Origin of the sequence: Paenibacillus sp. OK060 (assembly GCF_900101205.1) — a bacterium.
In the GTDB taxonomy this organism is placed as follows: domain Bacteria; phylum Bacillota; class Bacilli; order Paenibacillales; family Paenibacillaceae; genus Paenibacillus; species Paenibacillus marchantiae.
Genome location: NZ_FNFR01000006.1, coordinates 346,029 through 402,168, shown reverse-complemented (window position 1 = coordinate 402,168; position 56,140 = coordinate 346,029). Strand labels below are relative to the sequence as shown.

At 48.5% G+C, this 56,140-nt stretch carries 49 protein-coding genes, 17 tRNA genes and 1 rRNA gene (1 of these 67 running past the window's edge); 48 read left to right on the top strand and 19 right to left on the bottom strand.

Annotated elements, in window-relative coordinates:
- Positions 1–3: 3 nt before the first annotated feature.
- The 20 genes from rrf to BLS14_RS23330 all read left to right on the top strand — a co-directional run bounded on the left by rrf (position 4) and on the right by BLS14_RS23330 (position 3,204).
- Positions 4–120, top strand: a 5S ribosomal RNA gene (rrf, locus tag BLS14_RS23425).
- A gap of 57 nt (positions 121–177) precedes the next feature.
- Positions 178–254, top strand: a tRNA-Ile gene (locus tag BLS14_RS23420).
- A 24-nt stretch (positions 255–278) separates the two neighbouring features.
- Positions 279–354, top strand: a tRNA-Ala gene (locus BLS14_RS23415).
- Between the two features lies 1 nt (position 355).
- Positions 356–431: transfer RNA gene (locus BLS14_RS23410), tRNA-Asn, on the top strand.
- 4 nt (positions 432–435) lie between these two features.
- Positions 436–527: transfer RNA gene (locus tag BLS14_RS23405), tRNA-Ser, on the top strand.
- A gap of 19 nt (positions 528–546) precedes the next feature.
- Positions 547–618, top strand: a tRNA-Glu gene (locus tag BLS14_RS23400).
- A gap of 7 nt (positions 619–625) precedes the next feature.
- Positions 626–701 (top strand) — tRNA-Val (locus BLS14_RS23395).
- A gap of 20 nt (positions 702–721) precedes the next feature.
- Positions 722–795: transfer RNA gene (locus tag BLS14_RS23390), tRNA-Met, on the top strand.
- Positions 796–822: 27 nt separating this feature from the next.
- Positions 823–900 (top strand) — tRNA-Asp (locus tag BLS14_RS23385).
- A gap of 28 nt (positions 901–928) precedes the next feature.
- Positions 929–1,004: transfer RNA gene (locus BLS14_RS23380), tRNA-Thr, on the top strand.
- Between the two features lie 97 nt (positions 1,005–1,101).
- Positions 1,102–1,177: transfer RNA gene (locus tag BLS14_RS23375), tRNA-His, on the top strand.
- Positions 1,178–1,188: 11 nt separating this feature from the next.
- Positions 1,189–1,263 (top strand) — tRNA-Gln (locus BLS14_RS23370).
- A gap of 15 nt (positions 1,264–1,278) precedes the next feature.
- A tRNA-Lys gene (locus BLS14_RS23365) sits at positions 1,279–1,354 on the top strand.
- A gap of 9 nt (positions 1,355–1,363) precedes the next feature.
- A tRNA-Leu gene (locus BLS14_RS23360) sits at positions 1,364–1,450 on the top strand.
- Positions 1,451–1,458: 8 nt separating this feature from the next.
- Positions 1,459–1,533, top strand: a tRNA-Gly gene (locus tag BLS14_RS23355).
- A gap of 6 nt (positions 1,534–1,539) precedes the next feature.
- A tRNA-Arg gene (locus BLS14_RS23350) sits at positions 1,540–1,616 on the top strand.
- 16 nt (positions 1,617–1,632) lie between these two features.
- Positions 1,633–1,706: transfer RNA gene (locus BLS14_RS23345), tRNA-Pro, on the top strand.
- Positions 1,707–1,715: 9 nt separating this feature from the next.
- Positions 1,716–1,786 (top strand) — tRNA-Gly (locus BLS14_RS23340).
- 87 nt (positions 1,787–1,873) lie between these two features.
- Positions 1,874–2,512 carry a pentapeptide repeat-containing protein gene (locus tag BLS14_RS23335; RefSeq protein WP_090954211.1) on the top strand — a complete coding sequence of 213 codons (639 nt, stop codon included), beginning with the start codon at positions 1,874–1,876 and terminating at the stop codon, positions 2,510–2,512.
- 86 nt (positions 2,513–2,598) lie between these two features.
- Positions 2,599–3,204: a short chain dehydrogenase gene (locus tag BLS14_RS23330; protein ID WP_090954193.1), complete on the top strand. Its 606-nt coding sequence runs from the start codon at positions 2,599–2,601 to the stop codon at positions 3,202–3,204.
- Positions 3,205–3,462: 258 nt separating this feature from the next.
- Here BLS14_RS23330 and BLS14_RS23325 read toward each other — a convergent pair whose 3' ends face one another.
- Both BLS14_RS23325 and BLS14_RS23320 read right to left on the bottom strand, forming a co-directional pair.
- On the bottom strand, positions 3,463–4,323 hold the full coding sequence (locus tag BLS14_RS23325; RefSeq protein WP_090954191.1) for a CYTH domain-containing protein: 861 nt from the start codon (positions 4,321–4,323) through the stop codon (positions 3,463–3,465).
- Positions 4,324–4,467: 144 nt separating this feature from the next.
- Positions 4,468–5,376: a LysR family transcriptional regulator gene (locus tag BLS14_RS23320; RefSeq protein WP_090954189.1), complete on the bottom strand. Its 909-nt coding sequence runs from the start codon at positions 5,374–5,376 to the stop codon at positions 4,468–4,470.
- Positions 5,377–5,546: 170 nt separating this feature from the next.
- On the opposite strand from BLS14_RS23320, the gene BLS14_RS23315 reads away from it, so the two are divergent.
- The 4 genes from BLS14_RS23315 to BLS14_RS23300 all read left to right on the top strand — a co-directional run bounded on the left by BLS14_RS23315 (position 5,547) and on the right by BLS14_RS23300 (position 11,055).
- Positions 5,547–6,563 (top strand): ABC transporter ATP-binding protein, encoded by a 1,017-nt coding sequence (locus BLS14_RS23315; RefSeq protein ID WP_072735025.1) that lies wholly within the window; start codon positions 5,547–5,549, stop codon positions 6,561–6,563.
- 77 nt (positions 6,564–6,640) lie between these two features.
- Positions 6,641–7,717 carry an ABC transporter substrate-binding protein gene (locus BLS14_RS23310; protein WP_090954187.1) on the top strand — a complete coding sequence of 359 codons (1,077 nt, stop codon included), beginning with the start codon at positions 6,641–6,643 and terminating at the stop codon, positions 7,715–7,717.
- Positions 7,718–7,807: 90 nt separating this feature from the next.
- The gene (locus BLS14_RS23305) at positions 7,808–9,493 is read left to right on the top strand and encodes an ABC transporter permease (protein WP_063568011.1); all 1,686 of its coding nucleotides are present in this window, start codon (positions 7,808–7,810) and stop codon (positions 9,491–9,493) included.
- Positions 9,490–11,055: an MBL fold metallo-hydrolase gene (locus tag BLS14_RS23300; protein WP_256336641.1), complete on the top strand. Its 1,566-nt coding sequence runs from the start codon at positions 9,490–9,492 to the stop codon at positions 11,053–11,055. The genes BLS14_RS23305 and BLS14_RS23300 overlap by 4 nt, the downstream gene beginning before the upstream one ends.
- 170 nt (positions 11,056–11,225) lie before the next feature.
- Here the strand turns inward: BLS14_RS23300 and BLS14_RS23295 are convergent, their stop codons facing one another.
- Genes BLS14_RS23295 through BLS14_RS23285 form a run of 3 tightly spaced genes read right to left on the bottom strand, consistent with a single transcriptional unit; the run spans position 11,226 to position 14,092 of the window.
- Positions 11,226–11,780 carry a GerMN domain-containing protein gene (locus BLS14_RS23295; protein ID WP_090954186.1) on the bottom strand — a complete coding sequence of 185 codons (555 nt, stop codon included), beginning with the start codon at positions 11,778–11,780 and terminating at the stop codon, positions 11,226–11,228.
- A 41-nt stretch (positions 11,781–11,821) separates the two neighbouring features.
- Positions 11,822–13,243: an N-acetylmuramoyl-L-alanine amidase family protein gene (locus BLS14_RS23290; protein WP_090954184.1), complete on the bottom strand. Its 1,422-nt coding sequence runs from the start codon at positions 13,241–13,243 to the stop codon at positions 11,822–11,824.
- 24 nt (positions 13,244–13,267) lie between these two features.
- A complete protein-coding gene (locus BLS14_RS23285; protein WP_090954182.1) occupies positions 13,268–14,092 on the bottom strand; it encodes a hypothetical protein in 825 nt (274 codons plus the stop codon).
- A 296-nt stretch (positions 14,093–14,388) separates the two neighbouring features.
- Here BLS14_RS23285 and BLS14_RS23280 point away from each other — a divergent pair, with 296 nt between their 5' ends.
- Entirely contained in the window at positions 14,389–15,618 is a 1,230-nt protein-coding gene (locus BLS14_RS23280; RefSeq protein ID WP_090810068.1) for an anhydro-N-acetylmuramic acid kinase, read from the top strand.
- A 123-nt stretch (positions 15,619–15,741) separates the two neighbouring features.
- Positions 15,742–16,581: a MurR/RpiR family transcriptional regulator gene (locus tag BLS14_RS23275; RefSeq protein ID WP_090954207.1), complete on the top strand. Its 840-nt coding sequence runs from the start codon at positions 15,742–15,744 to the stop codon at positions 16,579–16,581.
- A 148-nt stretch (positions 16,582–16,729) separates the two neighbouring features.
- Here the strand turns inward: BLS14_RS23275 and murQ are convergent, their stop codons facing one another.
- Both murQ and BLS14_RS23265 read right to left on the bottom strand, forming a co-directional pair.
- Positions 16,730–17,635 carry an N-acetylmuramic acid 6-phosphate etherase gene (murQ, locus tag BLS14_RS23270; protein WP_090954180.1) on the bottom strand — a complete coding sequence of 302 codons (906 nt, stop codon included), beginning with the start codon at positions 17,633–17,635 and terminating at the stop codon, positions 16,730–16,732.
- Positions 17,636–17,657: 22 nt separating this feature from the next.
- Positions 17,658–18,620 (bottom strand): N-acetylglucosamine kinase, encoded by a 963-nt coding sequence (locus BLS14_RS23265; protein WP_090954179.1) that lies wholly within the window; start codon positions 18,618–18,620, stop codon positions 17,658–17,660.
- 361 nt (positions 18,621–18,981) lie between these two features.
- Here BLS14_RS23265 and BLS14_RS23260 point away from each other — a divergent pair, with 361 nt between their 5' ends.
- The 7 genes from BLS14_RS23260 (at position 18,982) to nagZ (ending at position 27,032) form a co-directional block, all read left to right on the top strand.
- Positions 18,982–20,334 (top strand): ABC transporter substrate-binding protein, encoded by a 1,353-nt coding sequence (locus tag BLS14_RS23260; protein ID WP_090954177.1) that lies wholly within the window; start codon positions 18,982–18,984, stop codon positions 20,332–20,334.
- A gap of 55 nt (positions 20,335–20,389) precedes the next feature.
- Entirely contained in the window at positions 20,390–21,313 is a 924-nt protein-coding gene (locus BLS14_RS23255) for a carbohydrate ABC transporter permease (protein WP_063568019.1), read from the top strand.
- 64 nt (positions 21,314–21,377) lie between these two features.
- The gene (locus tag BLS14_RS23250; RefSeq protein WP_062322342.1) at positions 21,378–22,211 is read left to right on the top strand and encodes a carbohydrate ABC transporter permease; all 834 of its coding nucleotides are present in this window, start codon (positions 21,378–21,380) and stop codon (positions 22,209–22,211) included.
- Positions 22,212–22,260: 49 nt separating this feature from the next.
- On the top strand, positions 22,261–23,370 hold the full coding sequence (locus tag BLS14_RS23245; protein ID WP_064642817.1) for an ABC transporter ATP-binding protein: 1,110 nt from the start codon (positions 22,261–22,263) through the stop codon (positions 23,368–23,370).
- A 30-nt stretch (positions 23,371–23,400) separates the two neighbouring features.
- Positions 23,401–24,111, top strand: a complete 711-nt coding sequence (locus BLS14_RS23240) for a hypothetical protein (protein WP_064642815.1) — start codon at positions 23,401–23,403, stop codon at positions 24,109–24,111.
- Positions 24,111–25,277 carry an exo-beta-N-acetylmuramidase NamZ family protein gene (locus tag BLS14_RS23235; protein WP_090954175.1) on the top strand — a complete coding sequence of 389 codons (1,167 nt, stop codon included), beginning with the start codon at positions 24,111–24,113 and terminating at the stop codon, positions 25,275–25,277. The genes BLS14_RS23240 and BLS14_RS23235 overlap by 1 nt, the downstream gene beginning before the upstream one ends.
- Positions 25,278–25,346: 69 nt before the next feature.
- A complete protein-coding gene (gene nagZ, locus BLS14_RS23230; RefSeq protein WP_090954173.1) occupies positions 25,347–27,032 on the top strand; it encodes a beta-N-acetylhexosaminidase in 1,686 nt (561 codons plus the stop codon).
- A 120-nt stretch (positions 27,033–27,152) separates the two neighbouring features.
- Here nagZ and BLS14_RS23225 read toward each other — a convergent pair whose 3' ends face one another.
- The gene (locus BLS14_RS23225; RefSeq protein WP_176854715.1) at positions 27,153–28,508 is read right to left on the bottom strand and encodes a serine hydrolase domain-containing protein; all 1,356 of its coding nucleotides are present in this window, start codon (positions 28,506–28,508) and stop codon (positions 27,153–27,155) included.
- A gap of 309 nt (positions 28,509–28,817) precedes the next feature.
- Between BLS14_RS23225 and BLS14_RS23220 the strand changes: the two genes are divergently transcribed.
- From BLS14_RS23220 to BLS14_RS23185, 8 genes are all read left to right on the top strand, one after another.
- A complete protein-coding gene (locus BLS14_RS23220; protein ID WP_090954169.1) occupies positions 28,818–30,791 on the top strand; it encodes a methyl-accepting chemotaxis protein in 1,974 nt (657 codons plus the stop codon).
- Between the two features lie 284 nt (positions 30,792–31,075).
- On the top strand, positions 31,076–31,750 hold the full coding sequence (locus BLS14_RS23215; RefSeq protein ID WP_063568035.1) for an AzlC family ABC transporter permease: 675 nt from the start codon (positions 31,076–31,078) through the stop codon (positions 31,748–31,750).
- Positions 31,741–32,070 carry an AzlD domain-containing protein gene (locus tag BLS14_RS23210; RefSeq protein ID WP_072734985.1) on the top strand — a complete coding sequence of 110 codons (330 nt, stop codon included), beginning with the start codon at positions 31,741–31,743 and terminating at the stop codon, positions 32,068–32,070. Before BLS14_RS23215 ends, BLS14_RS23210 begins: the two co-directional genes overlap by 10 nt.
- 92 nt (positions 32,071–32,162) lie before the next feature.
- On the top strand, positions 32,163–32,966 hold the full coding sequence (locus BLS14_RS23205) for an NAD-dependent epimerase/dehydratase family protein (RefSeq protein WP_072734984.1): 804 nt from the start codon (positions 32,163–32,165) through the stop codon (positions 32,964–32,966).
- A gap of 196 nt (positions 32,967–33,162) precedes the next feature.
- Positions 33,163–33,819, top strand: a complete 657-nt coding sequence (locus BLS14_RS23200; RefSeq protein WP_090810392.1) for an SGNH/GDSL hydrolase family protein — start codon at positions 33,163–33,165, stop codon at positions 33,817–33,819.
- A 211-nt stretch (positions 33,820–34,030) separates the two neighbouring features.
- The gene (locus BLS14_RS23195; RefSeq protein WP_090954168.1) at positions 34,031–36,049 is read left to right on the top strand and encodes a heparinase II/III domain-containing protein; all 2,019 of its coding nucleotides are present in this window, start codon (positions 34,031–34,033) and stop codon (positions 36,047–36,049) included.
- 19 nt (positions 36,050–36,068) lie between these two features.
- Entirely contained in the window at positions 36,069–38,012 is a 1,944-nt protein-coding gene (locus BLS14_RS23190; RefSeq protein WP_090954166.1) for a glycosyl hydrolase, read from the top strand.
- Between the two features lie 159 nt (positions 38,013–38,171).
- Positions 38,172–39,308, top strand: a complete 1,137-nt coding sequence (locus BLS14_RS23185; protein WP_090954164.1) for a glycoside hydrolase family 88 protein — start codon at positions 38,172–38,174, stop codon at positions 39,306–39,308.
- Between the two features lie 155 nt (positions 39,309–39,463).
- Here BLS14_RS23185 and BLS14_RS23180 read toward each other — a convergent pair whose 3' ends face one another.
- Entirely contained in the window at positions 39,464–40,084 is a 621-nt protein-coding gene (locus BLS14_RS23180) for a methyltransferase domain-containing protein (RefSeq protein ID WP_090810093.1), read from the bottom strand.
- 209 nt (positions 40,085–40,293) lie between these two features.
- On the opposite strand from BLS14_RS23180, the gene BLS14_RS23175 reads away from it, so the two are divergent.
- Positions 40,294–42,666: an Ig-like domain-containing protein gene (locus BLS14_RS23175; RefSeq protein ID WP_090954162.1), complete on the top strand. Its 2,373-nt coding sequence runs from the start codon at positions 40,294–40,296 to the stop codon at positions 42,664–42,666.
- 204 nt (positions 42,667–42,870) lie between these two features.
- On the opposite strand, the gene BLS14_RS23170 is transcribed toward BLS14_RS23175, so the two are convergent.
- From BLS14_RS23170 to BLS14_RS23145, 6 genes are all read right to left on the bottom strand, one after another.
- Positions 42,871–43,416 carry a chromate efflux transporter ChrA gene (locus BLS14_RS23170; protein ID WP_072734978.1) on the bottom strand — a complete coding sequence of 182 codons (546 nt, stop codon included), beginning with the start codon at positions 43,414–43,416 and terminating at the stop codon, positions 42,871–42,873.
- 3 nt (positions 43,417–43,419) lie between these two features.
- Positions 43,420–44,007: a chromate efflux transporter ChrB gene (locus tag BLS14_RS23165; RefSeq protein WP_063566299.1), complete on the bottom strand. Its 588-nt coding sequence runs from the start codon at positions 44,005–44,007 to the stop codon at positions 43,420–43,422.
- Between the two features lie 12 nt (positions 44,008–44,019).
- On the bottom strand, positions 44,020–44,514 hold the full coding sequence (locus BLS14_RS23160; protein WP_063566298.1) for a chromate efflux transcriptional regulator ChrS: 495 nt from the start codon (positions 44,512–44,514) through the stop codon (positions 44,020–44,022).
- 278 nt (positions 44,515–44,792) lie between these two features.
- Positions 44,793–45,905, bottom strand: a complete 1,113-nt coding sequence (locus BLS14_RS23155) for a PAS domain-containing sensor histidine kinase (protein WP_072734977.1) — start codon at positions 45,903–45,905, stop codon at positions 44,793–44,795.
- Positions 45,898–46,548, bottom strand: coding sequence for a response regulator (locus BLS14_RS23150; RefSeq protein ID WP_053780067.1), 651 nt, complete (start codon positions 46,546–46,548; stop codon positions 45,898–45,900). Before BLS14_RS23150 ends, BLS14_RS23155 begins: the two co-directional genes overlap by 8 nt.
- Positions 46,549–46,708: 160 nt before the next feature.
- Positions 46,709–47,140, bottom strand: coding sequence for a GAF domain-containing protein (locus BLS14_RS23145; protein ID WP_072734976.1), 432 nt, complete (start codon positions 47,138–47,140; stop codon positions 46,709–46,711).
- Positions 47,141–47,518: 378 nt separating this feature from the next.
- Between BLS14_RS23145 and BLS14_RS23140 the strand changes: the two genes are divergently transcribed.
- The gene (locus BLS14_RS23140; RefSeq protein WP_244552206.1) at positions 47,519–48,295 is read left to right on the top strand and encodes a Crp/Fnr family transcriptional regulator; all 777 of its coding nucleotides are present in this window, start codon (positions 47,519–47,521) and stop codon (positions 48,293–48,295) included.
- Between the two features lie 283 nt (positions 48,296–48,578).
- Positions 48,579–49,649 (top strand): serine hydrolase domain-containing protein, encoded by a 1,071-nt coding sequence (locus tag BLS14_RS23135; protein WP_090954160.1) that lies wholly within the window; start codon positions 48,579–48,581, stop codon positions 49,647–49,649.
- Positions 49,650–49,780: 131 nt separating this feature from the next.
- On the opposite strand, the gene BLS14_RS23130 is transcribed toward BLS14_RS23135, so the two are convergent.
- The 3 genes from BLS14_RS23130 to BLS14_RS23125 all read right to left on the bottom strand — a co-directional run bounded on the left by BLS14_RS23130 (position 49,781) and on the right by BLS14_RS23125 (position 50,997).
- Positions 49,781–50,311, bottom strand: a complete 531-nt coding sequence (locus BLS14_RS23130; protein ID WP_090954158.1) for a GNAT family N-acetyltransferase — start codon at positions 50,309–50,311, stop codon at positions 49,781–49,783.
- 86 nt (positions 50,312–50,397) lie between these two features.
- Entirely contained in the window at positions 50,398–50,553 is a 156-nt protein-coding gene (locus BLS14_RS32730; RefSeq protein ID WP_162842450.1) for a hypothetical protein, read from the bottom strand.
- Positions 50,554–50,706: 153 nt separating this feature from the next.
- Positions 50,707–50,997: a hypothetical protein gene (locus BLS14_RS23125; RefSeq protein WP_063566291.1), complete on the bottom strand. Its 291-nt coding sequence runs from the start codon at positions 50,995–50,997 to the stop codon at positions 50,707–50,709.
- A 223-nt stretch (positions 50,998–51,220) separates the two neighbouring features.
- Here BLS14_RS23125 and BLS14_RS23120 point away from each other — a divergent pair, with 223 nt between their 5' ends.
- The 3 genes from BLS14_RS23120 to BLS14_RS23110 all read left to right on the top strand — a co-directional run bounded on the left by BLS14_RS23120 (position 51,221) and on the right by BLS14_RS23110 (position 54,805).
- Complete coding sequence (locus tag BLS14_RS23120) at positions 51,221–52,729, top strand: DUF6359 domain-containing protein (RefSeq protein ID WP_371121661.1); 1,509 nt, start codon at positions 51,221–51,223, stop codon at positions 52,727–52,729.
- A 143-nt stretch (positions 52,730–52,872) separates the two neighbouring features.
- Positions 52,873–53,502 carry a sporulation-specific diadenylate cyclase CdaS gene (gene cdaS, locus BLS14_RS23115; protein WP_063566290.1) on the top strand — a complete coding sequence of 210 codons (630 nt, stop codon included), beginning with the start codon at positions 52,873–52,875 and terminating at the stop codon, positions 53,500–53,502.
- A gap of 196 nt (positions 53,503–53,698) precedes the next feature.
- Positions 53,699–54,805 (top strand): Glu/Leu/Phe/Val family dehydrogenase, encoded by a 1,107-nt coding sequence (locus BLS14_RS23110; protein ID WP_090954154.1) that lies wholly within the window; start codon positions 53,699–53,701, stop codon positions 54,803–54,805.
- A gap of 205 nt (positions 54,806–55,010) precedes the next feature.
- Here BLS14_RS23110 and BLS14_RS23105 read toward each other — a convergent pair whose 3' ends face one another.
- The gene (locus BLS14_RS23105; protein WP_090954152.1) at positions 55,011–55,874 is read right to left on the bottom strand and encodes a LysR family transcriptional regulator; all 864 of its coding nucleotides are present in this window, start codon (positions 55,872–55,874) and stop codon (positions 55,011–55,013) included.
- A 198-nt stretch (positions 55,875–56,072) separates the two neighbouring features.
- On the opposite strand from BLS14_RS23105, the gene BLS14_RS23100 reads away from it, so the two are divergent.
- Positions 56,073–56,140 carry the 5' portion of an alkene reductase gene (locus BLS14_RS23100; protein ID WP_256336640.1) on the top strand. 976 nt of this gene lie beyond the right edge of the window, so the window shows 68 of its 1,044 coding nt (coding positions 1–68); the start codon lies at positions 56,073–56,075; the stop codon falls past the right edge of the window.

Genomic DNA, 56,140 nt, shown 5'->3' with positions numbered 1-56,140 from the left:
GCGTTTGGTGGCGATGGCGGAGGGGTTCCACACGTACCCATCCCGAACACGACCGTTAAGCCCTCTAGCGCCGATGGTACTTGGACCGCAGGGTCCTGGGAGAGTAGGACGCCGCCAAGCGAATTCCCTTTGGGGTATTTTTTTTGCCCCCCTCGTAAGGAAAAGGGAAATATATTGGGGCCCTTAGCTCAGTTGGTTAGAGCGCACCTCTGATAAGGGTGAGGCCGGTGGTTCGAGTCCACCAGGGCCCACCATTTAAGTTTTAAACCACAGTGTATGGGGCCATAGCTCAGCTGGGAGAGCGCCTGCCTTGCAAGCAGGAGGTCAGCGGTTCGATCCCGCTTGGCTCCACCATTCCCTGATAGCTCAGTTGGTAGAGCACTCGACTGTTAATCGAGTTGTCACAGGTTCGAGCCCTGTTCGGGGAGCCATTCAGGAGAGGTGTCCGAGTTGGTCGAAGGAGCACGATTGGAAATCGTGTAGGCGCCAAAAGCGTCTCGAGGGTTCGAATCCCTCTCTCTCCGCCAGATAGAATTTTGTTACTGTGGCCCGTTGGTCAAGGGGTTAAGACACCTCCCTTTCACGGAGGTAACAGGGGTTCGAATCCCCTACGGGTCATATATATGGAGGCTTAGCTCAGCTGGGAGAGCATCTGCCTTACAAGCAGAGGGTCGGGGGTTCGATCCCCTCAGCCTCCACCATATAGATTTCTGAATAACGACGCGGGGTGGAGCAGCCCGGTAGCTCGTCGGGCTCATAACCCGAAGGCCGCAGGTTCAAATCCTGCCCCCGCAATTATACTTTCTTTCAAGAAAGTGATCTGGAACCGTGGTGTAGTTGGCCTAACATGCCTGCCTGTCACGCAGGAGATCGCGGGTTCGAATCCCGTCGGTTCCGCCATTTTTACTCAAGCAACATTTTACACCGTGCCGGTGTAGCTCAACTGGTAGAGCAACTGACTTGTAATCAGTAGGTTGGGGGTTCAAGTCCTCTCGCCGGCACCATTTATTGCATTTACCTCTGAATTTATAATAGAATGTATATTGTAGTTTCAGATGGGAATACTGAGATACTCTCAGCGAATGTAAGGGATAGCTTATGGCGATCGTGGCGAAGTGGTTAACGCACCGGTTTGTGGATCCGGCATTCGGGGGTTCAATTCCCCTCGATCGCCCCATGTTTTCTTAATGGGGATTAGCCAAGCGGTAAGGCAACGGACTTTGACTCCGTCATGCATAGGTTCAAATCCTATATCCCCAGCCATTTTAGTTTTAATTTGAGTCATTAGCTCAGTTGGTAGAGCACCTGACTTTTAATCAGGGTGTCGAAGGTTCGAGCCCTTCATGACTCACCATTATATTTTGCGGTCGTGGCGGAATTGGCAGACGCGCACGGTTCAGGTCCGTGTGGGCTAACCCCCGTGGAGGTTCGAGTCCTCTCGACCGCACCATATATTTTGCGGAAGTGGCTCAGCGGTAGAGCATCGCCTTGCCAAGGCGAGGGTCGCGGGTTCGATTCCCGTCTTCCGCTCCAATATTTGCGCCCTTAGCTCAGCTGGATAGAGCGTTTGACTACGAATCAAAAGGCCGGGAGTTCGAATCTCTCAGGGCGCGCCATTATTTTCATAAGTATCGGGATGTAGCTCAGCTTGGTAGAGCACCTGGTTTGGGACCAGGGGGTCGCATGTTCAAATCGTGTCATCCCGATTTTTATATGCGGGTGTAGTTCAATGGTAGAACTTTAGCCTTCCAAGCTAATAGCGTGGGTTCGATTCCCATCACCCGCTTCATGGTAACATCAAAGAGAGCTCTTGCTTATTGCAAGGGCTCTTTTTGATATAGTAATCTTAAATAAGAAAATAGTGGGAGGACTTATGAAAAATAAAATAGAAACGCCAAAGATTCCCCTGGAACTCGAGGACTTATCGTTAACTTTAGAAGCATGGGAGAGTAAAGAAGAAATCAAACATGGACGATTTACCAATATCTCTATTGAGAATCAGAGCGCCAGCAGGGTTTCATTCGATAAAGTGGTCTTTGAGAACGTGATCTTCAGCCAGTCCTCTCTCCCCGAAGTTGAGCTTACTGATGTGATTTTTGATAAATGTGATTTGTCCAATATGGACTTTAACGGTTCTTTCCTACACCGGATAGAATTTAGAAACTGTAAATTGCTTGGTACTAAGTTTTCGAATAGCAGGCTCCAAAATGTAACCTTTCAGGGCTGTGTAGCTGACCTTTCTTTATTTCGATTTTCCAAGTTTAAACAGGTGAAGTACACGGAATGTTCTCTGGTTAGTGGCGATTTCTTTCAAGCTACAGCTCAAAAACTGGAGTTTTCTGAATGCAATATAGATCAAGCTCTTTTGTCTGGGGTTAAGCTTAAGGGAGTGGACCTTAGTGACTGTAGCTTTGAAAGGTTACACGTGGATATTGAGGACCTGGACGGATGTATCATCTCAGATGCTCAGGCCGCCTCTTTTGTTGGATTATTAGGCTTAATTGTGAAGTAGGTTTGATTATGCGAGTGATCTTTGTTTAAATGAAGAGATCAATGAATGTAGAATATCATGCTTTCACTGAAAAAAGGAGGCGTATTATGAAAAGGGCTCTCGTTATTGGAGGAAATGGAACATTAGGCAAAGCTGTTGTTGCGAAGCTTCAGGAGTATTCCGTTGAGGTCATTACAGCCGGCAGGCAATCCGGGGACTACCAGGTGGATATGACCTCGACAGAGAGTATTACATCCCTCTTTGAAACGGTGACTAATATTGATTATGTCATTGTTGCAGCAGGCCAGACCCATTATGCAAAGTTGGAGGAGCTGACCCCTGAGAACAACATGATTAGTGTGCAGGGGAAATTACTTGGTCAAGTTAACATCGTCTTGATTGGACAGCACTACATCAACGATAAGGGAAGTTTTACGCTGGTCAGTGGCATTATACAGGACCATCCTATTCTGAAGGGCGCGTCCAGTGCTATGGTCAACGGTGCAATTGATTCGTTTGCCAAAGCAGCAGCGTATGAGTTGCCCCGAAGTATACGTCTGAATTCGGTTAGTCCTAACCTGTTTGTTGAATCCGCAGAGAAATATAAGGGTGTGTTTATTGGATTTAATCCGGTTCCTGTGGAGCGGGTCGCCAATACGTTTATCCAGAGTGCACTTGGTATCGAAACAGCCCAGAACTTTAAAATATATTAACTGTAAGGAATATTAAATAAAGGAGATCAACAGAATGTTCCTGTTGATCTCCTTTTGTTTTGGATGAAAATGGATGTAGGCTTGAATGGGCAGATAAACCAAACATATCATTGTATGTTTAAGCGATAGGGTATGGGAAGGGGAAAGACCATGATTCGTTTCGTTTCATTAAGAACATAGACATGCCCATTTTCCCCGTTGCCTTTAAACCGCTAGATACCATACTTAGACTTATACGGTATGGGCAGCTACAACCAATTAGTATCTTTCCAAGATGAGCTGAGTTTTCAGGCCATCGGCAGGAATGAGCCAGTTTTTGTTTGCTAGGACTTGCATCAGTTGAGTACGCAGTCCAGAAACTTCTGTAGAATCTGCTGTTTTGAACGAGATCTCAACGATATTCTCTACACCTGTGCCTGCTGCGTTGCGAATTGGCCATACTTCAAGGGTGAGTTCCTGTCCATTCCATGTGCCTTCATAACGTTGGAATGTTACCGGGCCGTAGGCACGGGATGCCGTGAGTTGTTGTTTACCCCAGTTGGAGGAGGGCCAGTTTTTTAATTTGCCAGGCAGCTTGTCCAATAACATGCTCAAGGCTTCCTGCTGTGATGGAAGTTGTACGCCTGTAGCGTTGGTATCCACCTTTTTCGTGTTGGAGAAGCTTAATGTTTGTTTGCCATATCCCCAGTCAATTTCAGCCTCGTAGTTATCATCTGACGCATTAAATCCCTCTTGGTTAGCCAGAGTCAACGCCGCATTAACATCACCATTGATGACAGGATAGCGCTTTTTATAAGTCAGTTCATAATTGTTCTTGTCATCCTTCTTCCGAAAACGGACATCCCATCCTGCTTGATTTAGATTGAGTGCGTTAGTGTCGAAATACTCTGCACTAATGTTTCTTGCTGTGGAGTTCAAGCCAAGTGTCTGAATGACTTCACTGCGTGGTGTCCCATCTGTGTTCAATACCAGCTCCGGCTTAGCCAGGAACTTCACTTCATAAGCAGGAACGGCGTTTGCTGCTGCTGAGGCCTGTGGTGCTTCCAGAAACGTCAGTCCACTTCCCAATGTCACGATGCTCAGCATGAATGAGGCGGTTACCTTTTTCCATTTTTTCAAAACCAATCACTCCCTAGGCTGGATTAACGTACAGACCCACTTTATCGTCCGAGTATATGAAAGCGATTAAATGGAAGGGCTCGTTGCGTTAACCCTGCATAGATTTGATGAATGCCAAGCGATAGTTTATATGGGATAGCGGGATCATGAATTAAAAAGAGGGATGCTGTGGCTCTTGTCCCGCAGTACTTCCTTAAAGCGGTTGACCTGGACGGAAGGATGACGATCTTTGTTGTGGACGGTGTAAATATGCCGCGGAGCCTGCTCCCCCGGAATGGGGAGGACCTTGATCAGTCCATGCTGCTCTTCCCACTGTACGGCCATTCGTGACATGAACGAGATATGACCGCCGAGTAGAACCAACTGCTTGATCGCTTCCAGAGAGTCCATCTCAACGGTGCTCCGCAGACGAATATCATGTTGCTCCAGCCATTGGTTGGTTAAACGGCGAGTGCTGGATTCATCCCCATGCAGTGCAAAAGGAACCTGTGCCATATGCTCAGGTTTCAGCACATCCCTCTGAGCCAAGGCATGCTGTGGTGAGCAGATTAATACCAGATCGTCTTCACACAACGTCTCTGCTTGCAGCACCGGCCCTACAAACGGTTCGGAAGAGATTACACCCAGATCAATCTGGTGACGGATCAACATTTCGCGGATAACGGGTGAAGGTTTGACTGATAACATAATTCGAATACCGGGGAATTCCTGAGAAAATGTATTCAAAATAGGTGGCAGCAGATACGTGGCTGGTACATAGCTCGCTCCAATGTGCAGGGTGCCCCGATAGAGGCTGTCATATTCCTGTACTACCCGGCGTGCCTCCTGGGTCAGGGCATTGATTTTGACGGAATAGTGTAAAAGGGCTTGTCCAGCCTCGGTGAGAAATGTCTTTCCACTACGCGATTCGAATAATCGCACCCCCATCTCTTCCTCCAGAGACTTCATATGAAAGGTAACAGTAGGCTGCTTGATGCCGAGAAGCTCGGCCACGCTGGTCATATGATGATGCTTATCAATGAGTTCAACAATTTGAAGTTTAATCAGGTTCAACGAACTCAACACTCCTCTCAGGTAACTTTGAATCACCTTATATAGATTTAATCTATGAAGATCAACAGAATTCATCTAAAAAGTTAATTCCAATTTTACATTTCTAACATACAACTCGCGAAAGCGGACGTTAGACTGAGAACAGTACAAGAAGACAGGCAGGGATGCTTATGAAAATGGAAATTAGGGGAATTCAAAAATCATTCAATCGCACTCCCGCGCTGCTGCCCACGGATTTAACACTTCAGCATGGACAGTTTACGACGCTGCTCGGCCCATCCGGCTGTGGCAAAACGACGTTGCTGCGCATGCTGGCGGGGCTGGAGCAACCGGATGCGGGAGAAATCGTCGCGGATGGCAAGAGTTTTTACTCGGCGACGAAGCGAATAGATGTACCGACACATAAGCGTAATCTGGGCATGGTGTTTCAGGATTTTGCATTATGGCCGCATATGACCGTATACGAAAATGTGGCGTTCGGCTTGAAAGCCGGAAAGCAGAAATTGGATTTGCGCCAGAAGGTGACCGAAGCACTAAGCATGGTTCGCCTGCAAGGCATGGAGGATCGTTATCCTCATCAGCTGTCGGGAGGACAGCAGCAACGGGTTGCTTTTGCCAGAGCGGTAGCAGTAAGACCGGGGATTATCCTGTTCGATGAGCCACTAAGTGCACTGGATGCCGTGCTGCGGGAAGAGATGCGAATTGAGATGATGTCATTGGTACGGGATATGGGATTGACAGCGCTGTACGTCACCCATGATCAGGTTGAGGCGATGTCGATGTCCGATGAGATTGTGGTGATGGAGAAGGGGCGGATATTGCAAAAGGGAACCCCGGAAACGATCTACGCATCGCCAAGCGATCCTTTTGTTGCTTCGTTTATCGGAAAGTCTAACTGGCTTACGCCTAATCAGTCCATGGTGAGACCGGAACATGTCTCCTGGAGCAAAACAGGTCATGACGATCTGTGTTATCAGGCGATAGTGCTCAGTGTCAGTTATGTAGGAGAGCGTTATGAAATTCGGGTGCAGATGGAGGGACTGGGTGTATGGACAGCCTATCTGGATCGAAGAGTACGCGTAGGAGAGAAGGTTCAGCTATATGTAGCCCCGGAGCGGATTTGCCGAATGAACGGACAAGACACTCCGAATGTGAAGCCTAGAGAGTTCATCGCAGCAGCCAACTGATCATGATGAGCATACAGCGTGAGTTTGCAGAAACTTGAATAATAATATAATCAGAAACCAAGGGAGATGGAATGAAAATGTTGGGTATGAAAACACGGAAAAGAAGTGCAATGCTATTATTATCAGCGGTAATGAGTATCAGTTTGTTCGGATGTAGCACAGGTAATTCAACTACCGGGAATGCGGGTCAAGCTGCTGGGGAAGGCAGTACGGCTACTGCATCGGCGGAAACAACAAAACCAGCTGGCGGTAAGCTGGTATTGTACAGTGCAGGACCTCAGAAGCTGGCGGATAACATCATCAGCGGATTTACAGCCAAGACGGGCATTGAAGTGGAGATGTTCCAGGGTACGACAGGTAAAATTCTGGCTCGCATGGAAGCTGAAAAATCTAATCCGGTAGCGGACGTGGTTATCCTGGCCTCCCTGCCTTCGGCACAAGCACTGAAAGCAGATGGTCTGACACTCCCATATCCTGATGCGGAGAATGCAGACAAGCTGAACAAGGACTGGTCGGATGCCGACGGCAACTATTTTAGCTCCAGTGCTTCGGCACTTGGAATTGTCTACAATACGAAGCTGGTGTCCACGCCACCAACCAGTTGGTCTGAGCTGGCAACACCTGCCTGGAAAGATGTTGTGAACATTCCTGATCCTACACTGTCCGGTTCTGCACTGGACTTCATTACGGGATACCTGAGTGTGAATGGAGATAAGGGCTGGGACTTGCTGGAAAGCTACAAAGCGAATGGTGTTGCGATGGCAGGAGCGAATCAGGAAGCACTTGACCCGGTTATTACTGGAGCGAAGAGCATCGTAGCAGCAGGTGTGGACTACATGGCGTATTCCTCCAAAGCCAAAGGTGAACCGCTGGACATCGTATATCCAGAGGAAGGGACTGTAATCAGTCCAAGACCGGCAGCGATTCTGAAATCGAGTCAGAATGTGGAGAATGCCAAGGCGTTTATCGACTACCTGTTGTCTGATGAGGCACAAAAGCTCGTTGCAGATGCTTACCTGATTCCGGGTCGTGAAGACATCGAGGCGACTAACCGGGCAAATCTGAAAGATATCCCGCAGCTTAAAGTGGATTGGAACTGGATGAGTGAACACGGAGATGAGACAGCGGCACGTTTCTCCGAGACTTTTAAATAAGCATAGTGTTATGACCTAACGATTGAGTAACTAGAGCAACTAGAGTGAAGAGACGATTGTTTTGTGGAAGTCATGTGAGGTGAAATCGTAGTGAAACCTGGTGTAATAGACAACAACCGTATTTTTCGGAGAGTGGGCGTGATTCTGGCCCTCTTTCTGCTGACGATAAGCATTGGTGTACCGCTCTTGCTGATTTTCTGGGAAAGTGTGTATCCAGACGGGCAGTGGGATTGGATGGCTCCGATTCGGACCATTACCGGACAGCATTTATCCGGGGTGCTGCTGAATTCCGTCTGGCTGGGGATCTGCGTGGTAGCTGTAACAACGCTGCTGGCATTGCCACTGGCCTGGATGATGGCGAAGACCCGCATGGGTCAGCATCGCTGGGTGGACGTAATCCTGATGATTCCGTTCATGACCCCGCCGTATATCGGCTCCATGGGCTGGATTCTGTTTATGCAAAAAGGGGGATACCTGCAGCAATGGGTGCCCTCCGCTGCGAGCTGGAGTGAGTTGTTCTTCAGTTTCTGGGGCATGGTGCTCATTATGAGCCTACATCTGTTCCCTTTCCTATATCTATTGCTTCGGGATGCCATCATTCGCATTGGAGGCAACCTGGAAGAAGCGGGAGCGGTGCACGGGGGACGTGCGGGATACCGATTCAGACGCATTATTTTGCCACTGCTGTTGTCTTCCTATGGCATGGGGATCATGCTCGTCTTTGTCAAAACGATTGCGGAATTCGGAACACCGGCCACCTTCGGGCGCCGTATCGGTTATTATGTCATGACATCTGAGATTCACAAGTATATCTCCAGTTGGCCGATTGATTTTGGCAAGGCAACCTCGCTTGCATCGGTGCTGCTGTCGGTCTGTCTGGTGATGTGGTACATGCAGTCTGCCATGAGTCGGAAGTTCACGTACCGTCTGGTAGGGGGCAAAGGGCAGCGATCCAAACGATACTCCCTACGCGGCGGAGCGGGTTGGTTGTGCGGGTTGTATCTCGCGTTGCTGCTGATTCTCTCGGTGGGCATTCCGTATTTCTCCATTATTGCTGCTTCGACCATGAAGCTGCGCGGCGCGGGATTGTCCTTCGACAATCTGACGCTGGATCATTACCGGGAATTGCTGTCCTGGGGATCGGTCAGTATGAAAGCAATCGGGAACAGTCTAGGGCTGTCACTAGCAGCTTCAACGGTTGCGGTTATTATCGGTACAGGTTTTGCATTGACGATTGGTAAATCGTCTTCCTTTATGCAGCGTGTCATTGACCTGTTCAGTCTGCTGCCGAATACGGTACCTGGCATTGTCATGGTGGTGGGTCTCATCCTGTTCTGGAATTCACCATGGATGCCGTTCACCCTGTACAACTCGTACGGAATGGTTGTTCTGACGTATGTGGTGCTCTTCCTGCCGTACACGGTGCAGTATGTCAAATCAAGCTTCACCCAGATAGACGGTACGTTGTTCCAGGCGGGTCAGGTCTTTGGCGGAAGACCGTTGTATATTCTGCGGCGCATTCTTCTACCACTGATCATTCCCGGTATGTTGGCCGGGTGGATGATGACATTCACCATTGCCACGCGGGAGCTGGTGGGATCACTGTTGATTTTGCCTCCATCGATGCAGACATCGGCTACGTATATTTTTGCTCAATTTGAACAAGGTCAGGTTTCATTGGGAATGGCGATGGCCGTGGTTACTGTCGTTATGACGGTACTGATGTTGCTCGGCATTGAAGTTCTGAATTCGAAGAGAAAGTGGAATGCATCATGATCAAACTGAAGGTATGGGGCGGCGCCGGAGAACACGGGCGCTCTGCCTATCTCCTGAGAGGGAGCCGGGTTCAACTTTTGCTGGATTGTGGCGTGAAAAAAGAAGGAGCCGGCGAGTATCCATTGATTGAACCGGAAATCGTCAAAGAGCTGGATGTGGTTTTGCTGTCTCACGCCCATGAGGATCATTCTGTCGCTATTCCATTACTTTATAGATTGGGGTATCAGGGTGAAGTATGGACGACGCGGGAAACCAGAGAGCAATTGGACACTTACTTCAGAGCTTGGCGAAGAAATATGGAGAGGGCAGGACACGCCCTTCCATACGAAGAAGGTGATGAACAATTGATTCGCTACCGATTTCTGGAGGACGAAGCCGAAGGTGGAACCTGGTTTGAAATGGTCCCTGGCGTCTCGGTGGTGTGGGGGCGCAGTGGACACCTTGCAGGATCGGTATGGTTCGGGCTGGAAATCGAGGATAAGCGGATATTCTATTCCGGTGATTACACCTCCGAATCCATGCTTTTGCAGGAGGATTGTCCAGCGGATACGCTTTGGCAGGCAAAGTTACCACGTAACAAGCGTGGATTCGATACTCCGGTTAGTCAACGTTGGAAAACGGATATACGAACCGCCGTGAATGGTGGGCATGTCTTGGCAGGAGAGCCATCCGCGTCGCAGACTCTCCCCTTTGCTGCATCCGAAGGGGTATTACGATCCCATGTTGTATCAGCAGGGAGAACTGTGGAGCAAGGGGATTCCTATGCCGTATCCAAGGGAGTCGAAATGAACCAAGCATCTTCATCCGGCCTGCTCGATTTGGTGATTATGGATGCTGCCTATGGAACAGATCGCGATACGCAGGCCAACAAGCTGGAACAGCTGGAGCAGGCCATTCATGAGACCATTGCCCGGGGTGGAAAGGTGCTAATGCCTATGCCCTCAGTGGGTCGTGGTCAGGAAATCATGCTGTGGGCACAGCAGCAGTTCCCGGACGTTCCAATTGTAGTGGAACAAGGGCTGGTGGACGGTCTGAAGCAGCTTTTACGTGCTCCATATTGGCTAAAGGAAGAGGAAGAACACATATCGGGCTCTGTAAAGGAAGCAATTGAGCGTTTTTTGAGGGGTTATGGTTGGGAAATGCCTGTAACAAAGGAAAATCGAGAGCGGCTACTGCATCAACATGCTGCCTCTTTGTGGTTCATTCCGGACGGAATGATGCAGTCCTCTCTTGCACGCTGGTACTATAGCCAGTTTGCGGACGATGAACATAATCTGGTACTGCTCACTGGGCATGTCTCTGCCGGCACCTATGCTTACAGGCTGTTGCAGAATCCTGCAAAACACGGAGCGTGCGAGGTGCGGAAAATTCGTTATAAGGTGCATCAGGGTTGGAAGGATGTCGAGAGAATGCTGCATCAGGTTCCTGCGAGGCATACGGTACTTGTGCATGCGGAACGGGCAGAGACGGATAAACTGAGAGAAGGCTTGCTCAGCGGAAAATCGGTCTCGGGGAAAGGGATTTTGCATTCGCTATCTCCTGGAGATGAGCTGTATCTGTAAGTTGAATTGGATAAAGATTGGATCTATGTAGGGCGTCCCTGGGGACGTCTTTTTGAATGTGGATTTTTAATAAAAAAAAGCATGATGAGAAGTTATGCTTCTCATCATGCATGGGAGATGATTCAAGGGGAGAATCATCTGGAAATCATCCGCTGTCTTTTAAAATTAGATTAGGGCTCGCGCTGAATAGGATGCTCCAGCTCTGAATGGCCCATCAAGCTATCGAGGGCTTCACCGTCCACCAGGATATCGATACTTTCTACTTCATCGTATTGAAACATCGTCTGGGTCAGTGCATCAAATGCAAGCAGCTCGCCACTGGTTCCCAATTTGGCCTCATCCGGAATATGAACATCCAAAGTGACTTTGCCCTCACCGTACTGTAGGGAGAGCAATTCGACTTTTTCCCAGAGGGATACGAGCTCCGAATCGGTATTTTTTTGTAAAGCTTCAAATGTTTTTTTGTATTTCTCGGAATCGTCCTTGTATTCAATTTCCTGCTCTTTTTTCTCAAGTTCCAGTACCTGGGCATCTGCGAAATACACATCAACCGCTTTTGTGTTCATTGAGCCCAGATCCACCTCTGTTTCGGAGGGGTTTGGTGACTGTCCTCCCTGAACAGCAGGTTCGGCCGATCCGGATTCACTGACTGGCTTCTGAGCACAGCCAATGCCAACTATCATTAAGAAGGATAAGACGAGTGCACATCCCAATTTCGTTTTCAATGGATCACATCCTCCAGCATATTTTCATTATGTTTTATTATTTAATTTATACCCAGATATTCCTTAATCCCATCTGCTATCGCTTGCGCGGCTTTCATCTGAACGACATCGGACGACATCAGTTCTTCATCTATAACATTACTCAGGAATCCCACTTCCAAAAGTACTGCAGCCATGGTCGTATCTCTGATCACTTCCAAGTTGCCATTTTTCACACCACGGTCTTTGAGCCCCATGGCTTTAACCAAACGTTGATGAATGATATTGGCTAATTCCTTGCTGCTGCTGCGTTGATAGTAGAACGTCTCTGTACCTGTCGCCTGGGGTGAGGACTCCACATTATTGCCATGGATAGATACAAAAACATCCGCGTTTAATTGATTAGCGAGCCGAACACGCTCCGGGCGAGTGGGGTAAGTATCACCGTCACGAGTCATCACTAATTCGATATCCGGCTCATTGAGAAGCAGTGCTTGTACTTTGAGAGCCAATGCCAGATTATATTCTTTCTCGGGTTTGTTGGTGATGCTGGTTGAACCTGGATCTTTACCCCCATGGCCTGGATCGATGACAACAACCTTGCGTCCTGAATCGCCTACAGGAGTTACAGGAACGGATGTGACGTTATCTCCCGAAACATTTAGATCGATAATTAGTTTATCGGCAATGATGTTCTGGCTGTACTGTACATCCTTCACCTGATTCAATTCAACGACAATTCGAACTTGACCAGGGTCTTGTTTAAAAAGAGAATATCTAACTTCCGTTACATTGGGGTATGCGTCCACATCCAATTTACCATTCATGTTTTGATTCAAAGGTTGCGATAGATCACCAAACACTGCTCCGGGCAGATCCACGACCAGACGATCGGGATTCTTCAAAGTCGTCATCACTGGTTTGGATTCACCATCCATAGACACGACGAGCTGATTGTTGGCAAATTGGATATCGGTAACATGTGTTAGCGATGCTGGGTTACCGTTTCCTGAACCGTTGCCCGGCTCATCATTGGGCTCTTTACTGGTGGCGGTGTTGATTAAGTATACAATCTTCTCCTTGTTGTTCCATTTCACGTTGAGTCCCATTTGTTCACTGACAAATCGAATGGGTACCACCATGGTGTTATTTAAAATGAGTGGAGCTGTGTTCAGGGTAACTTGCTTGTCAGCGACCATGGCTTGCTTTTGATCAACGGTTAAAGAAATCGTCTTGTCATTTTGCTGGATCTTTACATTACGTGTATTTTGATTCCAATCCACTTTGAATTTCAAATTTTCGGCAACGACACGAATCGGAATCATAACATTCTTATTCACGATGGTCACCTGAACGTCACTTGGGAGGATTAATTCCTCGCCGTCCAAGAAGATTTTCGACGTGCTTGCAGCGGCATTTCCCTGATGAGGGAGTACAACCAGCAAGAACAGACTCAAAAACAGGAGTAAAATCGATTTTTTCATTATGCACCTCTACTATTTAGATCGTTACTGTATGGAATACTTATCCAGCTTAAACCATTCGGCAAACTCATTACGGCTGATTTTCTTAACAGGCTTCACCTTGTTACTCTCTATGCTATACCTATAAAGTATCATTTGATCAGACGGGTACTCACTGATGTAATCTAGCATTTTTCCGTTTTTTTGCCACAAAATCAGATTGGTACTAATATAATTGGTTGCCCTTGGTAGGTATACAAAGCTCTCTTTCTGAACATTGTAGATGGCTATTGAGCTTTTGGAGGGATCTCCGTAAGAGAAGGCTATCTGATCTTTGTTGGGTGCCCAGTTATAGTCGGCAATCGTTTCTATGTTTTTCTTGCCTGCTTTTTTCAATCGGTCATTTAATTCCGTCACTTCACCCGTTTGAAGGTTAAGCAGCATCAGAGTGTTTCCTGAGCTACGTTCTGCGTGTATAGCAAGCCATGTATTGGAGTCAGAGGCAACAACACTTGTGATATCGAGCCAATTGTCCTCCAAGTCACTCGTTTCAATCGTATATTTCTGGCTCCCCTTGGTGACGACAATGGATTGAATTACGTTTTGTTCAAATGTGGGCATACCTTCCAACTTCACTGTAGTAGCGGTTAAAGTAATATTTCCTCCCTTCAAGATGATTTTGTTGGTACTGTTGCTCTTTTTAAAAGGTGTGACGCTTGAATAGATGGAAGGAGTTACAGAAGGCGCATTAACGGAACGTTGTGAAATTTGTTCTGGTGCAGCTGGTTTGGCACCAACAATAGATGACGATGTAGTCGTCAATCCCCCCAGTAATAACACAGTTGAAAACCAAATAGCAGCGTTATTCATCTTGGTATCTCCTTCCGCTAGTGACAGCTTATAATCCTCAACATGTCGATTCCAAAATATACCTTCGTTATATAAACGGTAAAATTGTAAAAATGTTTCTTTTTTGATCGTTATTTATCTATTTTTATTTATAGAAGCATCTTGTGAGCATTTCATTTCGGACAAAGAGTCGCTATGGTTGGAAGAGTGTAATTAAATTTCATAAAATATTTGACTTGTGAAATTTTATATCATATACTGGGTGAAATTATGGCAGGATGACGTGTTCATCGGGTCTGGCGGGAGGTTGTGAATGGATGGATACAGGCAGCTATCCGATGTGGGAGCAATATCGCTTGAAACGGGAGCATTACATCATTGGACTGATGTCAGGCACGTCCCTCGACGGGACGGATGCGGCATTGGTGCGTATTCTGACAGATGACAGCGGGGCATTGCAAAAGATCGATCTGGTTGACTTCGTCTGCGTACCTTACTCCAATGAATTGAGAGAAGTGCTGATTCGACTATGTTCACCGGAGACGGCACGTGTGGATGAGCTGACGGCTGCACATTTTGGCGTATCGGAGTGGTATGCTCAGAGTGTCAGAGAGCTTATTCGATCCTCAGGAATCTCATCCGGGCAGGTGGATGCGATAAGCATGCACGGACAGACCGTATGGCACGCACCTGTAGCTTCGGCTTTTCCAGGGCCAGCAGGCGAGAGTCTTCCAGTGGTGTCCACGTTGCAGATTGGCGAAAGCGCCGTTGTACGTGAACGAACGGGCCTGCCAGTGATCGGCAATTTGCGTGCACGGGATATGGCGGCTGGCGGGGAGGGGGCGCCCCTTACCCCTTACGCCGATGCGTTGATGTTCCGCAGCCCGGAGGAAGGACGACTGGTGCAAAATATCGGCGGTATTGGCAACGTTACCGTGCTTCCATCAGCGTCTTCTAATGAAGGCATTTCGGCTTTTGATACGGGACCTGGCAATATGGTGATGGACGCGATCGTACGCCAGGCGACTGGTGGGCGGCAGCACTATGATCCAAATGGAAGCATCGCCGCACAGGGAAAGTTTGATCAGGATCTGGTGGATCTGTGTTTGGACGATACCTATTTCAAAAGGCTGCCTCCCAAGAGTACCGGACGTGAAGTGTACGGTGCAGCATATGCAGTACGCTTGATGGAGATGGCCGCTGCGCGTTCTTTATCCCTGGAGGATACGCTGGCTACCGCCACTTGTCTGACCGCGGAGACGATCGTGCGTGCAGTGAAGGATTTTATCCTGCCCAAGGTGCACATATCGGCCATGCTCGCCTGCGGTGGTGGCACTTCCAATGCCACGTTAATGGAGATGATCCGTCAGAGACTCCCGGAAGGTATCCGTTTGGAGCGAACAGCGGACTATGGTATACCAGATGATGCCCGTGAAGCGATTGGATTTGCCCTCCTTGGCCATGAGGCACTCATGGGCAGAACCAACACGCTCCCGGCAGTAACCGGCGCGAAACACGCCGTAATATCGGGCAACCTGACACTGTAGTACAGCATGGCTTTTGAATGAGTTGAATAAGCAAGGGCGTTTAATCAATTAGACTCTATTGGAATTATAGGATAAAATGCTTGTACATGAAGGCAGTACGGAAAGGAGGAGCGGATGGAAGGCATGAAAGGTGGACTTGTACGTTTACGCGCATTAATGGATGACTTGACTCCGTCGGAACGGAAGATCGGTGCTTACATTCTCGATCATCCCCAAGAGACGGTTCAGTCCTCGGTGGCACAGCTGTCTGAACGGAGCGGTGGCAGCCCGGCTGCCATTATCCGTCTCTGCAAATCACTGGGTGTAACGGGTTTCCAGGAGCTGAAGCTGAAGATTGCCGGAGATTTGCAGACAGGTGAGCAATACCAATATACGGAGATTCGTCCCCAGGACTCCATGGAGAGCATTATTCAGCATGTGTCCGCAAACAATATTCAGTCGGTGAAGGATACCGTTCATATTTTGGACCCGCGTCTGGTGGAGCGGGCAGTGGATATTCTTCATCGGGCGAACCGGATCTTTTTCTACGGGGTGGGGGCCTCCAACCTGATTGCGCTGGATGCACACTACAAGTTCATGCGAATCAATCGCACAAGCTTTTCGTTCGCCGATCCGCATATGCAGATTTCGTCCGCAACGACGCTTCGCGAAGATGATGCGGTGGTATGTATCTCGTATTCAGGGGAGACTTCGAACGTGATCTCCTGTCTGAAGCATGCTCGTGAAGGCGGCGCTGCAACGATTAGCATTACCAAGTGGGGGAGCAATACACTCAGCAATTTGGCGGATGTACCCCTGATGATTACTTCCACCGAAAGCGATATCCGGAGCGGAGCAACTTCGTCACGCATCGCACAGCTGAACGTGATCGACATTTTGTATCTGGCGATTGCCAGCCGCGACTACAACCAGTCGGTGGAATATTTGGAGAAGAGCCGGCAGGCTATTCTGGAGCATAAGTGAAGTAGAACCATATGAATCCCTTTCTGTTTATACAGGAGGGGATTTTTTTGACGGATTATATTCGCTTTTAGTATAAAAAAATTAAAAAAAGAGCCCAGACTAATGTCGGGCTCTTCTCTTTCAACCTCTAGGAATACTTCTGTACGGCTCAGGAAGGACCCACAATGGCGGCGCGGACAAATCCGTCAGCCAGATCCAGTCTTCGCTGAGCTTCCACGGCGTCCACGCCTGCCATCAGCATGACGATTGCCGTTTTTACATGACCGTCTGCACCGGCAAAAGCCTGTTCAATGTCCGCTTCGTTCGCTCCGGTTGCCAGATGGATCATGCGTTTGGCCCGATGGACAAGCTTTTCATTCGAAGGGTTCAGATCGACCATGAAATTACGGTAAACCTTGCCCAGACGAATCATGGCAGTAGTGGTGAGCATGTTCAGAATCATTTTCTGGGCGCTGCCGGCCTTCATACGTGTTGAACCCATGACAACCTCTGGGCCGACAACAGCCTCGATGCTCACATCAGCCAAAAGGGTCATCGGCGTACCTGCGTTGTTACTCAGGCTGATTACAGTAGCTCCAATCTCCTTGGCGTGTCTCATCGCACCCAGCACATACGGCGTCCGGCCACTGGCTGCAATGCCAACCACGACATCGTTTTCGTCTATTCCATGTTCATCAAGGTCTGCGGCTCCCAATTCCTCACTATCCTCAGCACCTTCAACCGGGTCCTTCACTGCCCTGAATCCTCCTGCAATAATACCCTGCACCATGGAGGGAGGGGTTCCGTAAGTAGGAGGGCATTCCGAAGCGTCAAGTATTCCCAATCGTCCACTGGTACCTGCACCTACATAAAATAGCCTGCCGCCAGATTGAAAGGCCTTCAAAATCAGGTCCGCCGCTTGAGCAATGACCGGAATCAGGGGCTGAATGAGCTCTGCAATCCGTTGATCTTCCTTATTAATTAGCTCCATAATTTCTGCCGAAGGCAATTCATCTATATGATCCGTTAGTGGATTGGGTTGTTCCGTTAGTAGTGAGTTCAGCATGTGATTCATCCGTATGGCCTCCTTCTCTCTTTTAAAATGATTCATTCAAGGAACAGCGTATTCTTGCCAGTTGTGCTGCACCAATCGCTGGAGCAGGGGCATCTTCACGATATACAAAGTCCAACTCTTCATAATATCCCGATAACTTCTGGATAAATGTAGTTCGGAAAAGTGCAGCGTATCGAAACAATGATCCAGACAGGACAACCTGAGTGGATGCAAATTCGGGATGACGGGCAATCAGCGCCTTGGCGGTATCCGCCAATTGTGCGGCCTCATCGATGATCAGTGCCCGGGCGGCCTCATCCCCGGATTCAGCAGCCTCTATAGCCAGACGGGCGATGGATGCGGTCTCGGTTTTGCCCCAATCCGTCTGGTACACCCGTGCCTTTAACTCCGATATATCCCGAAGGTTCAGTTTCCTTAGAAGAAGCGGGGTTAAACGGGTTGGAGGAAGAACACCGTCATAGCTCTGCATTACCACTTGGAGTGCACGCTGCCCAATACGATAGCCGCTCCCCTCATCTCCGAGCAGATGACCCCAGCCTCCTGCACGGTATCGCTCTCCTTCCAGCGTAAAACCGTACACGATGGACCCTGTTCCAGAGATGCACAATACACCGTGAGTATGTCCGAGAGAGGCCATCAGAGCAATCTCTCCTTCGGATACAACCCAGACTGGACACCCTTTTGATCCCTGTCGATTCCGAATCTTCATATAGTTATTAACTGCGTCGGCTATAAGTTGCCGTTCTTGGATCGTATCTACACCTGACATGCCGAGGCATATACCTTCACAATTTGTCGATAAATCACTTTTTAGATTAAATAGCTGTTCCAGCACTCGTTGCAGTTCGGAAAGGGCCTGTTCCAGTGGTACGCTGTGAGGATTTGTGGGACCGCCGCTGAGCCGGGCGAGAATTTCGCCAAACTCAGAAATGATTGCTGCATCAGTATTGGTACCGCCTCCATCTACGCCTACATATACTCGCAAAGTGGCTCACCTCGATTGCTTGAGTTTTCTTTTTACATAGTATAGAGGCATAAAATGAAAAAGTAAAATTAAATTTTATAATAAAAAATAATGTTGAATTTTTATTTCATAGCTCATATAATGAACTCAATCTACAATTTTGGAAGGAATTAATACTGTTAATGTTAACTAAGTTGACGTTAATATTGCATTTAAGAGATTAATCCTGCGTACGTTCAGGTCTAATCCATAAGGGAGGTGCATTTTCCTTACTGCCACGCTCAATAATCTGTTAAGTCGTTTAAGGATGGATGATTTCAAAAGGGGTAGCATGGTTAGGCAATGCAATTATCGGGAGACGACACGCGAAGGAGATGAAGGGATGAAAAAGAAGGGTCTGGTATGGGCAATGTTGTTGATGATGGTCTGGGTTACTGCCTGCGGGAATAGCGGGGGCGCTGCTTCAGATGATCCCAATGCAGAAGATACGGTGACCGTATGGACTTATCCAGTACATGGGACATATGAAGATGAACTGAAGGATCTGATCGTTGATTTCAATAAAGAACACCCGAACATTACCGTGAAGACGGAAATGCTCTCCTGGGCGGAAGGGCCCAAAAAATTCGATGTCGCTCTAAACGCGGGCAACCCGCCGGATCTTTACTTTCATAGTGTAGATGGCACATATGTGAATACGGGATTGGCACTTGAGCTGGACAACTACCTGACACCTGAGATCAAGGATGACTATCTGCCAGGTACGCTTGAATTAGGCCAGATCCAAGGGAAACAGTACGGAATGCCGTTGTATCAATTCCAATGGGCATGGGGTGGCAACAAACGCATTCTCGAGGAAGCGGGTATTGACTGGAAATCCATTCAGCAAAATGGCTGGACCTGGTCCGAATTCAACGCTGCCGCAGCCAAGCTGACCAAAACGCTGGATGGTGGGGCTAAACAATATGCACTGGTTACCGACGGAACCTCGCTTGATTTCATTGAAATGTTGTCCCGAAACAACGGCATGATTGACGTTCTCGATAAAGCTGGCACATTCCAATGGAATGATGGCCGCATTCTGGATACTCTCTCTTTTATCAAAAATCTGATGGATCAAGGTTATATGCCGAAAGAAACGGCTGCTCTTGCTCCAGCAAAACGGACGGATATGTTCTACGCGGGTGAAACGGCAGTCATCTCCAAAGCGATTCCTTATTATGATGTGATGATTCAGAACCGCAACAAGGATATTGATGACGGCAAGGTACAAGGGGAGAAAATTGATTTTGTCCTGCTGCCTGTACCGCATAATGATGATCAACCTGCGGCAACAACGATGGGTGGCGAAGGGTATGTAGCCTTCAAACAGAAGAAGGACAAAGGTGAACAGCATGCTAAAAATACGTTCCTGGTTATGGAGGCACTCAGTGGTGCCAAAGCAGGGAACTCGGCCAATGAACTGGCACTCCCATTCGTAAGACAATCCCAAGTGGATCTGTTTAAAGGAAAAGAACTTGGTCAACCGGATAATCTGGCTGCTGCAAAAGTCATGGCAGAGAATATCGCTATGCCGGTTGTACTGGAACTGGATATCGACAAAGCATCACAGCAAAAACAATTCAAGGAACAAGTTGTGAAGCCTAACATTCAGGCGCTGTTCTCGGGTGAGAAGACACCGGAGCAGATCGCAGAAGACTTCAAGAACAAAGGCCAGCAGATGTTTGGACAATAACTCGGACCATACAACATAACGCAAAACCACACTGATTAGGAGAGGAGGATTCGCCATGCAGACCGCCCTTGCGCCAAAACCGTCTGTGCCCCGGACTTCCAGGGTTGCCCGGTTTTGGCGAGACTACGGGTGGGCGTATTTGTTTATTTTGGCGCCTGTCCTGCTGTTTCTCATTTTCACACTATATCCCGTTCTGACGGCTCTCGTGATGAGCTTCCAGAAATACAACATTATGAACTCGACGTGGGTTGGATTGGATAACTACGAGCGATTGGTGAAAGATGAGACGTTCTGGAAGTCGATTAAAAATACACTCATCTTTACTGTAGGTACGGTACCGGTCAATATTCTCATTACATTTGTACTGTCCTACTTCATCTACCAGATGAAAAGCAAGTGGCAGACGTTCTTCAAAGCAACATTGTACCTGCCCGCGGTAGCATCCGGGGTAACCATCTCCATCGTATGGCTGGCGATCTTTGACCCGACGGATTCGGGACTGCTGAACCGCTTCCTCGGCCTGTTAGGCCTTGATCCGGTGATCTGGCTGGGCCAATCGGGAACGGCACTCTTTTCACTCATTCTGATGAACTGGCTCGGATCGCACGGAGCGGGCATTATTCTGTATCTGGCAGCCATGGGCGGTATTCCGAAATCGCTGTACGAAGCGGCGGATATTGATCATGCCAGCGGCTGGACCCAGTTCAGCAAGATTACATGGCCGCTCCTCAAACCAACGACGCTGTATCTGCTCGTGACAGGTGTGATCACGTCTTTCCAGGTGTTCATTTCGGTATATCTGATGACACAGGGTGGACCGAACTTTGCGACAACAACGATCGCTTATCTGATCTATGAGACGGCATTCAAGTTCTATGAGTTCGGATTGGCTTCTGCACAGTCGTTCGTTCTGGCGATTATCATTATTGTCATCTCCGTCATCCAGTTCAAATATTTCTCCAGCGATATTGAGTATTAGAGGTAGTTCAAAACACGTACTATTAGAGCATGTTGCATTAAGCATCCGGGGGTGAATGAAATCCATGAAATCAACACAGAAAAAGACACTGCTTGTCGTTGCATCCATTCTGCTGGTGGTCTGGGCACTGGTGACGGTCATTCCGATGTACTGGATGCTAGTCGGTTCGGTGCAGGATAGTGCGATGTCGGCTTCCTTCAAACCGCAGATGATCCCGGAGCAGCTGTCGTTATCACCATATGAGCGCTTTTTTGCCAAAACTGATGCCTGGCGCTGGCTGTACAACTCGCTGCTCATCTCGGTCATTCTAACCGTGACGAATGTGTTCTTCGCCTCCCTGGCGGGATATGCGTTCGCCAAACTGAAATTCCCGGGAAGTCAGGCGGTATTCTGGACCTTGCTGGGCACGATGATGATTCCGGCACAGGTGACCCTGATTCCCTTGTATATTCTGATGGTCAACGTGTTTGACCTGGGGGATACGTATACGGCCATTATTCTGCCTGCTGCGGTCAGTGTGGGCAACATTTTCTTGATGAAACAGTTCATGTCAACGCTGCCCACATCGCTGATTCATGCGGCACGTATTGATGCATGCAGTGAGTTCGGCATCTTCTGGAAAGTGATTCTGCCGATGGCGAAGCCAGGGATCGCGGTGCTGGCGATTTTCACGTTTGTAGCTTCGTGGAATGAATTCTTCTGGCCATTCCTGATCACTAACTCCAACGAGATGCGCACCGTTCAGGTGGGGCTGGCTTCGTTCGTATTTGCCGAATCAACGGATTTCGGCGCAATGATGGCAGGGGCAACAATTGGTGCGCTGCCGATGATCATTCTGTTTTTCTCACTGCAACGTTATTTCCTACAGGGCATTACGATCGGTGCGGTAAAAGGTTAAGGTGAACTGTTAGTTCAGGACAAGCGACAACGTAAAGGGGGATCTACCTATGGCACGCGTGGAGTTTCGCCAAGTGCGCAAAGAATTCAAAGACGATCATAAAGGAACGTTCACGGCTGTGGCCGGCTCGGACTTTGTTATAGAGGATAAGGAATTCGTGGTTTTTGTGGGTCCTTCGGGCTGTGGCAAGACGACATCACTGCGGATGATTGCGGGACTGGAAAAACAGACGAGTGGCGACATTGTCATCGGGGAACGGGTCGTGAACGACCTGCATCCGAAGGATCGCGATATCGCGATGGTATTTCAGGATTATGCACTTTATCCGCATATGACGATACGTGAAAATCTGTCCTTTGGTCTGAAAAATCTCAAGAAACCAAAATCCTATATTGATGAACAGGTACAGAATGCTGCCGCCATTCTGGGGCTGGAGGCGATGCTGGAGCGCAAACCGCGCGAGCTGTCCGGTGGTCAGCGCCAGCGTGTGGCGGTAGGACGTGCGATCGTCCGTGATCCGCAGGTGTTTCTGTTCGATGAGCCGCTCTCCAATCTGGATGCAAAGCTGCGGGTGCAGATGCGGGTGGAATTGGGCGAACTGCATAAGCGGCTCGGCGCCACAATTGTATACGTCACGCATGATCAGGTGGAGGCCATGACACTTGGGGAGCGAATCGTGGTCATGAATCATGGAGATATCCAGCAGGTGGCTTCACCGAAAGAATTGTATGCGAGTCCGCGTAATATGTTTGTTGCCGGATTTATTGGTTCCCCGGCAATGAATTTCATTGATGCCCGGATTGAAGGCACGCAGGTTGTTGTGGACGGAGCATCATTCACCTTGCCAGAAGATGTACTCGCTCGTCTTCAGAGCTATCAAGGCAAACCGGTGATTATGGGTCTGCGTCCAGAGCATATTTTTGGTGACGATGTCGCTCCGAATATCCCGACAGATCATACGCTGCAGGCGCGGGTTCAGGTTGTAGAGCATCTGGGCTCCGAGAATCTAGTGTATTTCCATTCGGGTGCCCGTACCGTTACGGCCAAGGTTCACCCGGAAACACATGCTTATGTAGGAATGGACAAAAATTTTGTACTGGACCTGCGTAAGGCACACTTTTTTGACCCAGAGACGGAACTGGCGATTGGACGGGAATAAGAAACGAGCTGCAAGAAAGGGAGTGTGGGGATGCGTAAGCTGAGTGAAGTGTTGGTCAAGTCGGGGGCGGAAATCTATCGGGATATTATTCCGGTGGCCCTGTACAGTGTTGTCAGCTCCATCGTGCTGGTACCCATTCTGATGTTTGCTCCGCTGCCAATCGCGGTGCTGCTTTTGGCCGTGATTTATATGCCAATCCTGTTCGGTGTCAGTTATGCCGTGCATCACAGGCTGGAACGCAAGGAACGCCGCAATGGTCTTAAGGATATCTGGAACGGAACGATGAAGGGATTCATCCCGGGAGGGGCAGTAGGTGTGCTTTTCGCCGTGCTTGGCTTCATTCTCTGGTCAACCTGGTGGTATTACGGCGGACAGGGCGGGATTACAGGCACAGCGGTGAGCATGTTCCAAACGTTCTTCGTCCTCATGGCGCTGATGTCGCAATTCTATACCTGGCAGCTTGTTTTGCAAAAAAACATGGGCATCATTCAGGCGATGGGGGAAAGTGTGAAGCTATTCTTCCGTCATCCGGGGTACACGATGGGAGCCTGTTTTCAGGCGCTGTGTCTGACGGCTTTGCTAATGCTGACGGTTGTTGGCTTCGGAGCGCTGTTCGCGGGCATGTTTGCCATCTATCAGCATAAGGTCGCCCTTAATGTGCTTGAACCTGAAGAGGAACCTGTCACATCTGGCGGCAATGACCACCAACATACGGGGTGGATAAGCCAGGGGAATGTGTGATGGGTGTAAAAACTGGAGTTGATCTTTTATCCAGCGGGTTATCCCACCCATGGTTAACGGATGCGCGTATTGGCCTGATGACGAACCCCACAGGTATTACGGCCGACTTTGTCTCTACGGTGGATGTTTGTGCCGGGTTGGCAGATGCCAAACTTACAGCGCTTTATGCGTGTGAGCACGGGCTGGATGGTGAGCTTCAAGCTGGTGTTCGATTCGGGGATACGGTGCACCCGCGTCTGGGCATCCCTGTGTTCAGCCTTTATGGGGAACACAAGAAGCCTACGCCTGCGATGCTGGCTGAGGTGGATACGGTGCTGTTTGATATTCAGGATGTGGGCGTTCGTTATTACACGTATGCATCCACTCTGTTCCACATGATGGAGGCCTGTGCCGAAGCAGGCAAACGCTTGTTGGTGCTGGACCGACCCAATCCGCTGGGCGGGGATGCGGTAGAAGGCGGCCTGCTAAGCGCGGGGTATGAATCACTCGTTGGCGCTTGGCGTGTTCCTGTCCGCACCGGACTGACGGTCGGTGAATTGGCTCTGTTGGTCAACAGTGAGATGGAGGTGCCCTGCGAACTGGATGTGATAGCAATGGAAGGGTGGCGGCGCTCCATGGAGTTTACGAATTGTGAGCTTCCTTGGATGCTGCCCTCTCCCAATATGCCCACGCTGGACAGTGTGCGGGTGTATGCGGGTACTTGCCTGTTCGAAGGCACCAATGTATCAGAGGGCAGGGGCACGACTCGCCCATTTGAGTGGATTGGATCCCCCTGGATTGAGGGTGAACGACTGGCGGAACGCTTTCGGGAACACAAATTGGAGGGTGTACATGTGCATCCGGTCTACATGTCGCCAACCTTCTCCAAACATGCAGGTGAGCTGTGCGGAGGTGTGAGGATTTTCGTGACGGATAGCAGGGCACTCCGGGCGGTAGATACAGGTCTGGTGCTTTTGCATGAACTGGCATCGCTCTATCCGGAGCAATTTCGCTGGTTGGAGCCGCCACAGCCGGGTTCCCGTTATTTTATTGATCTGTTGACCGGAGGCAGGAAAGTCAGGGATGTCATTCATGACCGTGAAGAGTTAGTACGCTTGATGGAAGCATGGAATGCAGAGGCAAAGGAATGGAAGGAACGGCGTAAGCCGTTTTTGCTATACCCATAAAGTATGGAATTCATCAATAGAATGTCGCGTAATGTACGGATGATGTTTGTCATGGGGAGGAGGCATGGAATGAGTGAGCCAAAAGAGATATACCCGGTGAAGCTGAAACAGATGACCCTGCGTGAGAAAATTGGACAAATGCTGCTTTGTGGATTTCATGGCACTGAGGCTGCCGGTGATGTGGATGCTTTTCTGCGAAAGTATCCCATTGGCGGCGTAATCTATTTTGCGCGCAACGTCGAGTCGCCGGAGCAGGTAGAGCGGTTATCGTCGGGGCTGCAACGGATTGCTGTCGATAGCGGTAATGTGCCGCTCTGGATATCCATTGATCAGGAAGGCGGCATGGTGGCCCGGATTACCGAAGGGATCACCCTGATGCCGGGACAGATGGCGATTGCGGCAGCAGGTTCCATCGAGGATGCATACCAGGCAGCCTATATCAGTGGGGTGGAGCTTAGATCGATGGGAATTAACATGAACTTTGCTCCGGTTCTTGATGTAAATAATAACGCCGCCAATCCGGTAATTGGTGTGCGTTCATTTGGGGAATCACCGCAGTCCGTGGCAGCGTATGGGGCCAGGAGCATTGCGGGAGTCCAAGATGCTGGCATTTCTGCGACAGCCAAACATTTCCCGGGACACGGGGATACGGATACCGATTCGCATCTGGATCTCCCGGTCATCACCCATGATCGGGAACGGGTAGACCGTGTGGAGCTGATTCCGTTCCGGGCTGCCATAGCGGCAGGTGTTGATGCAATGATGTCGGCACATATTTATTTTCCGGCTCTGGAACCGGAGCGTCTGCCTGTGACACTATCGCGAGCCGTGTTAAGCGGATTGCTTCGTCAGGAACTGGGATATGACGGCATGATTGTAACGGATTGTATGGAGATGGACGCGATTTCCGCCAACTATGGTACTGTCGATGCAGCTGTGATGGCGGTAGAGGCCGGCGCAGATCTGGTGTTGATCAGCCACACAGCTCAACTTCAAGCAGGGGCGTTTGAAGCGCTGCTGGCAGCCGTGCAGAGCGGGCGAATCAGCGAGGCCCGCATTGACGAATCTGTAACTCGGTTGCTGAAGTACAAGGCCAAACGAGGCCTGCTGGAGAAGGGAATAGGCACAGGTAATGATGAAGTACACGGTTCGGTGTCGACTTCACTCTCCGCTGAGGCATCAACTGATCCAGCTTCATCGAAGCTCCAAGAGCGCAACCACCCATTACACCTAGAGGTGGCTCGACGAATCAGTGAGAACAGCATCACGCTGGTGCGTGACCAACTGAACATGCTGCCTTTGAAGCCGGAACGTACACTGGTCATAACGGTTGCTACATCTGTGACAACGATTGCCGACGAACAGCTGACTCAGGCGGTTACTCTAGGTTCGACTTTGTCGCACTACGGTCTGGATGTGGTCGAAATAACAGTCACACCAGAGGAGGTTGCCATTCGTTCTGCCCGTCTGCTTCAAGCTGCCGAAGAGGACGACGTTCGCCAGATTGTGGTGGGGACGTATAATGCAGGCAGTGCCTCTGGTGATCCGCAGTGCAGGTTGATCGGCTGGCTGCAGCAATTGGGCAAACCGCTCGCTGTTGTGGCGCTCCGCAGTCCCTATGATTTGCTTGCAATCCCGGAGGTTCAGGTGTATGTGGCAGCTTACGAGAGTAGGCCGCTTGCCATGGATAGCGCCGCTCGGGCGCTGATGGGGCATATTCCTTTTGCCGGGAAACTTCCTGTATCCATTAAGTAGACAGGCGTTAAATGACGAACGAAGCGAAAGTTTGATTCGGAATATGAAGACCAATATAGCAGAAGGGACGATCCTATAATGGACCGTCCCTTCTGCTATATCTAATGGATAATTACAAAATTATTGCAGATTCAGTGCCTGAGCTGTCTTAGCCTCGACTTTATCCATAAGCGAAGTCATATCCATGCCCGCATGATTGCCGAGCAGAATAATGGTAACATCATCTGTTAAATTGCGTGAGAACGCTGTGGAAAAACCACCGCCGCTACCGTTATGGAACACGGTACGATTCTGATCGCTTTCCTTAAGAATCCAGGCGTAGCCATAATTTTTATCCGAATACGGCTCATACATCTGTTCAATCATATCCTGGCTTAGAATTTTGTCCGTGTACAGTGCCCGATCCCACTTCAGCAAATCATCCACCGTGGAGTAGATCGTCCCTGAACCTGATTGTGAAACATAATAAGGGGCAGGTACCCACTGCTTATTCTCCGAAACAAACCCGCTGGTCGTATGGACCTTGCGTGAAGCTTCTCCGGAGTTCTTCATGCCGAGTGGCTTCAGAATGGTCTGTTCTACATAATCGGCATAACTCATGCCAGATACCTGTTCAATAACATAGGCCAGCAGAACATAACCACTGTTACTGTATAAATAGGCACTACCCGGTTCGAATTTTAATGTTTTGTGCCGGATTTCCTCTACCGTTTCTTCCAATGAAGTGTCTTCACCCCGGCCAAAGGCGGATGGAATACCTGAAGTTTGGGATAACAGCATATGGAGCGTGATCTGATCTCCCTTTGGTATACCGGAGATGTACTTGGATATTGGATCTTGTACATCGAGCTTCCCTTTTTCCACCAAGCTGAGAATGGAGGCTGCGGTGAAGGATTTGCTCAGAGAGGCAATTCTGGTCTTCTGATCTGGACGATTCAGCGTCTGTTCATCCGCTAGTCCGTAGCCTTGGCGAAGCAGCACTTCGCCATTGCGGGCAATCAGAGCCATGCCTGGAAAATCAATTTCGCGCAAATAGCTGTCTACACTAGCGACTTGACTACTTAATAGGCTCACTTTGTCCGTCTGGATATTAACACTCATCTGCCCTGAGGCTGTACGTTGCACTTTAATATCTGCCTTGAGAGCATTGGCAAGCGCGCGGACAGGTAACATCAGGGTGCCGTTAATGGTGCGGGATTGCACACCGGAGGACAGGCGAACGTGATTAACTTGAATGAAGTCACTGCCAGCTTGGTGAACGAGCTTGTCTCGACCAACGGTAATCGTAGCCGTTTTGGTACGAGCTTCCCACTTCAAGGTGCCATTTACAGAGGTAACCACATCTCGCAATGGAACATACGTTGTACCTTTGTATACAAGGGGTGCATTTTTCCACGATTGCTCTTGACCATTCACTTCAATGTGAACTGTTTGCGTCTCTTGTGCCGCGGATGCCGTGAAACTGGCTTGTCCCATAATAGGGCCTGCACAAAGGATGAGGGCTAACAGAATACGTAACATGGATGAATATAATCTGGTAACAGGTTGTTGCACATGTGACTTGCGTAAGATTCGAATCCTCTCCTTCCAATCGTTTCATGGATAACCAGCTTATGAGATATTGTAAACGATCTCGCAGAGAGGGTCAAAACGAGGCGTGAGCATCATTTTCTATTTCCCTAACAAAAATAATGCAATTTCGATTCATTTTAGTATCCATACATAATATTTTTACTACGTTTGTCCGATAAAAAAGGGGTGAAGATGATGATGGGGGATATTTAAATGAAGAAAAGGATTCGCAATTGGTTTACATTAACGGTTAAGAAACGTCTGATCGCTTCGTTGCTCTTGTTCTTGATTGTACCGAGCATTAGCGTGGGATGGTTGTCTTATTTAAAAGCAGCAGACCAGGTCAGGGAAGAAATCATTCTTTCTGCACAGGCCAAAACGGAAATGCTCAGTCTGCAGATTACTCAAATGCTGGATATGGAGAAGGATAACGCAGCGCAGTTTGCAGCGGGTATTACTTCAACAGATATTATCAATAAATCACCAGCTGTTCAGAGACAAATGGATCGTATGTCCAAAGCTCACAAAGAATTGGGTGTAATAACAGCAGGTGCTGAAGATGGCAGCTGGATGAAATCCCCTGACCCCGGACAACAAATCTACGATCCACGGGAACGCAGCTGGTATACGATGGGTATGTCACAGGATGAACCAATTATCTCGGACACGTTCCAGTCGGTAACCACGGGTGAATGGGTTGTCACCGCAGCTGCCAAGCTGGCCGATGGTAAAGGGGTAATTGGAGCCAATGTAAGTCTCAATTATTTGAAAGATTCCGTTGATAAGATACATATTGGTGAAAAGGGAAAACTGTATATGCTTGATAACGGCGGGAAGTTCCTGTTCCATTACAATATCGAATCCGGTGTGCAGTCCAATGAGAGCTACATTAATGAGATGTATAAAAAAGATCAAGGAACTGTAAAGTACACGTATGATGGACAAGAATTGGAAGCCGTATTCTATACGAATCCAGAAACAGGCTGGAAAATTGTCGGTGAGATGGTTCCTTCTGAAGCAGCAGATGCGGTAAGACCGATCTTGATTCGTGCCTACACTCTGGTAGGGACCTCGTTGATCATTGGTATTATTCTGCTTGTGTTCATTATTCGCAGTATTCACCGTCCATTGTTGCAACTAACGCAAGCAGCATCCAAAGTAAGCGCGGGTGATCTGACAGTTCGTGTAGGTTTACAGCGCCGTGACGAGTTTGGACAACTCGGGGCAAGCTTCGATACCATGACCTCTTCACTACGTAATGTTCTGGGCGAAGTACATGATACATCGAGCCAGCTAGCAGCATCCTCTGAGGAGCTGATGGCGAGTTCTGAACAGACATCCAGAGCAACGGAACAGGTTGCCGAATTGATGCAGGATGCAGCGTCAGGAACGAACAAACAAAACGCCAGCCTTGCTGCAACGGGCCAACTCGTCGGTGAAATGTCTATAGGTGTCAAAGAAATCTCATCGAGTGCTGAAGACACGGCTCGTATAGCTGTAGAAGCATCTACTAACTCCGAAGCGGGTATGGTTACGGTGGAAGAGGCGGTTGCTCATATTCAGAAGGTGAATAATGAGAGTGAGGCCATGGCTGCTGTCATTCAGGATCTTCGAGCGAAAAATGAAGAGATTGTTGAGATTGTGGCCGAGATTACCAACATCGCCAAACAGACCAATATCCTTGCCTTGAATGCATCGATTGAAGCTTCAAGAGCAGGTGAACAAGGTCGAGGCTTTGCTGTCGTGGCTAATGAAGTAAAATCGCTAGCCAACAATTCGGGCAGTGCTGCCGAACGTATTAATGAACTTATGCGGGAGATGCAAGAGAAAACGAATGCAGTACAGTCTACCTTTGCCCGTACAGGAGAAGGCATGATTAAAGGTACGCAAATGATTACGGAGGCGGGAGAGGCCTTCAAAAATATCCGTAGTGCCGTGCAGTTAGTTGCTGCACAAGCTGGAGAAGTGTCGACAGCTTCCCGTCAGATTGATGGAGGCATGAGTTATGTGTCCAAGGAAGTGAATGACACCATTGAATTATCCAATCAAATTGCCTCAGGAACCGAAGATGGTTCAGCTGCTGCGCAGGAGCAGCTGGCTACGATGGAAGAGGTTGCAGCTTCTTCTGCGGCATTGTCTCGCATGGCTGAAGATCTGCAAAGCCTGATTGAGAAATTCAAGTTATAGTTCAATAGCATTTCTCGAAGGAGACTGTGAGGGTAAAACCCTTCAGTCTTTTTCTCGTTGGTGATCATCGTTAATCAATGGTTTATGAACGCTCGGAACGGATCTGTTCTGTAAAAGTGAATCTGTCTCTCCCTGAATGTCTTATCCTGTGGTATATTTCTAAATTAAAAGTAATCCGCAAGATGTGGATGACATGGAGAGGGGATGAACCGGATTTGGATAAATCCATACCACTGACATCCGGGCCCGCAAATACCGAAGAGGTGTTGGATGATGCTTCATTTATGCAAGGGGTTAAGGACTGTATCCCAACACTGCTTGGATATTTAAGTATTGGGTTTGCAGCAGGTGTCATTGAAATGACGGCAGGCTTAAGTTTGGCGGAAACGGCTCTGCTCAGTCTGATTGTATACGCTGGATCGGCTCAGTTTATTGCCGCAGGCATGCTTGCCTCGAGTGGTTCAGCGACTGCTATCATTTTCACCATATTCTTCGTGAATCTTCGCCATCTGCTGCTGAGTGCAGCCGTATCACCGTACTTTCGTCATCTGACGCCGCTTAAAAATATGTGGATCGGCTCGCTGCTTACCGACGAGTCCTTTGGCGTGGCGATGACGCGAGCGATTGGCCGGAAAACGTTGAGTGAGCGCTGGATGCACGGTCTGAACATTACAGCATACCTGAATTGGTTTGTGGCGAATATGGCGGGGGCTTACTTTGGACGCTGGATAACCAATCCCGAGCGGCTTGGACTTGATTTTGCCCTGCCTGCAATGTTTATAGGTCTGGTAGTGCTTCAGCTGATGCAGCGCAAAAATAAAAAATTACACATCAATGTGGCGATCATCGCCGTTGTCTGTGTAATCTTCGCCAGCATGGCTTCACTTGGCAGCATGAGTGTCATTGTGGCTGCGGTCATTGCGGCAACGATGGGAGTAGTGATGGAACGATGGAAGTAAGATGGGATGTATTCTGGATTATAATGGGTTCGGCTTTGTTAACGTTCATCCCGCGCGTATTGCCGCTCATGCTGTTCAGTAAAATACAGATTCCGATGTGGCTGTTACGCTGGCTTGAATATGTACCCGTGGCGGTCATGGCGGCACTGATTGGTCAGGAACTGTTTATGGCGGACAACCAGTTGTTGCCGATTACACATAATCCAGCTTTGTGGGCAGCACTGCCTACGATTGCTGTAGCCATCTGGACACGAAGTCTGCTCGGAACCGTACTTGTCGGTATTGTTGCAATGATGATTTTGCGGTACTTGATGGGATAATATACGGGGCCTTTATTGGATCAGGTAAATCCTTCGCTCTAACGGTTAATAATGTTCTATAGGATCGTAATAGAGCGAAGGGAGCTAAATCCATGAGCAACTCGAAGCACAGAATATTGATTACGGGAGCAGCGGGAGTCATTGGTCGCAGCCTGCTGGAGGGGCTGAGGGAAAAGGGCAAGTATGACATCGTGGCTGCCGATCTTCATGATGATCCTCAAGCAGGCATTGTAGCGATGGATGTGACCGACGGAGAACGACTGAAAGAGCTGATGCAGGGTGTTCAGACGGTGCTGCATATTGCATGGGCCAAGGATGAAGAAGACTTTCTGGGCAAAGTCCTGCCAATCAACGTTACAGGGGCCTACCATGTGTATGAAGCTGCACGGTTGAACGGTGTACAGCGGGTTATTTTTGCGAGTTCAAATCATGCGACAGGATTTTATCCAACAGGTGAGGATATCGAAGTGGATGATCCATATCGTCCAGATAGTTTCTATGGGCTCAGTAAATGTTATATAGAGCTGCTTGGCAGATATTACGTGGATAAATATGATTTGTCGTCATTCAATATTCGAATTGGCAACTTCTCGGGCGATGCACATCCGCATTCTGAGCGTTCCGCACACATTTGGATATCACCAAGAGATATGGTACAGCTTGCCGAATGCTGCATTGAGGCGGATTCGAGCATGAAATACGTTAATCTATATGGAACTTCAGCGAATACGGACAATTATTATGATATTGGATATCTGGAACAGATGATTGGGTACCGCCCGGAGGACGATGCAGCAGAGCTATGGGAAGAAGCGAAACGTAAGGGAACGCCGGATAAGCAGGATGAGACGGAATATCAGGGCGGAGGATATGTCGCGAAGGACCCGAAATCCTGAAATCCTGAAATCTTAAAGACCTGCAATGTCTCAAGACGTGGAGAACTACGGGTGACTTTGTAGGAAGTACAATGCGGAGAGTTAACTGAAAAGTACCGTTCTGAAAACGCTATTTTCTATTGCGTCCGAAAGGGATAAAATGGAGACTGCAGGGTTGAGGTTTTCATTTTACATACAGGAAGGAACGGTTTTGATTATGAGTACACATTCATCCGTTATACTTTTTCAGGGAGATTCCATTACAGACGGCGGAAGATCGCGCAATGACGATCCGAATCATTTTCTCGGGCATGGCTATGCTTATCTGATCTCAAGCAAACTGGGTGTGGAACTGGCAGCCAAACAGCCAACGTTCTACAACAGAGGGATTAGCGGGGACCGCGCTTCTGATCTTTATGCACGTTGGAACGAGGATACTTTTAGTTTGAAGCCGGATCTGATTAGCATTCTAATTGGTGTTAATGATGCATGGCGTACCATGAATGGCGAACCTAGTGGAGTGACGGATCGTCTTGGACGTGCATATCGTCATTTGCTGGAGGAAACACGGGAAGTAATGCCGAATACCGGGCTGATTTTAATGGAGCCGTTCATTCTTAAAACGGGAGCTACAGTGGAGCTTTGGGATACTTGGCAGGCGCGTATCGGGCAGTATCAAAATCTGGTCCGTGAACTCGCAAGTGAGTTCGGGGCGGTCTGGGTACCTTTGCAGCAAACGTTCAACGATGCTCTCGAACAAGCTGACGCAGCCTACTGGTTATGGGATGGTGTGCATCCAACCGCAGCGGGTCATGAGCTGATTGCCCGTCAATGGCTGTCCGTTGTACAGAATTCTCCACTTGCGATTGGTTAATAGAATTAGAAATATCCAGTTTGAGCTAAAAAGCTGAATGCAACGAGGAACCCTGAGGGGTTCTTCGTTTTTTTATATTGGGACAGGAATTCTGTGGTTAATTTGGTTGGATATGATGGATAACTCTTCAAATGTACAGCATTATCCGGTAAAATGAAATCGGTTACATATAATGAAGGTTTCGTATTCCATATAGATTAGGGTGAATTCAATGGAAAACACCAATCAAAGTAAAGTCAGCTCCATCTGCATCCCGGATTCTACGGTCATTCAGCAGGCAGTACATCGGATGGTACGAGACAGAAATAGGAGTCAGCAGCTTCTGCTTGCTTCAGCAGCACCCTCAATCTGCTCTATCAATGCCATTGGAAAGGCATTATTGCAACCAGAGCTAGCTTCTTTTTACACAGATCTGAGCAGCTATGGGGAACGTGCTCTGAACGAAAGCTTGCCTTCGCTGTCATTCGGTCTTTATCGGAAGTTTGGGGATATAGGGGAACGAAAGTTGTATGAGGATGCGTACTTTGAACGCAGGGGACGTCTGGCGGCAATAGCGCTGCTTGCAGTGGATTCGAATGCGCCGAGATGGATAGAGACATTGGAAGATATGTTGTGGGATGTGTGTGGTGAGTATACATGGTGTTTGCCTGCACATTTGGGTTCGGGGGGAGTGGAACAGGTCAACGGTAATATTGATCTGTTTGCCGCGGAGACGGTACATATGCTGGCCGAAATCGTGACGATTCACGCGGATCGATTGGACGCACGTATCATCCAGCGGATTAGGGCTGAGGCCGAGCGGCGCATCTTCACACCGCTCTATCGGGAACAACGTACCTATCACTGGCAAGATGCAGAGCATAACTGGTCTGCTGTGTGCAGCGGATGCTGTGGCATGGCTGGACTATTACTGCTGGAGGAAGAAGCGATTCTGACGGAATCGGTTGGTCAGGCGATTCGATCCATGCAGGCATTTCTGAGTGGATATGGCATGGATGGTGGCTGTGCAGAAGGCATTGGTTACTGGGTGTATGGGTTCGGCTATTTCGTCTATTATGCCGACATGCTACGCGAATACAGTAAAGGTGAGTTGGATCTGCTGAATGGTTCAAAGATAGCGGCGATAGCAGCCTTCCCACTGCGGGTTCATCTGTCGGGGGGAACCTTCGTGAATTATTCGGATAGTGCGGAGCAGCAAGAGATTCCTTCGGGCTTGCTCTCACTTCTGGCATCTCGTTTCGGTATACAGATCGATCTGCCGTTTCATATTCCTTTGTTTACCGATGATCCCTGTCATCGTTGGGCTCACCTGCTGCGCAACGTGATGTGGAGCAGTCCGGCAATGTACCTGCAAGAAAAGGGGGCTGTTCCGGCGGAACGAGTGATCATTTTGGAAGATTTGGGCTGGATGATTGCGAAGGGAGCACTTGATTCTCCAAGCGCTGAACTTACCGGAGATAAACCTCTCGCTGTTGCTTTTTCCGTCAAGGCCGGGCATAACGATGAACCCCATAACCATAATGATCTGGGGCAATTTATGATTCATTGTGGTGGCGAAAACATTCTTTGTGATCCGGGAGCAGGGCTGTATACACAAGCCTACTTTGCTCCGGGCAGAGAGCGATTGTTCCACATTAGTTCGGCCGGGCATAGCGTGCCGCGGATTGAGGGGAAGGAGCAGAGCTCAGGGCGCGAGGCGCAAGCACAGATTCTTGAGGCGACGGTTTCGGACGATGACCGTACACTGGATACCTGCTTGGAACTGACAGCAGCTTATCCTGAAGCAACTTCGCTCGCTCGTTATACACGCCAGCTGCATTGGAGCGGTTCTGCTAATGATGCCGGGAGCGTAGCAGAACTGCGTCTGAAGGATCGATTTCAATGGAAAAACAGAGCGGCGTCTTCATCAAGCACGTTAAATTCGGTGGGCGAATTGAATCGGTCGAATGTGACGGAGCGGTTTATGAGCAGAAAGGTACCTGAGATCGTACATGAGGGGCAGATTCAATGGCATGGCGAACGAGCAACGGTCTGTATGACGTATGATGCAAACCAATGGCAGGCTGACATAGAGATCATTAATACGGTTGATCATGACAATGTGCCAGTTACATTCTATCGGACATCACTTGAATGGCGAGAGCAGTCGGATAACTCCAGTGCGGGAAGTGATGAAACCGATCTGCTGGAGACGATGTGTGAGCTGAAATTCACGATTGAACCAAAGTGAAAGATGGAGGTGAGCATACGTGAGTAAGTATACAGCCGCATCAATGTATCCATGGAGAGATGCTCTCGAAAATTATCGTACACTGGCGGAAAAGGCGGGGCCTGCCCCATCAGATGGTTGGAATCAGGCTCGCAAATTGGCCCTTGTGGAGAGTGTTGTTCGGGCTTATACACCTTACCAGGACAGTAGTGGCGCCATTATTGATCCGTTCTCGGAGGCCGAGCGATATTATTCCACACCAGCATATGCAATGGCTGCATCGGTTCTTGTTCAAGCGGGACATATGGACCTGCTTGCTTCGGCCGCATCGGCCCTGTCACACAGTATAGATGTTGTTGTGAAGGGTTGTGCACCGGATCATCACCCGGACTTTTTCCCTGTGTTGATGATGAGAGCTTACATCCTGTTGAAGCCGCATATGCCTGAGCAAGCAAAGGTCTGGGCAGAGGCTCTTAAGAAGATACAGCCAGAACAAGATTATGTTTTTACAATGAGAAAAATGAACAATCCCAATCGCATGATTAACTGGAACGCCATCATGATCTCGGGAGAATATCTGCGCTTGAGGGAACATCTCGCCAGTGAGGGTACGGATTGGATGGACCGTTATCTGAATCTGTATCATCTGCCACGATTTACGGCGCTTGGACTATATCAGGACGGGCCGCTGGATCGACCCAATTGTCCATTTTCCTATGATATTGCAACGCGCCATCATCTGGATGTCATGCTTGAAGCGGGTTATGAGGGGGCCTGCGCTGGTGAGTTAAAGGAACAATTACGTCATGGTGCATTCAGTACACTGCTTACACTGTCACCGCTGGGGGAGATTCCTCCGCGTGGACGCAGCTCCCAACATCAATGGAATGAAGCGGCTGCAGCCTACGTATGTTCTGTCCATGCAACACAGGCTTTACAGACTGGAGATCGGGTGATGGCTGGAGCGTTCGCTCGTGCGGCCAATCGGTGTTTCGAAGCGGTGGAGCGTTGGAAGATGGATGATGGGCGTCTGAAAATTGTTCGGAACGAGTATGCGCCTGATGCACGTCATGGCTACGAAATCTATACGAATCATACGGGTTATAATCTGTGGACGGCAGCAGCGCTGGCCCATGCCTGCCTTAGCGATCCTGGTGAAGATGTAACGGAAATATACCTTCCTTCCGAGTTAGGCAACCGGGTGTTGCAGACCGATGGATGGTTTGAAACGATCATTGCCTCGGTACCAGGTCAACAAATGATTCTGCATACAGCTATGAATGATCCATACACGGTTCCCGGTCTCGTGCGTATACAACAGGCGGGATTGTCAGGGCTGATCGGTCCATCCGCTGCTGGACATGCGCAATCTGGATTCACAGAGTTTGCGGAAGGGGAAGTTAGTCCGCTGAGCTATTGTCCTGTCTGGAAGACGGCAGATGGGAACTGGCACAGTCTTGCCGAGGGCATTCCGTCAGGTGCTGATTATGACCGGGATGCCGGGATTAATCCTGCCGATGGCGGAGGTTCGATTTTGCTTGAAACGGTAGATCGAGAGGTCCGAGATGATTCAGCCTCCCCAGAGGAAGATGACGGGAAGCATCAGGAACAGGCCAATGCATTTACAGTGACATGGCTCGGCCCACTAATCGGACTCGATTCACTACGCACCCGTTATGTACAGCAGGCTGATTTACTTACTGTGACATATGAATTCGACGGTGAGCTTGAGGCTGTCGGAGCACTCATTCCATTGATGTTCAGTGACGGGCGCGAGCAGGCTGTCATCACTCATTCCAAGCAGGCTGTGCGCAGCGAGTACCGGGGAGCTTATGTGGAATCCACTGTGCTGGATGAAGGAGCCATCATTCAGCTCAAACCACAGCCGGTGGCATCACGCAATGGGCTGCTGAAGGAAGCACGAATGGAAGTGAGCGGTGGACGAAGTATAACGTTTACGATCAGATTGGGTGTAGTGACATGAGCCTTTTCCGATATCTATATTAGGTCAGATGCGTGGGCATGGATTCTTAATTGGAGATATATCGCAATGATATTGGGGAAGAGCTACGGAAGGTGTGTTGTGTTAGAGCTGGATGTAATCCAAAAAAGTTAGGGTATCGATTAGAGGAGGGATAGATTTATGAATACATCAACATCAGTAAAATGGCTGGAGGAAGCATGGCGGCAAGGAGCGGCCAAAACGATTCGCAACGCGAAGCGCATCAAGGATACATTTCCGCACACTGCCCCGCAGGGCATATATGACCGGAATGATCCCGAATGGTGGACCGCCGGCTTCTGGCCGGGGCTGTTATGGCTTGTCTATGGCGAGTCGCCGGAAAACGAAGCTTTCGCTCCGTTATCCCGCATTGCCGAAAGTTGTGAGCGGCAATTGGAAGGTTGTCTGCGTGATCCCGAATCGGTGGATCACGATCTCGGGTTCATCTGGCTGCTTAGTGGCGTAGCCAACTACCGCCAGACCGGCAGCGCAGATGGCCGGCGGTGGGGAATGCTCGCCGCCAATCTGCTCGCTGCCCGATTTAACGTGCGCGGTGAATTCATCCGTGCCTGGAACTTCAGCTCGTCAACCATGGATACGCGCGGCGTAGCCATCATTGACAGCATGATGAACCTGCCGCTGCTCTACTGGGCATCCGAGCAGAGCGGCGACCCGCGCTTCCGCTGCCTGGCGGAAGCGCATGCGGACACCGTGGCGCGCGAATTCGTCCGCGCTGACGGGTCCATCTGCCACGTGGTGGAGTTCAATCCACTCACGGGGCAGAAGCTGCAGGAGCATGGCGGGCAGGGCCATGCGCCAGGTTCCGCCTGGGCGCGGGGTACCGCCTGGGCGTTGCACGGGTTTGCGCTGTCTTTCCGGTATACGGGCGAAGCCCGCTATCTGGAGACAGCGGAGCGGGCGGCCGATTTCTTCCTCGCCATGCTTGGCGAAGAGATCGTGCCGGTGTGGGATTTCCGCGCACCTGCCGAGCATCAGGTGGCGTGGGACTCGTCCGCTTCGGCGATTGCCGCAAGCGGCCTGTTGGAGCTGGCGAAGCTGTCGCCGCGCGGCGAGGAATATGCAGCCGCGGCAGATCGTATCCTCCGCGGGCTGCATGAGAACTACAGCTCCGGTGAGACGGCAGCGGAAGAAGGTCTAATTATGCAGGGCACGGTGCATTATCCAGAGGGTCGTGGCTTGAATGTGCCGATTATATACGGCGATTATTTCTATATGGAGGCGCTGGCGAAGCTGCGTGGCCGCCCGGGTTTATTTTAGAGAAACGAGAATCAGGGAATCAGGAATGTCACACTTCAAGCGGCGAGTATGCGTGAGTTGCATGAGTAGGCGACCCACCATACAGCCGTTCGAGTGTGCCTGCCTCCTAGTGGGAAAGGGTATTCCTGTCTTGGAGGCGGAGCACACCCTTGGTCTCAGACCGATTTATTTTCGATGCCGGGTGTGCGTCTTAAGATGACAAAGTCGGCCGAGGACTGGTCGGGATACCGCTGAGGAATAATTTCATGTACTTTGAATTCGGGATAGTCGAACAGATAGTCAAAAATATTTCGGTCCTGAATGGTGCTAACTCCTGGATTACCGTTTTCTTTCAAACGAGTGTACAACACAACCCACCCTGACGAAGAGTGCAGAATGTCGTAGAGTGTATTGCGAAAATCCGTTTCATCCGTAATATGATAGAGCACATCCAGACACACGGTGAGATCAGCTTGAAGGAAACCGCGGTTAATCCACAGACCTGGTGTATATAACATGAAACTCTTGGAGGTATCGTTAGCAAACTTGGAGGCGCATAGACGCACCGACGAGCCGGCTACATCGACACCTAGATACGTATTATAATTCATATATTGCAGTTGATTGCCATCCCCGCATCCAAATTCAATGACGCTGGAAATACCCTCACGCTGAATCAGTCCATTTACGACCTCTGCCTTGAATTCAGCCAGTACGCCATACGAACCCCTTCCGGATGTCTCGCCTGAGCTATACGTTTGTTCCCAATATCCTTTGTAGTCAAAAGGCTGACTCATGTTTCTCCCCCGATCATATAAATGAATTCAAAATAGTGACTATACATAGGTTATGCGTAATATTTGCAGGTATGAATCATTTGGAAATCGATAGTTCGGATGAATGAATTCCACGAAATCCCCTGAAAATTCCCTGAAAGTCTAAACATCTGGAAAGAACTTGCCGACATTAAACTAAGGAACAAAATGAAAAGAATCGGGGGGAAATGATGTTAAAGCCAAGATTGACCAAGTACATGGTGATGATGCTGGTATTGGTGCTGAGTATTTCCAACGTAGGCTTGGCCGCTGCGGCAGATAAAGAACTGTCCAAAATTGTAGTTTCCAAAAATGAGCTGTCGCTCGAAGTGGGTGATTCCAGTTCGGTTACGGTGACAGGAGTATATACCGACAATACATCGGCTAACGTAACCATCAGTTCTTCCTGGAGTAGCAGTGATACTTCGATAGCGACTGTATATAATGGTGCCATTACTGCCAAAAAGGAAGGTACGGCAACCATTACAACGTCGTATCTGTCTCAGAGTCAAACGGTTCAGGTGAATGTAACCAAAAAGGTTAAAGCCCTTTCCAAAAACGTGCAGTCCCTGGACTTGCGCACAGGGGATAGCAAAGACATTATTTTGACAGCAACTTACAGTGATAATACGACGAATGCAGATGCATCCAAAGTAGCTGAATGGTCATCCGATGACGAGAAAGTGGCAACGGTTGTGAATGGTAAAGTTACTGGACAAAGCGCCGGTACAGCTGTCATCACAGGTAAAGTCGGCAGTCAAAGCGTGACTGTGGATGTTAATGTTGAGGTTGTTAAACGTGTGGATGTGGACAAGAAGCAGGTCAATCTGCTCTTGAACAAAAGCGAAACTGTAAAATTGACAGCCACCTATCCAGATGGCACAACCAAAGATGTAACGGATCTGGCAGAGTGGACGTCAAGTAATGAAAAAGTAGCAGATGTATTAAAAGGTGAAATTACAGGATACTCCGCAGGTTCTGCTAAGATTACAGCCAAATACGGAACGAAATCCGTATCCGTAGATGTGGATGTTGATCTGACAAGCAAACTGAGTGTGGAGAAACAGAGCATTTTCTTCCGTTTGAGCGAGTCCAATAAAACGGCAAATGTAGTATTGACTGCCTCTTACCCGAGCAGTGCTGATGTGAATGTAACGGATCAAGCAACATGGACATCCAGCAACGATAAGGTAGCGACGGTATTTAAGGGACAAGTTACAGCGATTGGTGCGGGTTCTACGACAATCAAAGCAACGTATAGCGGCAAAACAGTGGAAATCACGGTTGACGTTGATACGGCAAGATATCTGGATATTGCGGGAGTCGAAGATAAACTGGCTATGAGCGTTACAGGTGATAACAAAACCAAGAAACTGGTAGCCAATGCAGAATATATTGATGCAAGTACGGAAGACGTAACTTCCAAAGCAACTTGGACATCCAGCAATGCGGATGTTGTATATGTGTCTGGCGGCGAGCTGATCGCCTATAAATCGGGAAATGCAACCATCACTGCGGCATACGGCGGCAAAACCGTTAAATTTACAGTGAATGTAGATGTTCCGGACAAGTATGAAATGGACAAGAAAAAAGGTTCTGTAGCCGTTGGTGGTACATTGTCTGTGAAAGTATTGGCCGTATACGGTGATACATCCAAAGATGTGTCCGAAGATGCGGATTGGAGCAGCAGCAGTGAGAAACTCGCTGAAGTGGACAGCAAAGGTGTCGTGACAGGTATTGCAACAGGTAAAGTAACCATCACAGCCAAAATTGAAGGTAAAACGTTAACTCTGCCTGTTGAAGTAGGTATGGCTAGCGGGCTGGAGGCAGATGTGAACTTTGTGGTGTTGTCCTCCAAGGAAACACAGCAAATCGTACTCACAGCTACGGATGAAGATGGCTTGACCAAGGATGTTTCATCTGATGCAACATGGAAATCAAGCAACTCCCGCGTAGCCGACGTGAAAAAAGGGGTTATCACTGCCAACAGCAGCGGTAAAGCCAATATCACGGCTGAATATGGTTCCAACAAAGTGACCATTCAGGTTGAAGTGGACGTTATTTCACGCATTGAAGCATCCGAACCGGCTCTTTCCCTGAAAACCGGTGATTCCGCTGATCTTAAGGTTACTGCATATCTGAGCGATGGCAGCGAGCGTGATGTCACGGACAAAGCAGAATGGAAAACCAACAGCTACAAAGTAGCTCAAGTAACCAAAGGTAAAGTAAAAGCGACAGGTTCAGGTAAAGCAAAAATTACAGCGAAATACGGCAGCAAGACGGTAACGATTGCAGTCGATGTAGATACACTGAAATATTTGCAAACCGATAAAGTAACCCTGACCATGAAGCCTGGTGACAAAGCAACCCTGGTTGCTACAGCAACGTATGCCGATGGCAGCGAAGCGAACGTATCCAAGCCGGCACTGTGGAAATCTTCCCGTATTGCGACAGCATCGGTGAAAGATGGCATCATTCAGGCCAATGGTAAGGGTAAAGCAACCATTACCGTGACTTATGCAGGTGTGAAAACCAAAGTGACTGTAGTCGTTGAAGCAAAATAATATCTTCAAGTATGAAGGTAAAACAAGTAATTCTATGTGCGGTGATGACAGTTTAAATGCTGGCATCACCGTTTTTTTTATGGGAAAAATACAAACGAACTAACAATATAAAAAAAGAAACGCCCCGGCACTTGTGCATATATCCATATTGGATATAAAAACACATTGTTCCAAGACGTTCCCCGAATCTAAATAATCAATGAATTACATCGTATGAGACAGAACCAGCGCTCCATATGCGAAAGCAATAACGATGAGGATGGCTGGATGCAGCTTGGTCTTGGTCATGACCCAAAGCGCGATCCCTGCAATGATCAGTGTCTGCCAAATGCCGATGGAATTGGTGGATACCTGACCGAATTCCCATGTAAGTAAGATCATAAGTACAGCAATAACCGGTTGTACGAGCAACGTCATCCCTTTCACCTTTGGTGAAGTGCGATGCTTGTTCAGTAAACGAAGCAGCAGAATTAACGCGACAGCCGAAGGTACAACCGTGGCAAAACTGGCGATGAATGCGCCAAACCAGCCAGCTACCTGATAACCGACAAATGCGGCAATTTTGGTCGCGATTGGACCGGGAAGAGCATTGCCGATGGCCAGTACATCACCGAATTGCTCGGTGGTCATCCACTTGTAGTGGTTGACGACTTCCTCCTGCATTAATGGAATGGAGGCAGGGCCGCCCCCGTATCCCAAGATATTGGCTACAAAAAATCCCCAAAACAATTCCCACCATGTCTGAAGCATCGCTTAGGACACCCCCTTGTCGGAATCGCGTTTGGATTTGAAACGCTGGACCACATCCAGATGGAAGACGCCATATCCGAGAAAGACGGCAATCACAATACCGGGGTGAATATCCAGCAGCTGCAGCAGTACAAAGGCAAGGACACCGAACAGGGCGGCAAAGGTTGTACCGAGTCCCTTCCATGCTTTCTTGGCGAATTCGTATGCCATCATGCCGAGCATGACAAAAATGACCGGGCGAACAGCTGCGACCATGCCTGCTACGATTTTCGATTCGCGCAGCGCGTACATGGAACCAAGCAGCGCAATGATGGCGATGCTCGTCGGCAAAATATGGGCCAGGACGGACACAATAGCACCCAGCACGCCCTTCGTTTTATACCCGAGATACGCGGCCATCTTGGTAGCAATGGGACCAGGCAGAGCGTTGGCAATGGCCAAAATCTCGCCAAACTCATCATCGCTCACCCACTTATAGCGGGTAACGGCTTCATAACGGATCAGTGGAATAACCGAGGGGCCGCCGCCATATCCCAAAATTCCGGTTCGTACCATCCCAATGACGAGACCGTTGTAATCTTTCCAACTCATGCTGATTTCCTCCTAGAGTCTCATGCCCATTCGGCTTTTATATCGTTTTAACAACAGCTGTGATTCTACCTTGACGATGCCTGGCATCTTGTAGAGCTTCTCCAGCAGGAACTGCTCCATCTCTTCCATATCTGCAAAAATACCATGCATGTGCAGGGTACTCGGGCCTGTCATATGATAGAGGCTGGTTACTGCGGGTTCTTCGTCCAGTTTCGCGGCCACTTCATCCAGGAATAGCGGTTCTACATCGACATTGAAAAAGGCAGAGACCTGAAGTCCAACTTTGCCCGGATTGATAACCACGGTGAAGCGTTCAATGATTCCCTTTTCGGATAAGGCATTAATGCGGGCCTGAACGGCCACACGGGACAAACCGATCTGTGCACCCAGATCGGTGTAGGATATCCGGCTATTTTGGTGAAGAGCGGCAATGATTTTACGATCGATTGCATCCAGATTGTGCATTTGCGGGATTTCTCCCCCTTTGGAGGAGCGTTTCTCTGACATGATTGACCATCCTTTTTTTTTAACTATATAGAATAAAAAATTATGATAGAATCTACGTACAATTTGTATGCAGCATTCATATTTTAATGACGAATCGTAATTGGAGTCAATATATTTATTGTAAATGTTGAATTTATCCGATTCAAAGCTTTCATTTTGTCATTTTTACCAATCAGAGATGATGAATGGGAGCAGGATGCAGGCATGAATCGAAAAAGAGACTGTTCACGGAGCACATCCGTAAACAGTCTTCTATATAAAGTACAGGTTGAAGTGACTTAATGAACAGTTTTGGGTAGACAAAAGGTAACTACAGTTCCTTCGCCAGGCTCCGAAGATACTACAAGTGTACCTCCGGCTCCACGAGCTCGCTCCTCCATGCTAAATAGACCAACACCGTTACCAGCCGTCGTACTGTTGAACCCTGCGCCTTGGTCCTCGATTCTCACAACGGTTGCCTCTTCCGAATCTTCCACCGTCACATGTGCTTCTGACACATCGGCGTACTTGGCTACATTGGTTAACGCCTCCTGGATAATGCGGTACATGGCGATCTCTCGGTTCATCTCCAGCCGTTTTCGCAGATTACATTCCAGCTCCACTTCAATCCCGTAGTGCCGGGTATAGTTCTCGATATACGTGCGAATGGCCGGAACGACACCAAGGTCATCCAGTACGGAGGGTCTCAGCTCCCATGCCATGCCGCGTACATCCTCCATAATGCCCGTAACTTGTTTTCGCAGTGCTTCCACACCAGATTGAGGTTGGTCCACCAACAGACGATCCATCTGAATAACAAGAGAGAAGAGACTCTGTCCAATGCCGTCATGCAGCTCACGCGAGATGCGACGCCGCTCCTCTTCCTGAATGTTCATGACCTGGGTCATCATCGTCTGTATCTCAGCTTCGACCCGCTTCAACTTGGTTACCTCACTGCGAACAGCCAAATACTGATAGGGCTCACCATCGTTATCGAGAAAAGGCACAATCGTTGTATTCACCCAATAATGGCTGCCATCCCTGGCACGGTTACGAATCTCTCCGTTCCACACTCGTCCGGAAGAGATGGTTTCCCACAGGTTTTTCATAAAATTCTTGCCGTGATAACCCGAATTAATGATCCGATGATCCTGGCCGATCAATTCTTCCCGATTATATTGTGAAATTTCGCAGAACTTGTCGTTTACATACTGGATCTTTCCTTTGCGGTCCGTGAGGGCTACAATGGACGACTCATCCAAGGCAAACTTCAGATCACTGAGCTGATGCAGGGAACCTTTCAGTCTGCTGCGAAATTCAGTATCTGTAATGTGACTGTCGATTTCCTCTAATAACTGACGCACAGGCTGGTCGGCAAATCCGCTAAGTCTGTTTTTACGTGTGCTACTCAAAGTTCAGCAACCCCTTTTTCATCGCAAACTTCACCAGTTCCGGTCTGGTTCGAAGGCCGAGCTTCTCCATCAGATTGCTTTTGTGGGATTCAACCGTTTTGACACTGATCACCAGATGTTCAGCGATTTCCTTGTTGGCGTAACCCTTGGCAATCCAGGACAAAATCTCTTTCTCTCGTTCGGATAACGTGTCATACGGTCCAGCGTTCTCCTGCTTCGCTTTGTCCAGGTATTCACTCATCAGCCGCTTGGTCGCACTCGGGTATAGATAGGCGCTACCTTCTGCTACGGAACGAATAGCGGCAAGCAATTCTTCATGCGGTGCGCTCTTGAGAATATATCCGGATGCTCCCGCGTGGATGGCGCGGAACAGATATTCTTCATCGTCATGCATGGTCAGGATCAAAATGGAGACATCCGGCATCAATTTCTTCAATTCAGCAGTAGCGGTCAGACCGTCTTTGCCTGGCGGCATGCTGAAATCCATTAAGACCACATCCGGCTTCAGTTCTTGTGCCTTGGCAATAGCTTCATCCCCATCGGCCGCGTCTCCAACAATATGTATATCATTCTTTCCGTCGAGCAGGGCGATCAGCCCGGAGCGTACAACTACATGATCGTCGACAACTAATAATTGAATCACATCATTTTCCTCCTGTCCGGTTCCACAGTTCTTTCTTTATCATACCAAAAAAGAAAGCCATTCAGAGGTTAATCTCTGAATGGCTTCGATTCTCTGTAAGTCCGTGTTACTTCCTATAAGGAAATAACAAGACTTCTTAACGTATTACAGACAGCTGTCTTTATCCGTACACTTTTGGCTGCAGCTGTATAGCGACCTGCTCGGTCTGACGGACCATCTCTGGTGAGAACGTGCAGGGTAATCTGCTGCCAAGGAGCAACACGGCGCCAGGAACACTTCCTTGCTGGAACACAGGCACCGCTATGGCACATACCAACCGCTCCGCAAGCATTAACGGGCAACGGCCGGGTGTATGCTCACCGGTGGATTGTGCATCAGATAGAGCGGTGCGTCCAGTTCGAAGCGCTGTGCCAACCAGATCTTGTCCGGGACGCATCTCCATGCGTTTCACACGTTCGTTACTGGCGCCGGATGTATATTTCCAGCGCAGCATCGTGCCGGACAGACAGGCCAGTCCGCAAAAATCGCTGGAGGTACTCAGGCGCAGGCCGTCGATCATCTCCTGAATGCCAGATGGCAGTTCATCATGCATGAGAGGACACTTCCTTTTTTGGAATCATACCGTACGTTACGGTGTAATCAATATCGTTATCCTGTGGTCAGGGAACATCTTAAAATAAGGGTATTTCGCTGTTGTTTCTATTGTAGCCCCTTTCTTCCGTGTTGTAATTCAGGGAAAACCCCTATTTCCGTTCTGCAATTTGCTGATCCTGTGTATGGACAGGCATTCAGGCCATGAATGGCAAGGCTTTTTTCGATTACGGAGTCGTAAAGGGATCTCGTAAGTGTGATTTATCTCACAGAAAATTCAGGGAGTTTCCCCGTGAGGTTCAGGTAATCCCCCGATAACCCCCACGCTATATTCGCGGTATGATGGATACATAAGGAAACACCGAGGGGGACGATGGTAATGGGTACGGTATTTACAGAAAGAACAACCCAGGCGACACAACAAGAACAGACGGAGGCGAGCAAGATGACACGGGAGACAGGTGGAATCCTTTCGTTCGTGACAGCTGAACAGTGGGGCTTGATCGAGGCGAAGATGCAGCCAAAACGGGTAAAGTCGGGGTACAGTCTCTTTCTGGAAGGCGATGAAGCCGGATACCTGTACTACATTCGCTCGGGAAGAGTGAAGCTGACCAAGTCGACTGAGGATGGGAAAGAAATTATTTTATCGATTCAACAAACCGGGGATCTGATTGGAGAGTTTGGCGGCATTGGCGGATTGACTCATAGCTACAGTGCAGAGATGGCTGGCAAAGGGGAGCTGGGGATCATCTCGCTCAGCGACTTGGAAAGTGTGCTCAGCAAACACGGTGACCTTGCCTTGAAATTCCTGCAATGGATGGCGCTCGCCCAGCGTATCACCCAGTCGCGTTTCCGTGACCTCTTGCTCTATGGCAAGGCAGGTGCACTCGCATCGACGCTCATTCGTGCCAGCAACTCGTATGGCAAAATTACGCCGGATGGCATCGTGCTCGACATGAAGCTGAATCATACCGAATTATCGGAAATGATTGGTGCCACGCGGGAGAGTGTAACGCGCATGTTGGGAGCCTGGAAAGAACAGGGGACGCTGGACACCATGGATGGAAAGCTGATGATTCGTGATCTGGCAGCCTTGCGCTGCATGTGCGGATGTCCGACATTTCCAAGCTGCCCGGTAGAGCTGTGCCGATTGTAATGAAATCAAGTTGAATAGGGTTGTTTCCTTCCATGGCGATTGGGGTCGTTACGGAGAATTCAAAAAAGCTGATGTCCGATGTACTCGGGATCAGCTTTTTTGGCTTGATATGAGCGGCTTGAAGCAGTGGTATTGAATCGAAAAGTTTAGAGGGTTCAGTTATCCGGGCAGGAAATCAAGAATTGGAAACGAATACATAGTTTGGTTTTCTCAAAATAGGTTGATCAACGTAATTTCAACATTCAAGTAATAAAAGAATCATAAAAAAGGAGTAAATTCTACCATGCTGGATTTACAAAGTTTTGTTTCAGATTACACAAAAGATAAGAAACATTTACAGCTTGTTATCGGGATTGTTAGGGAGGGAGATGTTGAATACTATTCATTTGATATTAATAAAAAGAAAAGTGTGATCCCTCCTGAGCATAAGTTGTTTGAGATCGGCTCCATAACCAAAGTTTTTACATCCATAATTTTATTAGAAATGGAAAAAGAAAAACTGCTTTCCTCGGATGACGTTGTTGGTAAGTTCGTGCAGAACGTTCAAAACGATTATTTGAATAAGATTACCTTGAGAAGCCTTGCTACTCATACCTCTGGATTACCTATATTGGCAACCAACCACAATTTGGCTAAAAAAAGATCGAATCCTTATTCAATGTATACCGAGCAAGATTTAACTGCTTTTTTATCTAATTCTGATTACACGGATAGCATAGGTTCGTTTGGATATTCCAATATCGGTGTAGGTTTACTGGGATACATACTATGTAAGGTGTCAGGAAGTGCGTATGACGAACTGTTAAAAAAATATATAACGAGTCCATTAAAGATGAATGAGACAGCCGTTATGCTTGATGCAGAACAGAATAGCAGGTTTTTGAATGGACATGCTTCATCTGGGAAAAGAGTCCCTCATTGGGATCTTTCTATTCATGTAGGAGCTGGGGGGATTAAGTCATCTGTTAGCGATTTGAGTTTATTTGTCCAAGCCAATCTAAATGATAATAATCCGATAGCCTCTACACTACAAAAAAGTCATCTCCCTATATCGATCGGAAATTCAAACCGTTACTTTGGCTGGGGTGAGGATAATCTTCTAGATAAAGGCATCCTCTGGCATAACGGGGGTTCAGCTGGTTTTAATAGTTATCTAGCTTTCAATAAGGAACTCCGTGTAGGAGTTGTATTGCTATCCAATTATTCTTTTTTCTCAAATTCTCTTATGGATCATTATTTTGCTCAAATCATAAAATGGATTACAAAAAAAGAGCCTTCACAAGGAACGATGATAGACTCTACAGGTATAAAAATCTTAGAAGAAATCATGCAGAGAGAAGCGTCATTGAAGTAACGGGAATCGATAGAAGTATTAGCCACCTAATCATTAGGTGGTTTTTATATCTAGAGACTCCCATCCAAGATAACTAATCCATGATACAAAAGAGGACGTGTTAACGCCCTCCTGCATTATACCCATGGTATTCACTCACCTGCATATTCCTTTGCAAGAATCGAATATAGACACGAATCATGATATTCCCCTTTGTAAAACCAATGCTCTCGCATCAGACCTTCACGCTGCATACCAATCTTCTGCATAACCTTCTCAGAAGCCTTGTTGTTCGGGCGGCATTTCGCATAAATACGGTGTACGCCAAGTGTATTGAAGCCAAAGCCAAGCATCGCTCGGGCTGCTTCGGCAGCGTACCCTTTTCCCTGATAAACGGGATTGAGCACATAACCGATCTCAGCGTTCGTCTTTTCGATGTGAAGGCCAACACCGCCGATCAGGATGCCCTCCTTTTTCAAGCATATCGCCAGTTCGAAGCCCTCTCGTGGTTGTGTTTGCTGTGAATTTAGCACAAATTCCACATAATCTCGCGTATCTTCTTCCGTATTAGGTCCCCATGCCGTATGCTGAGTAACTTCTGTCATGGATGTGTAGCTATGTATACTTTCCCAGTCTGTCTCCAGAATATCCCGGATGATGAGTCGTTCGGTCTCCAATTGCATAGCTATTCCCTCCTAGTAAAACAAAAATAGCCCAATAACCGATTCGTGTAAAGAATGGGTTACGAGCTATGTAAGTATAAGGCATGCTATTGTGGTTGTTTACATTCAACTGCGGGATAAGTATAAGCCAGCTTGCGGATAATTTCCTTTTGCCATTTGGTGTCACCCAGGTTGGTTGCCAGGTTCAGAAGATCCAAATAATCGTCAAGCTGCAGATCAGCCTTTTGCAGAGTTGTATTCATTCGATGTTCGTTCCCCTTTATCTATAAAATCGTTAAGTCATGTACAGTAGGCAGAAGACTTGAGACAAGCTCAAGAATGATAATCATTATCACAGTTATATTATCATTATGCAATGAACGATGTCAAAATGCAATGCCAAGGCTCGAATGTACTCAACTTTTTTTCGAAAAAAGGCTCATCCACAGCACATAGGGAACGTACACACCCAGGTATGCAGACGGATAAAGAAACCATCCATTCAACAGGAAATGGTGAATTTCTGTGGTGAACGTTGTCATATGGGCATTCGTAGCGTACACATCTCCGGCAATGACAGTCGCCGCACTATAGAAGCAGAGCAGGGCAAGTACATGGAAAACACGGGTCACCATCCGAGAGCGAAGCGCAACAAAAACCATAATCAGTGGAACAATCAGTAGGAGTAGAAGAAAAAGAAACTTCATCATACAGGTCTCCTTTGGGATACTTTTGTTAACCAGTATGGGCAATTGGTGGAATTCCCAAAAGTTTTTTCAAACATTTTACAAAAAGAAAGAGGAATTAAGCATATGAACGATTAAATTAAAGGTGGATAACCCATTATCAGGTAATTACGAGGAGGAGAAGGCAAGTATGAAGAAAGCGATATGGCAGCATTGGATCGGGGCATTCCTGATCTTCATCATGATGGCGACGGCATTGCTTCAACCTGGTTCACAAGGTCCGGTACAGGCCGCTGCAGCACCTATTACGGTATCGCAGGCCATCGCTGCCCAGAGTGGCGGAGCAACGGCAACGGTGGAAGGATATATTGTTGGACATGCCACCGGTTCGCTTACAGCCAAGTTTACATCTCCTTACGCCAATGATTTTAACTTCCTGATTGCAGATTCAGCGACAGAGAAGACTAACGCGAAACTGCTCGACGTGCAGATTCCAGCGTCGTACCGCTCGCAATATGGACTGGCTACCAACCCGAATCTTGTGGGGCAGAAGGTTATCGTAACCGGAACACTTGGCGCATATAACAGTTATGCCGGAGTTAAGAATCCTACCTCAATCGCACTCTCCTCTGGAACAACCAATCCTGATCCTGATCCAGGCACAACGCTGCCGGATGGTACAGGGAAGAAAGTATTATTCGATAACACGCATGCTCAGACAGCCGGGGCTGCGGACTGGGTTATTGATGGGGCATTTTCGGACTTTGCGAATGGTTTGCGAAACGCAGGCTTTACCGTGGATCAGCTGGATCGCAGCATCCCGTATACCTTCGGTGAGCAAGCCATCACCTTTAATAAATTGAAAGATTATGATGTCTTCGTTATCGGCGAAGCGAACGTGCCTTTCAAAGCGACAGAGCAGGCTGCGCTGCTGCAATATGTACAGAATGGTGGCAGTGTCTTCTTCATTGCCGACCACTATAACGCAGACCGAAACAAAAACCGCTGGGATTCCTCCGAAGTATTCAACGGCTATCGCCGTGGTGCATTCTTGAATCCAGCCAAAGGCATGTCGTCAGCAGAAGCTGAATCTCCAGCTATGCAAGGTGTGACCAGTTCCGACTGGTTGGCATCCAACTTCGGTATTCGTTTCCGCTACAACGCACTGGGAGATGTTAATGCAACGGATATCGTCGCACCTTCGCAGTCGTTCGGCATTACAACCGGCGTAAGCGCAGTAGCCATGCATGCTGGATCCACGCTTGCCATTATTGACCCGAACAAAGCCAAAGGTCTGGTGTATGTGCCCAGTGGGGTTACCAAATGGGGCAACGCGGTAGATCAGGGCGTATACAATGGCGGCGGACGAGCTGAAGGAGCCTACGCAGCGATCGCCAAGATCGGGGCAGGTAAAGCAGCATTTATCGGCGACTCCTCACCTGTTGAGGATGCTACTCCAAAATATCTACGTGAAGAAACAGGTGCTGCCAAAACAACGTATGATGGCTTCAAAGAAGTGAATGACGGTGTATTCCTTGTGAATACAGTGAAATGGCTTGCAGTAAAAGAAAGCTACACAAGTCTGTCTCAGGTGTCTGGACTGACATTGGATACGCCGACAAGTCTGCTTGCAATTGAAGCGCCGGCTTCATCCACCGAGCCGCAAACCGAACCATGGGCTACACCGGCTGCAGGCTACAAATGGTACGATCCTACATCGTTTAAGGCAGGATCGTACGGCAAAGCTCAGTAAGATAACAGTAAGAAAATATACGGATAATCAGCCTGTCCGCCACGATTGCGGACAGGCTTTATTTTGCATAAATGCCCGGAGCAGAGGGAAACGTATGGGTAATTATGAATGATGAGTGAGATGCCAAGGTGAGGAGGAAGACCATGATGAATCGGCAAGCAGACTGCGACAGCTCGACCATGAGGCAGAAACTCAAAGGGGACCTCCATCGTGTGGCAGATCGAATGAACAAGACGTTATCCACCTTTGACCATGACAGTGTGTGTCTGCTGGGCCAATTTGCGGAGATTCGGGCCGAGATCAAGCAGATCGAGGTGCTGGCTTCTTCCTTTTATCTGGATTGTTATCTGTCTCCCTTCACGGAGAAATTTGCCGAACTGACTGCCAGTGTACAGCATTTGTCGGATCGCAGATATGGTGCGCTCATTGTAATTGAACGGGAAGTTCCGCTTGAACCAATTATCCACTCAGGGGTTGCAGTCGATGCCAGAGTCACGCATGCGTTGCTGGAATCGCTTTTTATACCGGGTGCACCTCTGCATGATGGGGCGGTGCTGATTCGGGGCAATCAGATTGTATCCGCGGGCAATGTATTGCCTTTGTCACAGGCCATTGCACATGAGCGGAAGATTGGCACACGGCATAGGGCTGCTCTTGGATTGAGTGAGCTGACGGATGCGGTTGTGTTGGTTGTCTCGGAAGAGACCGGTCAAGCTTCGTTCGCCGTGGGTGGGGATCTGCATCCTATCAACGTGGTTGAAACCTTGCCATGATTACTGGTCGCTAGATTTTTTACCGATTCCATGCTGGAGTAAATGAACCTTTTTCCCTGCGAAGAGAGAAAGGTCTTTTTGTTACATCGTGATGTGGTTTTGCACAAACTTGATAATCATGGGTACAATAGAGGATGGAAGACGAACTGAAGAAGGCGAATTGATCGCAAAAATGGTTGGAGGAGACGGTTAACACATGAGCTGGTTTGATGCAATGGAACATCACGATTATGAGGAACTGGTACTGTGCCAGGATAGAGCCTCTGGTTTAAAAGCAATTATTGCTATTCACGATACAACACTCGGTCCTGCGCTGGGAGGCACACGGATGTGGACCTATGCTTCGGAGGAAGCTGCCATTGAAGATGCCTTGCGCCTTGCGCGGGGAATGACATATAAACATGCTGTATCCGGACTGAATCTAGGCGGAGGTAAAGCCGTAATTATCGGGGATCCGCGCCGTGACAAAAATGAAGCGATGTTCCGGGCTTTTGGCCGATACATTCAGGGACTGAACGGACGTTATGTCACCGCAGAGGATGTGGGAACCACAGAAGAAGATATGAATCTGATCTATCAGGAAACCGACTATGTTACAGGCATATCACCAAGCTACGGTTCCTCCGGTAATCCTTCCCCGGCAACAGCCTGGGGTGTATATCGGGGCATAAAGGCCGCAGCGAAGCAAGCATTCGGCACGGATCTGCTGGAAGGCAAAACCGTGGCTGTACAAGGTGTGGGCAACGTGGCGATGCGTCTGTGCAAATATTTGTACGAAGAAGGTGCGCACTTGATCGTTACCGATATCCATAAGGATTCCGTGAAACAGGCTGTGGATCAATTCGGTGCAAAAGCGGTGGACCCTGCCGACATTACTGGAGTGGATTGTGATATTTATGCTCCATGTGCATTGGGCGGTACCATTAATGATGATACGTTGAAGCAGCTTAAGGCCAAGGTTGTGGCAGGCTGTGCCAACAACCAGCTGCTGGAGCCGCGTCATGGTGACAAGCTGCATGAGATGGGAATCGTATACGCACCGGACTACGTGATCAATGCAGGTGGCGTAATTAATATTGCGGATGAGCTGAACGGCTATAACGCAGATCGTGCGTGGAGCAAGGTTGGGGAGATCTACAATAATCTGGAGAAAATCTTCGACACGTCGCGGACCGAAGGCATCGCAACGTATATTGCTGCGGATCGCCTGGCTGAACGCCGCATTGAACTGATGAAAAATACACGCAGCACGTTTCTGCAAAATGGTCATCACGCGCTGAGTTCCCGCAGACTGCGCGGGTAAATTTTAAGGATTCACATTACAATAAAATGTAAAACAGCTAAGGCAGGCATCCCATGGTGAACTGCACCCCATTTGTTAGAGAGGAGGTGCAGTGCAATGGATGCCTGCCTTCTCTTTGAGTTTAAAGATTTTTTTGTAAGGCGTTCATCGTATGGCTCGGCTAATATTAAAAATTCTTATAACCCGAGAGCAACGCAATGTTATTTCAAAATGTAATGCACTTCTGATTCAGCAGCTTCACAAATTGATCCAGCGCGCTGCTGACGTATCGATCCTCACCCCGGACAAAGGTCGTTGTGGTATGTGTGAATCGTTCGGCCAGATCAAATACAGAGAACTCATCCGGTTTCTTGTGAATAACGCTGCAAGGCATAATGGTAAAAGCAATTCCCGACTCCACACAGCTAAGCAGGTTATCCATCGTGCTGACTTCAATCATATTGCGAGCAGACAAACCTTCTTCCTGCAAATATTCCTCCGTAATTTCACGGTATGGGCAGCCTTTTGGGAAAACGACCCACGAAACCTGACACAGGCTTTCGGGTGGAACGTCCATCCTTTTGGAGATGATATGCACCGTGTCCTGCATTTCATATTCCACTTTCAGACCCTCTTTTACACACGCACCACTAATAAAGGCACCATCAATCTCGTATTCCTGTATTTTCTTGCGCAGCACTTTGGGTGAAGTGGCATTCACAAGCGAGATGGAGACCTCGGGATAGGTCACTTGGTATTCATTGAGAATCTCCATGAACCGGCTGGATGCTGCCGTCTCCACAATCCCGATTTTTAACGTGCCTGAAGGCTCACCGGGATCAGTCATATCCTGCTCCAGATCGTTTAACAGGTCACGGATGCGTGTTGCATACTGGATAAATTGTTCTCCTTTGGAAGTCAGCACCACCCCTTTGGGAAAACGGTTAAACAACTGAACCTGATATTCCTGTTCCAGTTTTTTGATGCGTGTGGTGACGTTGGATTGTGCATAATTCAATTCTTTGGCGGCCTGTGAGATTTTGCCGGACCTTGCCACCGCGAGAATAATATCGATATCCGAGAGTTCCATGGCTCTGGCCTCCTGAGTTGTAATGAAATGAAGTGAAGTGAAGTGAAGTGTTAGGTATCTCTATGAGAGATACATCTATATATTTCAATCATTTTACGATATATATATGCCGGCTTACAATATCGTTATCAACAGCTTTTACAGAGCAATGGAATCATGCAAAACGCTGACAATGGAGAAGGAGTTGTGATGAGAAATATGTCTACATTACTGAGTCCGGTGACGATCAACGAATGGCATTTGAGAAACAGATTAGTGATGGCACC

Bases quoted from the DNA above. Each gene is read 5' to 3' on its own strand.
- BLS14_RS23130 (WP_090954158.1), bottom strand. From the start codon at position 50,311: ATGCAATTGGAGACCGAACGACTCATCATCCGGGATATTCTGGAGACA.
- BLS14_RS23125 (WP_063566291.1), bottom strand. From the start codon at position 50,997: ATGAAGTTTCTTTTTCTTCTACTCCTACTGATTGTTCCACTGATTATG.
- BLS14_RS23280 (WP_090810068.1), top strand. From the start codon at position 14,389: ATGGATACAGGCAGCTATCCGATGTGGGAGCAATATCGCTTGAAACGG.
- BLS14_RS23285 (WP_090954182.1), bottom strand. From the start codon at position 14,092: ATGAATAACGCTGCTATTTGGTTTTCAACTGTGTTATTACTGGGGGGA.
- cdaS (WP_063566290.1), top strand. From the start codon at position 52,873: ATGATGAATCGGCAAGCAGACTGCGACAGCTCGACCATGAGGCAGAAA.
- nagZ (WP_090954173.1), top strand. From the start codon at position 25,347: ATGAGTGAGCCAAAAGAGATATACCCGGTGAAGCTGAAACAGATGACC.
- BLS14_RS23205 (WP_072734984.1), top strand. From the start codon at position 32,163: ATGAGCAACTCGAAGCACAGAATATTGATTACGGGAGCAGCGGGAGTC.
- BLS14_RS23110 (WP_090954154.1), top strand. From the start codon at position 53,699: ATGAGCTGGTTTGATGCAATGGAACATCACGATTATGAGGAACTGGTA.
- BLS14_RS23140 (WP_244552206.1), top strand. From the start codon at position 47,519: ATGGGTACGGTATTTACAGAAAGAACAACCCAGGCGACACAACAAGAA.
- BLS14_RS23175 (WP_090954162.1), top strand. From the start codon at position 40,294: ATGTTAAAGCCAAGATTGACCAAGTACATGGTGATGATGCTGGTATTG.
- BLS14_RS23300 (WP_256336641.1), top strand. From the start codon at position 9,490: ATGATCAAACTGAAGGTATGGGGCGGCGCCGGAGAACACGGGCGCTCT.
- BLS14_RS23260 (WP_090954177.1), top strand. From the start codon at position 18,982: ATGAAAAAGAAGGGTCTGGTATGGGCAATGTTGTTGATGATGGTCTGG.
- BLS14_RS23245 (WP_064642817.1), top strand. From the start codon at position 22,261: ATGGCACGCGTGGAGTTTCGCCAAGTGCGCAAAGAATTCAAAGACGAT.
- BLS14_RS23235 (WP_090954175.1), top strand. From the start codon at position 24,111: ATGGGTGTAAAAACTGGAGTTGATCTTTTATCCAGCGGGTTATCCCAC.
- BLS14_RS23215 (WP_063568035.1), top strand. From the start codon at position 31,076: ATGCAAGGGGTTAAGGACTGTATCCCAACACTGCTTGGATATTTAAGT.
- BLS14_RS23195 (WP_090954168.1), top strand. From the start codon at position 34,031: ATGGAAAACACCAATCAAAGTAAAGTCAGCTCCATCTGCATCCCGGAT.
- BLS14_RS23275 (WP_090954207.1), top strand. From the start codon at position 15,742: ATGAAAGGTGGACTTGTACGTTTACGCGCATTAATGGATGACTTGACT.
- BLS14_RS23160 (WP_063566298.1), bottom strand. From the start codon at position 44,514: ATGTCAGAGAAACGCTCCTCCAAAGGGGGAGAAATCCCGCAAATGCAC.
- BLS14_RS23255 (WP_063568019.1), top strand. From the start codon at position 20,390: ATGCAGACCGCCCTTGCGCCAAAACCGTCTGTGCCCCGGACTTCCAGG.
- BLS14_RS23185 (WP_090954164.1), top strand. From the start codon at position 38,172: ATGAATACATCAACATCAGTAAAATGGCTGGAGGAAGCATGGCGGCAA.
- BLS14_RS23145 (WP_072734976.1), bottom strand. From the start codon at position 47,140: ATGCATGATGAACTGCCATCTGGCATTCAGGAGATGATCGACGGCCTG.
- BLS14_RS23335 (WP_090954211.1), top strand. From the start codon at position 1,874: ATGAAAAATAAAATAGAAACGCCAAAGATTCCCCTGGAACTCGAGGAC.
- BLS14_RS23105 (WP_090954152.1), bottom strand. From the start codon at position 55,874: ATGGAACTCTCGGATATCGATATTATTCTCGCGGTGGCAAGGTCCGGC.
- BLS14_RS23135 (WP_090954160.1), top strand. From the start codon at position 48,579: ATGCTGGATTTACAAAGTTTTGTTTCAGATTACACAAAAGATAAGAAA.
- BLS14_RS23170 (WP_072734978.1), bottom strand. From the start codon at position 43,416: ATGCTTCAGACATGGTGGGAATTGTTTTGGGGATTTTTTGTAGCCAAT.
- BLS14_RS23290 (WP_090954184.1), bottom strand. From the start codon at position 13,243: ATGAAAAAATCGATTTTACTCCTGTTTTTGAGTCTGTTCTTGCTGGTT.
- BLS14_RS23315 (WP_072735025.1), top strand. From the start codon at position 5,547: ATGAAAATGGAAATTAGGGGAATTCAAAAATCATTCAATCGCACTCCC.
- BLS14_RS23200 (WP_090810392.1), top strand. From the start codon at position 33,163: ATGAGTACACATTCATCCGTTATACTTTTTCAGGGAGATTCCATTACA.
- BLS14_RS23120 (WP_371121661.1), top strand. From the start codon at position 51,221: ATGGCGACGGCATTGCTTCAACCTGGTTCACAAGGTCCGGTACAGGCC.
- murQ (WP_090954180.1), bottom strand. From the start codon at position 17,635: ATGAATCACATGCTGAACTCACTACTAACGGAACAACCCAATCCACTA.
- BLS14_RS23210 (WP_072734985.1), top strand. From the start codon at position 31,741: ATGGAAGTAAGATGGGATGTATTCTGGATTATAATGGGTTCGGCTTTG.
- BLS14_RS23180 (WP_090810093.1), bottom strand. From the start codon at position 40,084: ATGAGTCAGCCTTTTGACTACAAAGGATATTGGGAACAAACGTATAGC.
- BLS14_RS23225 (WP_176854715.1), bottom strand. From the start codon at position 28,508: ATGGGACAAGCCAGTTTCACGGCATCCGCGGCACAAGAGACGCAAACA.
- BLS14_RS32730 (WP_162842450.1), bottom strand. From the start codon at position 50,553: ATGAATACAACTCTGCAAAAGGCTGATCTGCAGCTTGACGATTATTTG.
- BLS14_RS23240 (WP_064642815.1), top strand. From the start codon at position 23,401: ATGCGTAAGCTGAGTGAAGTGTTGGTCAAGTCGGGGGCGGAAATCTAT.
- BLS14_RS23165 (WP_063566299.1), bottom strand. From the start codon at position 44,007: ATGAGTTGGAAAGATTACAACGGTCTCGTCATTGGGATGGTACGAACC.
- BLS14_RS23330 (WP_090954193.1), top strand. From the start codon at position 2,599: ATGAAAAGGGCTCTCGTTATTGGAGGAAATGGAACATTAGGCAAAGCT.
- BLS14_RS23250 (WP_062322342.1), top strand. From the start codon at position 21,378: ATGAAATCAACACAGAAAAAGACACTGCTTGTCGTTGCATCCATTCTG.
- BLS14_RS23220 (WP_090954169.1), top strand. From the start codon at position 28,818: ATGAAGAAAAGGATTCGCAATTGGTTTACATTAACGGTTAAGAAACGT.
- BLS14_RS23310 (WP_090954187.1), top strand. From the start codon at position 6,641: ATGTTGGGTATGAAAACACGGAAAAGAAGTGCAATGCTATTATTATCA.